A 56,595-nucleotide genomic window follows, 5' to 3' on the forward strand; every position below is an offset into this window, starting at 1 on the left:
CACCCCACCCACCCATCAATTTCCACAAACACCTATTGCCAATCATTTCAAAATAGTATATAGTACATTACAACAGTAATGCACTATATCAGAACGAGGAGGTGACTGCATAAATGCTGAACCATGACAGTTCAAAACCGATCTATATCCAAATCGCAGAATGGCTTGAAACCGAAATTTTACACGAACGATTTAAGCCGCATGAAAAAATATTTTCTCAATATCAGCTTGCTGATCAGTTCAATATTAATCCGGCGACTGCAGCAAAAGGGTTGACCATACTCGCAGATGCCGGGATTTTATACAAGAAAAGGGGACTTGGGATGTTTGTAACAGAAGAGGCGGCCAAACAGATCCGCCACCGGAGAATCAATGAAACGTTATCCGTGCTTGTATCAGATATAGTAGCTGAAGCGGAACACCTCAACGTGAATGAACAGGAACTGATCCACATGATTCAGCTTGAGCAGAGTCGCCGGAAAGGAGAATCATCATGACGGTTATTGAATGCAGTCATCTCGAAAAAAGGTATAGGGGTGGAGCGGGTGTAAAAGACGCGGATTTTACCATTCAGGAAAATACCATTACCGGCATTGTCGGGCGGAATGGATCCGGCAAGACTACGCTGATGAAAACGATCGCAGGTTATTTAAAACAGACCGGCGGAGAGATCAGCGTATTCGGTGAAAATCCTTTTAACAGCCTGAAGGTGTCAGCGAACAGTATGTATCTTGATGAGTACACGATGTTCTCAAATGCGCTTACGACAAAAGATATCCTTCATCACCACAGCCGCTTTTATCCGAACTGGGACGCACAGCTTGCACAGCGACTAGCTGATTACTTCAGTATTCCGATGAAAGTCGGTACGGATTATTTATCAAAGGGTCAGAAAAATACGTTTTACGGGATTCTCGGGCTTGCTGCGCGGTGTCCGCTGACAATTTTCGATGAACCGACGACGGGGATGGATGCTTCAGTGAGAAAAGATTTCTACCGGGCCCTGCTGAAGGATTATCTTGCTCATCCCAGAACGATTCTTATCTCAAGTCACCATCTGGATGAAATCGATGAACTGATTGAAGATCTGCTGCTGATTGATGGGGGACGGACTGTGCTTCACCTGCCAATTGAAGAAGTAAAAGAATATGCGATGGCTGTGTCAGGTCCGGCGATCGAAGTGAAAAACTGGTCTGCGCAGCAGGATGTTATTGCTCATCTTGAAGATCAGGGGAGTATATCCACTGTAATTGTCAAAAACCATTTTACTGCTGCTGAAAAAGCTGCTGCAGGAGGACTCAGGTTTGCACCTGTCTCAGCGAGTGATCTTTGTGTGTACCTGACGAGAAGAAATATAGGGGGAATTGATGATGTCTTTAGCAACAGTCAGCACGGGTGATATCATACGCCAGCAGATTATCTATAAGTGCTATGCGATGGCGGATTTGTGGAGAAGCCTGGTTGTGATTCAGTTGATTGCAATCTTTTTCTCAGCAATCGGGTCAGGCGGGATGAGCACATACGATGATATGTTCTCACTCAGTATTACATCATTCTCCAACGATGCAGTGTTTATGTTCACTGTATTCTGGATTCTGGTCACATCTGCGTTGATCACATCAAAAGGCTACCGCTATGAGGATTTTTCATATGTAACAACGAGATTGATCAGCCAGGTCTCAAATGGCATCTTATTGTTAATCACAGCACTGGTGGCTTCTTTATTCACTGTTATGAGTAACTATGTTATCTATATGGTGGTTTACTTATTTAGAGACATTGAGTTTTATCCCGGTCTTGCAAGTGTCGGTGCTCCGGGAGAGTTGCTGCTGACTTTCTCTGCAATGACAGGTTATTTACTGCTTGCATCAGCAGCTGGTTATTTTTTCGGTGTGCTGATTCAGATCAGTAAATACTTTATTGCGATAGTTCCGATCATGATGTTTGGACCAACGATGGTACGGCCGCTATTTATTTATGAGTTTGGCTATGATTTTTATGCACAGGAATCATCAGTTTTTCTGTTTTTGGTTAAAACAATTGGTACAGCACTCGCGCTGTATGTGTGCGGTGTGGCGCTCATGAATAGAAAAGAGGTGAGGGAAATATGATGATCATCGCTCAGATCATTCCACTAGCACTGATCATTTTGATCATTACACTGTTTCTGAAAACTAGAAACAGGAGTATGTCAGTCAAACAAAAAAAGCCGCGCAGAAAAATCGTCCGTCCTCTATTCATTGGATATACTGCACTGCTGATGATCTCTATGGCTGTGTATTATATTCTTCCTGCATCCGGGGAGGAGTACTCTGAAGCTGATGCTGAGAGAGTCTTTGAAGATGAAGGATGGGAAGTACATGAAAAGGCAACGCAGAACAGATTTGATGAGATAGATCCTGCTTATCTTGAGGAACAGAAAACGGTTGAATTTCCCTACACAAGTTTAGTACTGCCGGAAGGTCTTATGGAATATGGAGATCCTCTCATCGTTGTGACAATTGATGGGCAGTTAAAAGATCAGATTCAAATGGAGGTTTATAAAACACCGTTTACACTGAATGGTGTAGATATAACAGATGAGATTGTGCGGCCGGACGTTTCATTTTCGAACAATCTGCTGAACATCAGCAATGTGTATGGACAGAACAATCTGAATTACGTAGAGTATAATCCATCGTTTACTGCACAGCCGTTTCTCAGTGAAGAACGTGAGGGGCTGTCATCAGGCATGCATTATTCTTACGGTGTTCAGGTGATCCACCTTCGCGTTCCGGAAAATGTGGAAATCATTGGTGAAGTCCAGCAGTTCCAGGCGCAATAAAATAAATATTCAGAAAAAGGTTGACTTCCTTTTTCATACTCTTTATAATCCTCAACAAGAGCAAAAACAACATGTACTTACAACTTTATAACTCTTATCCAGAGTGGCGGAGGGACTAGGCCCTGCGATGCCCGGCAACCAACGGATCATTTATTTGATACGGAAAGGTGCTAATTCCTACAGATCCTTAAACGGGTCTGAAAGATAAGAGGAGGATATATAACCCTCTTCTTATGAAGGGGGTTTTTTATTTTCCCCTTTCACCTTCATCCAGTACACACTTCACTGTAAACATCCATCAACTCATTAAAGGAGAGATTTGATCATGACAAACAATCAGCCGCAATACAATATTGAGACGCTTTTACTTCACGGGGGAACAGAAGCAGATCCGACAACTGGTGCACGGGCGATTCCAATTTATCAGACAACCTCTTACGTTTTTGACAGTGCTGAACATGCGCAGAACTTATTCTCACTTGCTGAAGAAGGCAATATTTATACGCGTATCGGAAACCCGACAGTTGCTGCATTTGAGAATCGAATTGCTCTTTTAGAAGGCGGGGTTGGTGCCGTTGCTACAGCATCGGGCATGGCGGCAATTACGTATGCTGTACTGAACCTTGCCGGAGCGGGGGATGAGATTGTTGCAGCTGCCAATCTGTATGGCGGGACGTATAACCTTTTTGCCCAGACCCTCCCGCGCTATGGTGTAAATGTGAAATTCGTGGATGGAACGGATCCGGAGAACTTCAGAAAAGCAATCGGGCCGAAGACGAAGGCTGTGTTTGCAGAAGTAATTGGAAATCCGAGTCTGCACGTCCTAGATACAGAAGCTGTTTCAAAAGTTGCGCATGAAGAAGGCGTGCCGCTGATTGTGGACAGCACATTTGCAACACCTTACCTGAATAAGCCGATTGAACACGGTGCAGATATCGTTGTTCATTCTGCTACGAAATGGATTGGCGGTCACGGAACGACGATCGGCGGTGTTGTTGTGGATGCAGGAACATTCAATTATGACAACGGCAAATTCCCGGATTTCACGACACCTGATCCAAGCTACAACGGACTGCGATTTGTAGACCTCGAAGCTGCGGCATTTATTGCCAAGCTGAGAGTCAATCTGCTGCGCGACACAGGTGCATGCTTAAGCCCGCAAAACGCTTTTTACTTATTGCAGGGGCTTGAAACACTGCACTTAAGAGTCGAGCGCCACGTTGAAAATGCACAAAAGGTTGCAGAATATCTCGATCAGCATCCTTCAGTTGACTGGGTGCAGTACCCGGGCCTTGAAAGTCACTCATCCTATCAGGCAGCGAAAAAGTATTTACCAAAGGGTGCAGGATCGATTATCGTGTTCGGCATTAAAGGAGGGCGTGAGATCGGCAGAAAAGTGATTGACAACACGCAGCTCTGGTCACACGTAGCAAACGTAGGGGATGCAAAATCATTAATCATTCATCCGGCATCTACAACACACGCCCAGCTGACAGGCGCTGACCTTGAAGCAGCCGGTGTAAAAGAAGAGCAGATCAGATTATCAGTCGGTATTGAATCAGTAGAAGATCTGATTCATGATCTGAATCAGGCGATCGAAAAAGCGGCAGTACCCGCGCATTCATAAGCGAGGAGGAATCAATATGGGAGAGGCATTAACTGAGAAGGTCAGATACAGTGAAGGGACAGTTGACATTGGTTCTTTGACACTCGAATCCGGAAAAAGTATTGAACATGTCTCTCTCCGCTATGAGCGGGCCGGAGATCATACGCTGCCAGTTGTTCTGATCTGCCACGCCCTGACCGGCACCCACCAGTCAGTCGGCACAGAGGAGAATCCGGGCTGGTGGAGAGGATTTGCAGCAGATCACGGCTATATTGATCTAACCAGGTTTCAGACGATTACGTTTAATGTATTAGGCGGATGCAGCGGTTCAACCGGGCCTGATTCCTATAATCAGGAAGAGAAATACCGTTCGGATTTTCCTTTTATCACAGTAAAAGACATGGTGAACGCGCAGTATAAAGCGCTTGTAAAGCTTGGTGTTGAAAAGCTGCACGGCGTGATCGGCGGTTCACTAGGCGGGATGCAGACGCTTGAATGGTGTATCACTTATCCTGACTTTATGGAAAAAGCAGTGCTGCTTGCAGCGACACCTTCTCTAAGTGATTACGGGATTGCCTTTAACCGGATCGGGATTCATGCCATTGAAAATGACCCGGCATGGAACCATGGTTTTTACGAACGTGCCTCTGATGTAAAAGGGTTTGAAGTAGCCAGAATGGTCGGGCTTGTAACGTATAGAAGCCCTCACCTTTTTACAGGCAGGTTCAACCGTGAAGAAAAAGAAGCTGAAGAAAAGCAGCCATTTTACCAGGTGGAATCTTACCTGAAATATCAAGGGGAAAAGATCACAAAACGCTTTGACCCTAATAGCTATCTGACCCTTCTGTATGCGATGAATCATCATGATATCGGAAGAGGACGAGGAGGAATTCAGGAAGCGGCCGGCCGGATCAGATCAAAGCTATTGTGCATCGGTTTTAAAGGAGATCTGTTATATCCGCCTGAAGATATTCAGTCATTTGCCGGGGCAGTACCAGACGCCGTTTTTCACGAAGTGGATACAGCTTTCGGTCACGATGGTTTTCTCATTGAATTTGATAAATGGGGAGAGATCGTCAAACATCATTTTGAAACTGGACAGTAAATGCTGTCCGTTTCTTTTCACTATAAATCTGAGTAAACAGGGAGGAATTAAGATGAATAAAGTATCTACATTATTATTAACGGCAGCAGCAGTTGGGGTCCTCGCTGGATGCTCAGGAAACGCGAGCGCAGACGGACAGCCGGATAAAATCACACTTGATTATGCGTACTACTCGCCCACAAGTCTTGTCCTGAAAGAACAGGGACTGGTAGAAGAAGCTTTAGAAGATGAAGGAATTGAAGTGGAATGGGTACTCAGTCAGGGCAGTAACAAAGCACTCGAATTTCTGAACTCAAGCAGCGTAGACTTTGGCTCAACGGCAGGTGCTGCTGCCTTGATTGCCAAGTCGAATGGTTCACCGGTTGAATCGGTCTACCTGTATGCAAAACCTGAATGGACAGCACTGGTTGCAGGCGAAGGATCAGATATTCAATCAGTAGAAGATTTAAAAGGTAAAAAGATCGCCGCTACGCTGGGAACCGATCCTTACATATTCCTGCTGCGCGCACTTGAAGAAGCGGGTGTCAGTTCGGATGAAGTGGAAATTGTGAACCTGCAGCATCCGGATGGGGCAAATGCGTTAAGTTCAGGGCAGGTGGATGCATGGGCTGGTCTGGATCCGCATATGGCCAGAGCAGAACTTGATACTGGCGCTGAATTGTTTTACCGTAACCCTGATTTCAATACGTACGGAACATTGAATGTCAGATCATCTTTTGCAGAAGATTACCCTGAGATTGTGGAAGAAGTCATCGCCCAATACGAAGCTGCGCGGGAGTGGACTGTGGCTAATCCTGATGAAGCAGCACAGATTCTTGCTGATGAAGCTGAAATGAATCTTGAGGTGGCAAAAGCGAGCCTGGCCCGCAACGATTTTTCAAACCCTGTGATCGGGGCTGAACATACTGAAGCGCTCATTGCAGCAGGTGAAGTACTGCGCCAGGAAGAAGTCATTGATGCTGACGCAGATATCGAAGCGCTGGTGGAAGAGCTGCTGAATCCTTCATTTACAGAGAATCTTGAGTAAAGGAGGAGGTTGGATGAAAAATAAATTAAACCTGATTGGACTTGGACTGATCTTACCTGTCTTATTAATTACGATCTGGGAAGCTGCAGCACGGTTTGGATTGATTGAATCTTATTTGCTTCCTGCACCGAGCACGGTTGTCGTATCTGTGGTTGAAATGGCACAGGATGGATCGCTTTGGACACATGTTTCCATCACACTTTACCGGGTTGGTGCAGGATTTTTGATTGGCACAGCTGCAGCGCTTTTAATCGGTGCTGCAGTCGGATATTTCAAGCAGGCTGAACGGCTGCTTGATCCGATTCTGCAGGCCTTCAGATCCATCCCGTCACTTGCATGGGTGCCACTGTTTTTACTCTGGATGGGAATTGGTGAGCCATCCAAAGTGACGCTCATTGCAGTAGGTGTATTTTTCCCTGTTTATCTGAATATTGTTTCTGGAATTCAGGGTGTGGATAGAAAGCTGATTGAAGTCGGCAAAGTATATAACTTTAATTCACTGCAGTTAGTCAGAAGAATCATCCTGCCAGCTTCACTGCCGTCCTTCCTAGTCGGGATCAGAAGCGGGCTCGGGCTCGGGTGGATGTTCGTGGTGGCAGCTGAACTGCTCGGTGCAAGTGAAGGACTCGGTTATTTACTTGTACTGGGACAAAACACGTCATCTCCTGAACTGATTATCGCGAGCATTATTTTATTTGCGGGACTCGGAAAAGGGACAGACTCACTGCTGAAAGGAATTGAATCAAGGTCGTTAAGATGGCAGGATAATCTGCAAAATGCTAAGTAAAGAGGTGAATGATTTGCTGACAGTTAAGAAAGCATCCAAATTGTTCAAAGACGGGGCAGCCGGATTTAAAGACATTACATTTACCGTTCAAAAAGGTGAAATCATCGGGATTCTAGGTACGAGCGGCTGTGGTAAAAGTACGCTGCTCAGGGTGTTGTCAGGACTCGATCAGTCAGACAGTGGCACAATTCATCTTGGAGGCGAAGGGCAAAGAGGGGCAGGTGTGATCTTTCAGGAACCACGTCTGATGCCATGGCTTTCAGTAGAAGATAACGTGCTGTTCGGCTTTAAAAATCCATCTAAATACCGGTCTCAGGCCGCGCATTACTTATCACTGGTCGGCTTAAGTGAATTCTCACGTGCCCTGCCGCGGGATCTGTCAGGCGGAATGGCTCAGCGTACTGCCATTGCACGCGCGCTCGCTGCAAAACCATCTGTCCTGTTACTAGATGAACCTTTCAGTGCACTTGATGCATTTACCAAAATGCAGCTGCAGGATCTGCTGCTTGATATCTGGCAGGAAGAAAAAACAACAATGGTCATGGTGACTCATGATATTGATGAAGCGCTGCACGTTTGTGACAGAATCCTGGTCATGAGCGGTCAGCCGGGAGAAATTGCCGCAGAGATTAAAATCAGCCAGCCAAAGCCACGCAGCAGAAGCGACTTAACTCTGACTGCACATAAAGAAAAAATTTTTTCTATCCTGCAGGACAGTAATGCCGGGCTTCAAAAGTATTCAGTACGTTAAATGTTCGATTTCCTCCGTTTAATCTTGATGTGAAAAAGGAATAACATACAAAAAGAGTAAATACGGAGGACTGGAACATGCTAATGGAACGAAAAGAAAACCATAACCAGGCCGGGTGTCAAAATGAATACGGCGCACTTGAAAGAGTACTTGTCTGTCCGCCTGCATTTATGAAAATTGAAGAAGCAATTAATGAAACACAAAAGCATTTCTTAAAAGATAATATAGATCGTGAAAAAGCAATGGAGCAGCACCGCTTATTTATTCAACTGCTTCATGAGCATGGTGCAGATGTCGTACAGCTGCCGCCGCTTGCTGTTTACCCTGAGCAGGTTTTCACAAGAGACATCGGTTTTACAATCGGCGATACAGTGTTTATTTCAACAATGGGAACTGATATGCGCAGCGGGGAAGACGACATCCTGAAAGAATGGCTTCAGGAATCAAAGCTTAAATTTGAAAAGATTAAGTCACCGTCAATTGAAGGCGGGGATGTCATCGCAGATGGCAAAAAAATATGGGCTGGGATCAGCAGCAGAACGACTGAAAAAGCAGTAGATGAGCTGCGGAACAAGCTGCCGGACTATGACATCATTGCTGTACCATTTGACTCGCAGTACCTTCATCTGGACTGTCTGTTTAATATCATTTCACCGGAGGAAGCGCTGATCTACAGACCGGCTTTTTCGGACGAAATGATTGAAACCTTCGAAGCACATTATGAGCTGATTGATGTAACTGATGATGAACAGTTTACAATGGGTCCGAATGTACTCGGCATTGGACAGGACAAAATTATCAGCCTGCCAGTGAACCAGGATATAAATAAGAAGCTGAGAAGAGCCGGATATGATGTGATTGAATGCGATATTTCAGAGATCATCAAATCAGGCGGTTCCTTCAGATGCTGTACACTGCCAGTGAACCGCAGTTAAAAAAACGGATCGCCCTGAAAAAGGCGATCCGTTTTTTTAGTCTTTATCTTTTTCTTCGTCTTCATCATCTTTTTTGCGGTCTACTGTACCTTGCTCAAACATGTCCTGCATTTTTTCTTCTGCATCATTCTTATTATTTTGTTCTTTCTTATTATCTTTATCTGCCATATTCATCATCTCCTTAGATATATCTATTATTTATTATTCCCGCCTGACAATGAATTAATCATTATAAGGATTCGTTATCTAACATTTAATGTCTGTGTAATATTACGTACTCAGCCCCGGGGAGTCACTAGAGTTCGTCCACGGAAGCAGGAGCGTTTTAAAATATAATATTACGATAAAATGCCTGAAATTTCTGTCAATAATTGATTTACCTATTGAAAACGTATACAATACATCCATATTTAAGTTAAAACAAAGGGGATGTCGGTATGCATGTGCCATTAATTTTAACGGACTTTCTCGATAGAGCTGTCACACTTTATGGAGAGAAAACAGCAGTCATCGATGGGGAACGGGAGCTCACGTATCAGCAGGTTGAAAAAAGAGTGAACCGCTTGTCCCGCGGCCTGAGGAACCTGAACATTAAAAAAGGAGATAAAGTTGCGTACTTAACTCCGAACTCACTTGAAATGTATGAAGGATTCTATGGGATTTATCAGACAGGAGCAGTCATGACATCACTGAATACACGTCTCAGGCCGGACGATTATTTGTTTATCCTGAATCATAGTGAAAGTCGGGTGCTTTTTGTAGATGCAGAATTATATCCGCTTGTTGAATCTGTCAGGGATCAGTTTGAGAGTGTCCATACGATCATCATTCAGGGAGGTCAGGCGAAAGAATGCATAGACTATGAAGACTGGCTGATGACTTTTTCAGATGAACCATTCGACCGTGAACCGCTTGAAGAAACGGATATTGCCTCACTTTTATACACAAGCGGTACAACCGGTGATCCAAAAGGCGTACTGCTGTCCCACAGGTCTAACTATCTTCACGCACTCTCCACGATGCATCATTTGCGTGTGAGTGACCGCGATACTTTGCTTCACGTCCTGCCTATGTTTCATGTGAACGGATGGGGATCACCTTTTTACTACACAGCAAACGGGGCAACTCAGGTGATGCAGCGAAAAGTGGATCCGAAGCAGATGCTTGAACGTATTGAAAAACACCGGATTACGATTATGCATATGGCACCAACTGTACTGAATATGGTCCTGCAGGAATCGCAGCACACAAAATCAGTATTTGACCATCCGCTCAGAATCGTTGTGGCCGGATCGGCACCACCGCCTGCATTTATTAGAAAAGTAGAAGAAGAACTGGGTTGGGAGTTCATTCATGTCTATGGCATGACAGAAATCTCACCGCTTGTCACAACTTCCCAGCCGCGCGAAAACACGCCTGTAGAAGATGAACAGGCATTTGCAAGACTGAAGGCTAAAACAGGTTACGAGTTGATCGGTACGAAGGTCCGCGTTTTTGATGAAAGCGGCGAAGAAGTCCCGCATGATGGAAAAACGATTGGTGAAATTGCAGTGCGATCTAACAATGTGATGGAAGGGTATTATAAAAACTCTGAAGCAACTTCTGCAACCATTCGTGATGGATGGCTCTATACAGGGGACATGGCAGTCATTGACAAAGAAGGTTATATGGAGATCGTTGACCGCAAAAAAGATGTCATTATCAGCGGTGGTGAAAATATTTCTTCTATAGAAGTGGAAGCTGCACTGTATGATCATCCTGATATCATGGAAGCCGCGGTCATTGCGGTTCCTCACGAGAAATGGGGGGAAGTGCCTCATGCAGTTATTGTGAAGCGGGCTGATGCGGAACTGACTGAGGAGGATATCATTGCTTTTGCAAATGAAAAACTTGCCCGATTTAAAATTCCAAAAAGCTTCAGTTTTGCAGATGAACTGCCTAAGACGGCTTCAGGGAAGATACAGAAGGTGGTTTTGAGGAAAGAATTCTGGAAGGGTAATGAAGGGAAGATGATTAACTAGATTGGAGAACAGTCGAAGTCTGGGTTTAGGTAGTATTTTGCGTGTGTGAGCTGGTTGGAACGACGGGCGAATTCGGGTCACTGCGATTCCGCAAGGGTTTATTCTCTCATCAATGGAGATATTACTATTAGCAATCCGGTTAATTCTATCACCTTTTTAATTATTCTATCGCAAGGGGACATGAGCAACATAATTAAATCACCTATCGCAATAATTCTATCACCTTTTAATTTTTTCACTCACCTTTATCATTATTCAGCTGGAATCCAAAACTGACTCATGTTCAGCACGGGGCGCTGGCTTCCAAACTAAATACAGAACAAACCCGCTGAGCTTTTGTACAGCGGGTTTTGTAGTTTTTATAAGAAATTATGCTTCCTGTGCCTGGATCTGCAAATTAATTTTAATATCTTCCCCTACAAGAACCCCACCAGTTTCAAGTGTCTGGTTCCATGTAAGGCCGTAGTTTTTACGGTTGATTTTGCCGTCTGCTGTGAAGCCGACTTTCTGGTTGCCCCATGGGTCCTGGCCTGAGCCTTCGTATTCCACCTTGAACGTTTCCTGACGTGTAACATCCTTAATTGTTACGTCACCAGTCATTTCATACTCATCTTCCCCGATTTTCTTGATATCAGTAGAACGGAATGTGATTTCCGGATATTTTTCAACTTCAAAGAAGTCGGCTGAACGTAAGTGGTTGTCACGATCCTGGCTGCGTGTATCAATGCTGTCTACTTTAATGGAGAAGCTGATGTCTGCACCAGTCAGGTCCTGTGGATCCGCTGCTACATCTGCGTTAAATTCATGGAATGAACCTTTTACTTTTGAAATCATCATGTGTTTTACTGAAAAATCCACGCTAGAGTGTGCTGTGTCTACTGCCCATTTTTTTGCTGTACTGTTTGTCATAATAAATTTCCTCCTATTTAGAGTTACTTTTTGTAACTCAGTTGTTATTTGATACTATATTATCTTGAATTCGAGATAAAGTCAATCATAAAAATAAAAATTTTTTATTTCTCTTTTTGCAGCGTAAAAACTGACGGGGAAGCTGTAACCTATTTAATTCCCTTTTCAATAAGTGAAACGTTGATTGCACCTGATTCGTCTGTATTTCGACAAAGAACTTTAACAAAATGTCTCATTTAGAGTGAAATTAGGGAAAAAAGGGTAGTACAATAGATAAGGAAAGGGGAATGCATCGATGACATCTAATGAGTCTGATCAAAAAACATCGTCCAAATCTCCTTCTAAAGATTTCAGTGATCCAAAAAAACGAATCATGACACCGCTAAGATTTCTGACCATCATGATCGTTATTAGCGTATTATCTCTGGGAACCGTGTATGGATATGAATCCTGGACTAATCAAAAAGTGATAGAGTGGAAATCTGCAGGTGAAAATGCAGCTTTTTATAAAAACTGGAACGAAGCTGAACAACGTCTTGCAAGAGCAGCCAATGCCCGTCCTGAATATGATTCTTTGCGCGAAAGCTTAAGAGCGGTCAGACAGGCAGAAGGTTTTCAAAATGAACTATCGAGACTGGAAGAAAAGCTTGAAGATGGAGAATATACAAATATTCAGGAAAAAATAGAAGAACTAACAGTAAAAATGAAAGAAACACAGAATGAATTGCTGTTTGCTGAGAAGCAGCGGATGATTGATATAAAAGAAAAAGCATTACTACTGTCGATTAAAAATGATTTGAATGAAGAATTATCGATTCAGTCGCTTGCGGGTAAACTGCTGGAAGTATCAGAGATAGATGAGGTAGGTGCCTCTGAGCTTGAAGAGCAGATTACAGACCGGATCGCAGCTATGTCGATTGAAAGTGCTGCTGGTGAGCTTGAGTTATACCATTTTTCTGAAGCTCTTAATCTGATTGAAATTGGTCTTGGTTATGCACCTGGTAATGAACAGCTGCAAACGTTTGAAGAAGAGATTAGAGCTCAGAGAAATGCTTATCAGGAAGAAGAATATTCACGTCTTGCAGAAGCAATGAAAGAAGCAGAGAGACAGGACCGTTTTAACAGGACTGAAGCTGTTTCGGTGGAAGACTGGGAAGTAACAGCTGAAGACGATATCATCAAGCTGACAGGAGAAGTTAAAAACAACGGATCGCGCCCTATCAGCTGGATTGAGATAGCCTGGGGTGTCTTTGATGAGAATGGTGAGATGATTGCTGACAGCCTGACAGTTGCTGAACCTGAATATCTGCTTCCTGATGGGACGGGAACATTCAAGGATGAAATCATGATGAATCGTCCCTTTGAAAGAGTTGAAGTTGAATCGATAACCTGGTATCTGGAATAGAGGTGAAGTATGAATAAAAAATGGGCGGCAGTTCTTGTATTGTCCGGATTCATAGTAGGTCTGACAATATGGGGTGGAGTCGCAATTAAACAATATATGGCTGATGCTTTACCAAAAGAACCGTCATACCTGATTAACAGCGAAGTGAATGAACAGGAACAAAGCTTTCTCGACGAGCTGGCTATGACCAGGGAAGAGGCGCTGTTTGAAGCGCAGCAGAAAGTCATCCAGATTGAAACACCAATCGGCTCAATCGGGTCAGGTTTTATTTATAATACAGAAGGTGCAATTGTGACCAATGCCCATGTAGTAGCTAACGCATCAGAAGTAACGGTGATTACAGCAGATTCGGCACGCCACACCGGTTATGTGACAGGCATCAGTACGGAGATGGATGTGGCTGTGATTCAGGTGGATGAACTTGCCGGACGTGAGCCGATGGCGCTTGAACTTGAAAAGGAGGCCCAGCTGCTTGATCAGGTACTGGCACTTGGCAGCCCACTCGGATTTCAGAACACGGTTACTTCAGGTGTGATTGATGGTATTGACCGGTCATTTGCTATTGAGCCATTCAAATATGAAAATATTGATCAATTTACTGCAGCCATCTCTCCCGGAAATAGTGGAGGGCCGCTGCTGAATGCAGATTCAATGAAGGTAATTGGCATTAATTCCGCTGAAGAACCGGATCAGAATCTGGGATACAGTATCCCGATCGCAGACGTTACAGGAATGATTGATGAATGGATTAACGCGCCGATGGAAGAGTTGCCTGCTTTTGAACAATATGCAGATCAGACAGGGGATGCTGTTGCGCCGACAGTTGAAGAACAGGCGCTGTATATTGCGCAGTATTATCTTTCGAGTATCGAATTCGGTGATTACGTGACAGCATACTCACTATTGAGTGTTTCTATGCAGGAAGAATATACATTTACAGAATTCAAAAACGAATTTCAAGACCTGCTGTCCATTTCGCTCAAATCATCAGATTCATTTGTTGTTTCTGATGAAGTAGAAGTCCGGGCATCAGTTGAAAAAGAAGAACTCATTAACAACCAGCCAGAGTCAACCCTATTCAACTACCGCTTCCTGATCACACAGGAAAACGGACAATTTAAAATTAAGAGACTGGAATACTCAGAAGATGCATAAAAAAACCTGTCGCCAACGCGACAGGTTTTTCCTATTTTATCATCCATTTATCTGCCCAGCTCTGAATCCCATCTAAAATAGGTGTCAGTGACTCACCCATATCAGAGAGTCTATATTCAATCCGTACAGGCGTCTCCGGGAACACTTCCCGGATCACAAGTCCGTGTTCCTCAAGTTCCTTCAGTCGTTCAGTCAGAATTTTATTACTGATCTGAGGGATCGGCTCTGCAATTTCTGAAAAGCGTTTCGGACCATCTGCCAGTACGCGTATGATCACGCCATTCCAGCGTTTGCCCAGGATTTGAAAGGCCTGTTCGAACTTAGGACACAGTGACATCGCAGCCATATGACTCCCTCCTTTATATACTTTGGTTCATTCATTATACAGCAGGAGGGACATATGGTCACCTGTCAGCGTTTAAGCTCTCATAGATCTTCACATGTGCATAGGCTGCCTCAAGGATCGGCGTCCCGATTTTTTCTGCCTGTCCTTTTTCAAGCAGCCACCCCTGCAGGTGTGAGGTTTCAGTCTGCAGGCCTTTTTCCATATCGCGCAGCATAGAAGATTTCATCTCTTCATTCATCTCTTCCATTCTGATCATTTGCATCTCAGGCAGGTTATCTGCAATAGGCGCCCCGATTGCCTTCATAACAGACGATATTTCCTGAAGCAGCCGATCCAGTGTGTGGCGCGCCGACGGTATCTGCACAGTTGGTCCAATAGGAGATCTCATCAACGTCGTAATACCGGACATCGCTGTAATAAATGAATACTTATGCCACATATCCTGCATAATATTTTCGCTCTGTCTGAAGCCGGCATTTGCTCCTTCAAAAGCCTGTTCAAGCGCGATGATTCTGTCAGTTTTATGGCCGTCTCTTTCCCCGTATACAAGTTCATGAACAGGACTGGACTGAATAACATGTCCTTCCGCATCAAGTGTGGTCTCAATAAAACAAAGTCCGCCAATAACCTGGTCCCCGAATGTATCCACCAGTGGATCGAGGTGTGCGATCCCGTTCAACAGCGGCAGGATTAGCGTTGATTCATTTACAAAAGGTTTGATATCTTCAATCACCTGATCAAGATGATAAGCCTTGGTCGTGATTAGGATGACGTCATAAGTCTGACCCTGATCGTCTTTTGTGATCAATTGGGGGGTTCCGGTGAAGTCCCCATGAGGACTCTTTATAACGAGTCCGGTATTCCGAAGTTGTTCTTTGCGGTTCTCCCTGACAAGAAAAGTAACCTTCTGCCCTTTTTCCATCAGACGTCCACCAAAATATCCTCCGATTCCTCCTGCACCTGCAATTAGAATATTCACATTAAAAGCCTCCTTATGAGTATCTATTCATTATCATACGACATTTTTGTACAGGTTACGAAAAGAGTACTCAAACTATACTGAATATTGTAAAAAATTTCTTTTCATTTAGGAGTATTATCACTATAATGATGTTGTTAGCTTATATACGACCGGGGGGTTAATAAATGAAGGGGATCGGGAAAAAGATGAAAACAGAGAAAAAACTTTCAGCTTTACTAAGCCGTATTTTTTTAATTTCAGCAGCATTGATGCTGGTAAACATGGTCGCACAGGTGGCTATGTATGGGGTGCCGGAATTCACTTTAATGAACGTGCTGTATAATACGCAATTTTTACTTCTGGTTTTTCCAGCGCTTTATTTTAAGTTCTCGAAACAGGCGATATATTTTAAGGAACTGTCTGTGTTATCTACATTACTTCTCGCATTTATATTTTACTCAAACGCCTGGGTGAACGTACCGTACTTCTGGTTCGTGCCGCTGGGCATTGCAGCGGTATATGCCGATGCATTGCTGATGAAGCGGTCATTGATTGCGACAGCATTCCTGCTTGGTGCAGCACAATTTGTGCATCTATATTTTGCAGAGCCGATGGTAGTGGAAACCTCGCTGGAATATTCGATTCTGACAGGTGCTTATCATATTGTTCAATATGTGCCGATTGCAGTGATCCTGTTATATGCGGTTAAAAGAGCGAGTCAGAAGAATCAGGAGAGCATGGAATTACAAACGAAGCTGAAAGAAATGCTAACAAATGTTGAAACGACTGCAGACCGTCTTGAAAATATGGTGGACGAACTGACTGGGCAGCTTGCTGATTCATCCGGCTCTGTTTCTGCAGTCAGCAGGCAGCTTGAGAAGATGGAGCAATCATCCGCACATTACAGGCAATCTTCAGCAGCAGCTGAGGACAATGTTTCAGGCATTGTTTCGAGAGTGTCAGACGTTTCGAGAAGGTCTGAAGAAATGAATGGCCTGACCGACAAAGTGATTTTATCAGCAAAAGAAAATAAAGAAAATTTGAAAGGTACAATCGAACAGATGGAGGAAGTGCAGCAGCAGTCTGGACATTCAGCTGAAACTGTTCAGGTACTCGATGAGAAGACACAGGAAATTGACGCTGCACTGAATCAGATCTCAGGTATCGCTGATCAGACTAATCTGCTTGCGCTCAATGCTTCTATTGAAGCAGCGCGTGCAGGTGAACATGGAAAAGGCTTTGCGATTGTAGCTGAAGAAGTCAGAAAGCTGGCTGAAGAGTCATCAGCTGTGTCAGTCAATATCAGAGAAGTGGTTGCAGAAATTTCTGCTGCAAAAGAACAGGTAGTCGGTTCGCTTGGCGAAACAAGAAATAAAATCAATCACAGCATGAACTCCATCCACCAGACTTCAGATGCATTTGAAGAATTAATCAGCAAACAGGAAGAATTAAAATCACAATTCAGCCTGATCTTTGATGCATCAAGACTTTCAGCAGAAAGTGGAGCGTCTGTCCAGCAGTCAATGCAAACGATGCAGGAGCATGCGTCTGATAATGATAAGGGAATTGAAGATATCATTCATACCGTACATGAACTTGAAACTGCTTTTGATGAAATCGCCCGTTTTGCGTATGCTGTAAAAGAACAGGCAGCACACCTGACAGGAGATCTGAAAAAAACATCATGAAACCTTTTGGATATGCTGTACGTCTATTAGTAGCAGAGGAAAATGCTGCCTAACCGAAAACAAAAGGAGAATGTAAATGATGAAACGTATGCTCACAGCTCTTTTAACAATGGCTTTAATCATTCCGGCATTTCAAACAGCAAATGCCTCAGACCATAATACTGATGAAGGAATCGATGAAAGATTCGGTTTGCCGATCCTTGTGCTCGGTGGGAATCTTGATGATGCCCAGAAGCAGGAAGTAAGAGAGATGCTTGGTGTCAATGACCCTGAAACGGTCGAAGAAGTCGTCGTTACAGGAGAGGACCTTGTCCGTTATATTGAAGGGGAAGACAGTAGAGCACGCATGTATTCTTCAGCGAAAATCACGCGCGAAGATGAGGGGCACGGTCTGGTGATAGAAAGAGTAAATCCGGAAAACATCACACAGGTAACAGATACGATGTATGCAAATGCTTTGCTGACAGCAGGAATTGAAAACGCCACTGTTGAAATCGCATCTCCTGTAAAAGTGAGCGGTCATTCTGCGCTGACAGGCATTTATAAAGCCTATGAGGTGAGCGGAGAACAGCTTGATACAGCCCGTCTTGAAGTAGCCAATGACGAACTGAATCTGGCCACGGACCTTGCTGAAGGAGAAGGGATAGACCAGGAAAAAGTGAGTGAATTGCTTGCAGAAATCAAACAGGCAATCGCTGAACAAAACCCTGCAACCCGTGAAGATATTGAACAGATTATCAATGATCAGCTGTCTAACCTTGAAATTAACTTAAGTGAAGAAGACAGACAGCGTTTAACGGATCTGTTTGAGCAGATGCGCAATCTGAATATTAACTTTGATAACGTTTCTGAACAATTGAATGATCTATCTACGGCCATTCAGGATCGTTTGAGTGATGTAGTCAATGATGAAGGATTCTGGCAAAGTGTCAGAGATTTCTTCCAGGGGCTGATCGATGCGATTTCAAATCTGTTTGGCGGAAGTGAAGAAGAACCAATTAACGAGTCATAAGATATTTTGAAGGATAGCCTCAGCTTAAACTGAGGCTATCCTTTTTTTGTATAGACAGGAAATTAATAAATATTCTGAATGATAAATAATTATAATGTTATTTAAATAAAATATAAGTCGGAATGTGAAATGTTTCACTCTTGTAAAGTTATAAAAAATAGGTTTAAAAACCTTATCACATCAAGGTTAATGAGAATTCCTATAAAATCAATAGGAATGAAGTTTATCTAACTCTGATAATGCAAATTTATTCAATTTGTCAAAAAAGTGACGAATTGCTATTGAAATATTACTGTAACATCGTATAATAAGGTTTATCAAAATTCAGAAAACTAAATATATTAGAAAAATAAAAAGAACGTGCAATATTGAGGGGGATCACAATGAAGACACAGGAGAAAGTGCTGGATGTAAAAGGTCTCCGCGTTTCATTCTTTACGGATGAAGGAGAAGTGCCTGCGGTTGATGATATCGATTTTTACGTCCGGGAAGGTGAAGTACTTGGCATCGTAGGAGAGTCAGGTTGCGGCAAGAGTGTTACTTCACTTTCAGTGATGGGACTCATTCCAAGCCCGCCAGGCAAAATTATCGGCGGAGAAATTAAATTAAACGGTGAAGAACTGACAACAGCTTCTGAAAAAAGAATGAGACAGATTCGCGGTAATGATGTTGCGATGATCTTCCAGGAGCCGATGACATCGCTGAATCCGCTATTCACAATTGGTAACCAGCTGATGGATGCCATGCTTATACATAAAATGGGGAACAAAAAACAGGCGAAGCAGCGATCGATTGAAATGTTGAAACTTGTCGGCCTGCCAAGAGCTGAAGAACTGATGAATGACTACCCGCACCAATTATCGGGCGGGATGCGTCAGCGTGTCATGATCGCGATGGCGATGGTCTGTAACCCGAGACTGCTGATTGCAGATGAACCGACAACAGCACTCGATGTAACGATTCAGGCTCAGATTCTGAAACTGATGAAAGATCTGAATACGAAAATGAACACAGCCATTATGATGATTACCCATGACCTGGGTGTCGTTGCTGAAACATGTGAACGCATTGTCGTTATGTATGCAGGGAAAGTTGTAGAAACAGGACCTGCCGTTGAGATATTTAAAGATCCGCAGCATCCATATACGAGAGGACTGATTCAGTCAGTTCCTGATATGCGTTATAAAAAGCAGCGTCTGTATTCAATTCCGGGTAATGTACCAAAGCCCGGCTCTATTAAGCAGGGATGCCGTTTTGCAGACCGCTGCGAATTCGCTTTTGACCGCTGCAGACAGGAAGATCCTCCTTTATACCAGACAGCGGAGGGACATTCGACAAGATGTTTCCTATTTGATGAAAAGGAGGAAACTGCACATGACAACAGAAACACTGTTAAAAGTTGAAAATCTTAAAAAACACTTCCCGATCCGCGGCGGCATACTCGGTAAAGAAGTAGGATCCGTGAAAGCCGTCGAAGGTGTTTCCTTTGAAGTGAAAAAAGGCGAAACGCTTGGGATTGTAGGAGAGTCCGGGTGCGGAAAATCAACGACCGGACGAATGCTGCTGAGACTGATCGAACCGACGGAAGGTAAAGTGTACTTTGAAGGTCAGGATGTGACAAAACTCAGCACAGGGGATATGAGAAAGCTGAGAAGGGACATGCAGATGGTCTTTCAGGATCCATTTGCTTCTTTAAACCCGCGTCATACAGTAGAAAAAATTCTCGAAGAGCCGATGAAGGTTCATGGCATCGGCACACCGAAAGAGCGTAAACAAAAAGTACGCGAGCTTTTGGAAATTGTGGGGCTGAGCAGTTATCACGCAAAGCGTTATCCTCACCAGTTCAGTGGTGGTCAGCGCCAGAGAATCGGGATTGCCCGTGCCTTAATGACGCAGCCTAAGTTAATTATCGCAGATGAGCCGGTTTCAGCGCTCGATGTATCCATCCAGTCTCAGGTGCTGAACCTGATGCAGGATCTGCAAAAGGAATTTCAGCTTACGTATATCGTGATCGCACATGATCTCGGTGTCGTTCGCCATATAAGTGACCGTGTAGGGGTGATGTATCTTGGCCGGATGGCTGAGCTGACAGACAGTGAAAAGCTGTATGACAAGCCGCTTCATCCATATACACAGGCACTATTATCAGCGGTTCCAATTCCGGATCCACTGTATGAAAAAGATGCAGTCGTACTCGAAGGCGATATTCCGAGTCCGTCGAACCCGCCATCAGGGTGCGCATTCCACACCAGATGTCCATTTAAAATGGATGTCTGCTCACAAAAAGTTCCTGAACTGAGGGAACATGAACCTGGACACTACGTTGCCTGCCATTTATATACAGAAGAAGGCAGTGCAGCGGGTCAAAATAAACAACCACTTGAGGAGGGAAAGTATGAATAAGAAAGCTTGGTTATTGTTTTTTGTTTTATTACTTACAGTATCAACAGCTCTGTTTGGCTGCTCGAGCGATGACAGTTCATCGGATGACGGCGGTTCTACAGGCAATGACGGCGGCGGTGACGCAGCTGAAGAGACAGATGGGGAAACTCAGGACACATTGGTATTTGGACGCGGTGGCGACTCAGTTGCACTTGATCCGATTACTGTAACAGATGGAGAATCATTCAAAGTAACAAAGAATATCTTTGAAACAATTGTTGAATTTGGTGAGCAGGATACTGAAATTAACCCTGGTCTTGCAGAAGAATGGGAAGTTTCAGAAGATGGTCTGACTTACACGTTTATGCTGCGTGATGGAGTGACTTTCCATGATGGAGAAGCTTTCAATGCTGATGCGGTTGTAGCAAACTTTGACCGCTGGGCGAATGGTACAGAAGATAAATTCTATTACTATAAGTCAATGTTTGGCGGATTTGGTGATGAAGAAGGACATGTAATCGACTCAGTTACAGCAGTTGATGAGTCAACAGTTGAAGTCAAACTGAAGCGTCCACAGGCACCATTCCTTAAGAACATTGCAATGAGTCCATTCGCAATCGTTTCACCTAAAGCAATTGCTGAAATGAGCGAAGATGAGCTTGCTGAGAATCCTGTAGGTACAGGACCATTCAAGTTTGTTGAGTGGAGAAGAAATGAGCGTATTGTTCTTGAAAAGAACGAAGACTACTGGAATTCTGAATATCCAAAAGTAAATCAGGTTATTTTCCGTTCAATTCCTGAAAACTCAGCACGTCTGAATGCACTGATGAGCGGTGAGATTGACCTTGCAGACGGTATCAACCCAAGTGATGCTGCACAGATCGAAGGAGATGAAAATCTTCAGTTGTTCGAACGTCCTTCAATGAACGTTGGATACCTTGGTCTTACTGCAACACGTGAACCATTTAACGATCCTAAAGTACGTCAGGCGATGAACCATGCAATTGACCGTCAGGCAATTGTTGATGCATTCTTCGAAGGACGCGCAGAAGTAGCGAAAAACCCAATGCCACCGGTAATTGCCGGCTATAACGATGAAATCGAAGGCTATGAGTATGACCCTGAAAAAGCAAAAGCACTTCTTGAAGAAGCAGGTCTTGGCGATGGATTTGATATGGAACTTTGGGCAATGCCAGTTCCACGTCCATATATGCCGGATGGCCAGAAGGTAGCTGAAGCAATTCAGAGTAACCTTGCTGATGTAGGCATCAATGCTGAAATCGTAACGTATGAGTGGGCAACGTATCTTGAAAAAGCACGTATGGGAGAAGCGGATGCATTCCTTCTTGGATGGACTGGAGATAACGGAGATGCTGATAACTTCCTTTATGTACTGCTTGATCAGGACAACATCGGAAGTAACAACTACACGTACTATGAAAATCAGGAAGTACACGATCTGTTAATTCAGGCACAGTCTGAAACAGATGAAGATACACGTAACCAGCTTTATATGGAAGCTCAGGAACTGATTCACCAGGATGCACCATGGGTACCGCTTGCACACTCTACGCCTCTAATGGCAGGAAGTGCAAACCTTCAAGGCTTCATGCCTCACCCGACTGGTTCTGACTGGTTACACACAGTTTATTTCGAATAATTCAGTAAGACCTTTTTTCGGGGGAAGGTGAACATTCGCCTTTCCCTTTTCTTTTTGGGTATTGTTCTAAACATTGGCGGTTGATTGAAGCTTCAGGCGGACGCTTTCCGGACGCTGGACCGTTTTGTGGTCCGATATGGCCTCCTTACCTTCGGCTGTGGAGTCTCAGCTTCCCTCTTATCGTCCCGGAGTCGCCGCCTTACGCTTCAATCAACCACTGTAGAATAACGATAATGGTTTTACCAAAGAAACTTCAAAAAAGAAACTAGATTATAAATACCATTTAGCAGATGGTTGGAGTGCAGGGCGAAGACTCCTGCGGCAGGAAGGGACAGGTGAGACAGAGCATGGCGAAGCCTGCTGGCTCACCGCCCGGCCGCGGAAAGCGAAGCCCTGCACGGAAACCAGCTGCGGTTTTTAAAAAGCAAAAATCCGTTTTACATAAAAAACATCATGTTGAACTTTGAGGGGTGAATGAATATGCTCCAGTATATTATCAGACGATTACTGCAGCTGATTCCTGTATTGCTGGGAATGACTTTTATCGTATTCCTGATTATCCGTGCGATTCCAGGTGATCCTGCACTCGTAATTCTAGGACAGCAGGCAACTGAAGACGCAGTCGCAGCACTCAGAGAATCACTTGGGCTGGATGAGCCTTGGTATGTACAGTATTTTCAGTATCTGGGGAACCTGCTGACTGGGGATTTGGGAGAATCAATCCGGACAAGAACACCGGTAAATGAAGAAATCTGGCCTTATCTGGCTACTACTTTTGAACTTTCTATTTTTGCGATTGTCATCGCAGTTATTGTGGGTGTAAATGCAGGTATTATCTCTGCCTGGTTCCAGAACTCATGGTTCGATTACACCGCAATGGTCCTTGCACTTGTTGGTGTATCTATGCCGATCTTCTGGCTTGGCCTGATGATGCAGTATCAATTTTCACTTCAGTGGGACTGGTTCCCGACAACCGGACGTGAAAATGTACGTGACCCGGTTAATGCCATTACGAATCTGTATCTAATCGATACATTGATTCAAGGGCGATTCGATCAATTTGTTGATGTGCTGAAACACCTTGTCATGCCGGGACTTGCACTCGCAACGATCCCGATGGCAATCATCGCCCGTATGACACGGTCAAGCATGCTTGAAGTTATGAAATCTGATTATATCCGTACTGCACGTGCTAAGGGTGAAAAAATGTTTTGGGTTGTTTATAAGCACTCTTTAAAAAATGCAATTATTCCTGTTCTTACAGTCATTGGTCTGCAGACGGGTCTATTACTTGGAGGGGCAATTCTGACTGAGACAATCTTTGGTCTTCCCGGGGTTGGGCGTTACATCTATGAAGGAATTTCATCACGTGATTATCCTGTTATTCAGTCAGGAATTTTAATCGTCGCCTTTATCTTCGTCATGATCAATCTGATTGTTGATATTCTGTATTCAGTCATTGATCCGCGGATCCGTTATAACTAAAGACATGAAAGTAAGAGAGGAGTGACTTACAATGGGTGAGCCAGCTCAAAAACTGGAACCGGCTAATAAGCCGCCTCAGGAAGAAACGATTTCCCCTTGGAAAGAGGCATGGAGGAAGTTCAGAAAAAATAAAATTGCACTCGTTGGAACAAGTATTGTTTTCTTCTTTATTTTAGTGGCAATATTTGCACCTCTGATTGCACCGCAGGGTATAAATGAACAGGATCTGCCGAATAGACTTCAGCCGCCTTCAGCAGATTTCTGGTTTGGTACGGATGACTTTGGACGGGATATTTTCTCCCGTGTGGTCTTTGGAGCAAGACTATCGCTAACAGTAGGGTTTCTTGCTGTAGTCGGATCTGCCATTGTCGGCAGTATGCTCGGAATTATTGCAGGGTACTACGGTAAATGGGTGGATACAATTATCTCCCGTATTTTCGATATCATGCTTGCTTTTCCAAGTATCCTTCTGGCGATTGCGGTCGTTTCGATTCTTGGACCATCACTTCGTAATGCACTGATTGCGATTGCCATTATTAATATTCCAAACTTTGGACGTTTGATCAGGTCACGGGTATTAAGTGTAAAAGAAGAAGAGTATATTATGGCTGCAAAAGCGATTGGTATGAGCGACAGCAGAATTCTGTTTTCGCATGTACTGCCGAACTCAATGACGCCGATCATTGTACAGGGCTCGCTTGCGATTGCAACAGCTATTCTTGAAGCCGCAGCGCTTGGATTCCTTGGACTTGGTGCGCAGATTCCTGAACCTGAGTGGGGCGCAATGCTAGCTGCTTCCAGAGCACTTCTGGTGCAGGCTCCATGGACGTTATTCTTCCCTGGACTTGCGATTATGCTCGCTGTTCTTGGGTTTAACCTGATGGGTGACGGGTTGCGGGATGCACTCGATCCAAAAATGAAAACATAAAAAAATCCGCCGGAGACCCCGGCGGATTTTTTCATTCATACTCTCTCTTTTTTTAGTAAGTCTCTGATTTCAGTCAGCAATTCAGTCTGAGGATCAACCACAGGTGCTGCTGCTTCCTCTTTCACTTCTTCTTTACGCTTAAAGCGGTTGATCAGTTTGACGAAAAGGAAGATTGCAAACGCCACAATAATAAAGTCAATAATAGCCTGAATAAAGATTCCATATGTAACTTCAGCATTTCCAACCGTCAGGGCAAGTGCTGAGAAATTTACGCCTCCAAGAATGATTCCAACGATCGGCATAATAATATTTTCAACAAGTGCAGTCACAATTTTTCCGAATGCAGCACCAAGTACAACAGCAATCGCAAGCTCTAGTACGTTACCGCGCATCGCAAACTCCCTGAATTCCTTCAGCATATTCTTCCACCATCCTTTTTGATTATTATATACCAATTCACTAAGCAATTGGCTATGTTAAAGTCCATTTATCATTTAATGCAGCTGGTGATTGGAGCAGAAGGGGGCGACTCCAGCAGGAGAAGTCGGACAGGTGAGACCCCGCAAGGCGAAGCCTGAGGAGGGCCGATTGAACGGAGCCAAAAGACGGCTCATGCGAAAAGCGTCCCCCTGGAGCGGAAATCACCAGCCAGTATTATCAGCGACCACAACTTAATAGACAAAGAAAAAACCGGCTGCCAGTCAGCCGGTTACAGAAAAAATCTCTTCCTGTTGCTTAATATATTCAATCGTGCGGTCATTAAATTCCTGCGGCTGGTCAATATTACACACATGACCAGACTTACGGATTGTCACATAACTTAAAGATGGATCGCGCTTAATAAGCTCCTCAACAGGTGCCCTGAAAAGGTAATCCTCCTGTCCCATGACAAAGAAAGTAGGGACACCTTTATGATCAAGCTGTAGCTTTGCCAGATAAGGATTAATCATTTTAGTCAGCGAGAACCATTTGATAAATTCCTTCTGACACATCTTCTTAGCGGAATTCACAAAAGCAAGGCGTGATTCCTCGTGGCGTCTGTTTGGCATAATGATCCATGCAAACAGTTTGTATAGCAGCATATATGGGATAAAGCGCTTTGTTGTACGTCCGACCCACAATAAAAACTTCGTGCGGATATCAAGCTGAATGATTGCGCCGCACAGTGTCTGCGAGCGGACATACCGCGTATACTCACTTGTTATCGTCTGAACGACAATTGTCCCGAGTGAGATCCCGATAAAATGTGAATGAGCTATTTTTTCAGCATCAAGTACATCAATGACTTCTTTTGCAATTTCTCTGAATGTGTCACCTTTTCTCCAGCGGCCGCGCTCAGATTGGCCGTGCCCGCGGAGATCGATTACAAGTACATTAAAATGTTTTCTATATTCTTTAATCTGTTTGAACCATATGCTCGAACTGCCTCCCGCTCCGTGAATGAATGTCACCCAGGGGAGGGACTGCTGTCTGAAATACGTACGATAATGAAGCAAAGGGGCAACTCCTTTACAAACTTTTTCTTCTACTATCTAAACACACTATGAAGCTCTTAATCAACTGTTAGTGGGTTTCAAAATACAGGTGTTTGTGCAGACTGCAGCCGGGATTAAAGGCTGAATTGCATGAAGGGCATGCTGAATTTGACTGCAAATATTCGTCAATTGTCAACTCAATTCCACATTTCCCGCACAGAATTGCTTTTTCGCTAAAACGTTCAGCAGGCCATACCTGTCTATGTCCGCAGCCATTTTCATCGTGACAGCTGACACAGGGGAAGTATTGTCCGCAGCAATAAAATTTGATTGCAATAATATCTTTTTCGCTGTGATAGTGGGTACATCTCGTTTCAGAATCTATGACAGCACCGTACACAGGATGCCCGTGAATAATTTGTGTCGATTTCATTTTTTCACCTCTTATACACCAGATTACCATAATGAAAATCCGGCTTCTCCATTTTACCTAAAAGGTGTATGATAGCGTTAACAAAAAATCAGAAGGTGATCATATGCTCGTACTTGCTATGATTGAGCGTCTGGGTATCATCGTTACAGTTGCTTTTCTGCTAACGAGATTACCATTTTTCAGAAGACTGTTCGACTCACAATCTAAAATTGATAACAAACAGCGGATTCTGCTGGTAATTGTCTTTGGCTGCTTTGGCATCATCGGCACGTATACAGGTATTATTGTCAATCCGATTGAAGATTCGATGGACCGGTGGACAAGAGTGCTGAATGATGATGAAGCAATTGCGAATTCAAGAGTACTCGGCGTCGTTGTAGCAGGTCTGCTCGGAGGCTGGCGCATTGGCGTCGGTGCAGGGCTGATTGCCGGGATCCACCGGATGACGCTTGGTGGCTTTACCGGCATTGCATGCGGAGTGGCCACGATTATTGCCGGGATCCTTGCAGTCATAATTTCAAAAAAGCAGAAGAAGAACAGAATTATTTCACCACAGGCTGCCTTTATTGTAGGCGCTTCTGCTGAGGCTGTACAAATGCTGATCATTCTGGGGGTAGCACGGCCTTTTGAACGGTCTGTTGCACTTGTAGAGGAGATTGGGCTGCCAATGATCCTCGCAAATGGAATTGGTACAGCATTATTCGTCCTGATTATCAAAAGCGTTATTCAGGAAGAGGAGCGTATGGGGGCTGTTCAATCCCAGAAAGCACTCCGGATCGCCAATTTGACACTTACGCATATGAGAAAAGGGTTAACACCTGTATCTGCAGCAGAAGTATGCGCGATACTATATAAGGAAATTCCATCTTTAGCGGTCGCGATTACAGACCGTAAAAAAATTCTGTCTCATATCGGCAGCGGTTTGGATCACCACGGGGCAGGGGAAGAAATACGGACTGAAGCCACAAGATACGTGATTGAATCCGGACAGGGCGTGACAGTAGGTAAAGACTCTATTCAGTGCATGGACCCTGACTGCATGCTTCAGGCGGCTGTCATTGCGCCTCTTAAAAGAAAAGACCAGACAATCGGCACGTTAAAAGTATACTTTTCATCAGAACGTGCGATCTCGCCTATTATGCTTGAATTGATTAACGGTCTGACAACTTTATTAAGTCATCAGCTTGAAATTGCAGATGGGGAGAAACACCGTGAACTTGCGAGAGAATCTGAGATCAGGATGCTTCAGGCGCAGGTCAGTCCTCACTTTTTATTTAACGCACTAAACACGATTGTATCGCTGATCAGAACAAATCCGGACCATGCAAGAAAGCTGTTGATCTCATTATCAGCGTTTTTCAGACAGAACTTAGCAGGTACTACAAGAAAAGTCTCTACACTAAGTGAAGAGATTGACCATGTAAAATCATATTTATCAATTGAGGAAGCCAGATTTTATGATCGCCTGGACGTCCTTTATGAAATTGAGGATGCCGCGCTGTCAGCATCTGTTCCGCCGCTCACTCTGCAGCCACTCGTTGAAAACGCAGTAAAGCACGGGCTGAAGGCGAAAAGCGAAGAAGGCAGATTGATTGTAAGAGCCTTTAGAGATAGGGACAGAATCAGAATCGAAGTTGAAGACAATGGAGAAGGAATTGAAAAAACCCGGATCGAATCACTCCTTGAAAGTGCAGTCACATCTGAAAAAGGAACCGGGATTGGTCTATATAATCTGAATGAACGCCTGATCAAAATCATCGGTGAGCAGTCAAAGCTGACTATTCAATCAGCAGAAAAGAAGGGAACCATCGTCAGCTTCTCGGTTCCCTATCCAAATGAAGAATTTGCTAAAGGAGTTATGTAGCCATGGAAATACGGGCAGTGATCATTGATGATGAACCGCTCAGCAGGCAGGAACTGCTTCATTTATTAAAAGTCCATTCAGATATAATGGTGATCGGTGAAGCGCCGTCTGCAGAAAAAGGAATGGAAATGGTGCTTACAGAAGAACCGGACGTTCTGTTTCTGGATATAGAAATGACCGGTATGAACGGAGTGGAGCTGGCTGAAGCACTTCAGAAAATGAAAAAACCGCCGGCCATTATTTTTGCAACGGCTTATCCGGATTATGCTGTAAAAGCCTTCAGGGTGGAAGCGGTCGACTATCTGCTGAAACCATTTGACGAAACACAGCTCGAGCAGGCCATCAGGCGGTTAAAATTAAGAATACAACCCAAAGAAGTAAAGCTGCCTTCTGCCGGAAGACTGGCAGTGCAGAGTGAAGACAGGATCATTTATCTTGAGCCGGGTGAATTACTATATGTATACAGAGAAGGGCGCGATACGTTTCTGGTCAGTGAAAAAGGAACGTATCCAACTAAATCCTCTTTAAAGGATCTTGAAAACAAGCTTAAGCCATTTTCATTTTTCCGGGTTCATAAAGGATATCTGGTGAACATTAAAAAAGTGGAAGAACTCGTCTCCTGGAGTACCAATGTATTTGAACTGAAAGTAAGAAACAGTGATAAGCTGATTCCAGTCAGCAGAAATTATGTAAAAGATTTACGTGAAGCGCTTGAACTGTGAAGATTTTCTTCATACAGTTCAAGCGTTTATTTTTACTTTTCAAACCGGATTTACATCACGTTGTCCGTATTTTGTCCAAAAAATGAACAGAGCAGATAAAATGAAAGCGGATACAAAAATGATGAGGGGGAAAGATAAATGGTTACATTTCTCGTCGCAATCGCTCTATTAATTGTTGGGTATTTTACGTATGGTAAGTTTGTAGAGAAAGTATTCGGAGTGAAAGAAGAACGTATGACGCCCGCTTATGCCAATGCTGACGGTGTGGATTACGTGCCAATGGATACAAAAAGAAATTCAATGATTCAACTGCTGAATATCGCAGGGGTCGGCCCGATTTTTGGTCCAATTATGGGGGCATTATACGGTCCGGTTGCATTTTTGTGGATCGTATTCGGCTGTATTTTTGCGGGAGCCGTTCATGATTACTTAACAGGCATGATTTCAATCAGAAACAGAGGGGCTCACCTTCCTGAACTTGCAGGGAAGTTCCTTGGAAAAGCCTTCAGACATGTTGTGAATGCATTCTCAATTCTATTGCTTGTACTTGTCGGAACAGTATTTGTCACTGCACCTGCTGCCCTGATCGCAGATATTTCACCTGCGTGGGTAACAATGGGTGCAATCGTTGTAGCAATATTCCTGTATTACATTGTGGCAACACTGCTTCCAGTTGATAAAGTCATTGGCCGTCTATATCCAATCTTCGGTGCACTGCTTGTCATTAGTGCAATTGGAGTTGGAGGTGCATTGATCGTGCAGGGGCACCCGATTCCTGAGATGACATTTGAAAATATGCATCCGGGTGGACTGGCGGTATTCCCGCTATTGTTCCTGACCATTTCATGTGGTGCATTATCTGGATTCCATGCAACACAGTCACCAATCATTTCAAGAACGACTCAAAAAGAAAGCCAGGGAAGAAAAATCTTCTACGGTATGATGATCTTAGAGGGGATCATTGCAATGATCTGGGCAGCAGCCGGTATGGCGCTGTTCAGTGGAGAGGGTCTGAACGAAGTACTTGCTGCAGGCGGACCGGCAGCGGTTGTAAGAGAAGTGTCAATTACAACACTTGGTGCTGTTGGAGGTACACTTGCGATTCTTGGTGTCATCGTTCTGCCAATTACATCAGGGGATACTGCATTCAGAAGTGCACGTATGATTATTGCTGACTATATTAAAGTGGGTCAAAAGAGAATTTCAAACCGTCTCTGGATTGCACTGCCGCTGTTTGTGATCTCAGTTGTGCTGACACAGGTAGACTTCAATCTGCTTTGGAGATACTTCTCCTGGGCGAATCAGTCAACGGCTATGATCGCTTTATGGGTCGGTGCGATGTATCTTGCACTCCAGCGTAAAAATTTCTGGATTGCAGCAGTCCCGGCCGCATTTATTACGATGGCAACATTCACTTATATCCTGAATGCAGAGATTGGGTTCAGATTGCCGATTGAAGTTGCTTATGCAGGAGCTGCGCTAATCACAGCTGCATCAATTGCCGCATTCTTCTACACAGTCAAAGCACGTCTTGCCGCAAGCGACTCAGGTCTGCGTCCGATTGTGGTAGACGAGGAACTCGATCGCTCTGCTTGATTTGTAGAACACGGGTCCTGGCGGATATGACCGGTAGATTGGCCGATGTGACCCGAAATCCTGACCGGGGACACTGTGCAGATTTTCCCTGAAGCTCAACTCAGCAGTCAACATTAATAAATATATTTAAGAAAACCTTCTTTTTAACATAAGAAGGTTTTTTTGCGCTTCAATTAGGAAATAACAGCATTATACGCGCTTCTTATTCATTGTTTTAAGTCTGAAAATTCTATATATTTAAAGAAAGCGGAAGGAGCAGCCAATGTCTGTAGCTGAATGGATATTTATCGTAGTCAGTATTGCATGGATTGGGGAATTTATATTCTTCCGTAATCGTGGGACCGGCGAGGGAGACCCTTTGGAACAGAAGTCGTTTTATTATATTCTGTTGAGTCTGTTAGCGATGATTCTGCTGTCTCTTGTGCTTCAGGAAATGAGAGAGACTGCAGCAGGTGAAGCGCTGGTATGGATTGGCTTACTTCTTTTCACGCTGGGTGTGTTTTTAAGGTACTGGGGAATTCTTCATCTGAAAGCCCAGTTCACCCGGCATGTAACGGTGAGAGAAGGGGATCAGATTGTCAGTACAGGTCCTTACCGTAAGCTGCGTCACCCGCTATATACAGGTCTTTTTTTTATTGGTACAGGGATGACGCTTTTCTTTACAAGCATCATTGCAACAGTACTTGGCGCAGTAGCTCTAACCTTTACACTGTTAATCAGAATCCGTTATGAAGAAAAGCTGCTTATATCAAAGTTCGGCCCGGAATATGAACAGTGGATGAAGCACAGATACAGGCTGATTCCATTTATATACTGATAAAAAGGGAGTGGGAGTATGAAGAAAAAAGCAATCGTAGTTGGAGCTGGACTGGCAGGAATGTCAGCAGCAATCCGCCTTGCAGGAGACGGATATGATGTGAAGATTATTGAAAAGAACAGCAATGTTGGCGGTAAGTTGAATAAAAGAGAAGGTAAAGGATTCAGTTTTGATACAGGTCCATCTATCCTGACAATGCCATGGGTACTTGAGCAGCTGTTCTCAAGTGTACACAGACGCGTTGAAGATTACATAACGATTGAAAGAGTAGAGCCGCAGTGGCGCACTTTCTTCGAAGATGGGACAAAAATTGATGTCACAAGTGATCTGCCGGATATGCTTGAAGAAATGAAAAAGGTATCAGGTGACACTTCTGCAAAGCTGACAGAACTGATTCACTATGCTGAAAATATGTACGAGCTCTGTATGAAGAGCTTCTACAAATACAGCCTTGCCGACCTGAAAGATCTGAAGCAGCATCACACGCTGAAAGAACTGATGGCCATGGATCCATTAAGTACAGTGGCTGATGGGACGAAGAAGCGTCTGAACAACAAGTACCTTGAACAGATGTTTAATTTCTTTGTCATGTACGTCGGCTCAAACCCGTATCAGGCACCTGCCATTTTAAATCAGCTGATCTATGTGCAGCTTGGTCTTGGCATTCATTATGTAAAAGGCGGAATGTATAACATCGCTGAAGGAATGAAAAAGCTGCTGAATGAACTGCGCGTGGATATTCAGCTGAATACGCCAGTTGATCACCTTGTGATTGAAGGGAAAGAAGTAAAGGGTATCCGCACAGCAGACGGTACACTGCACGAAGCAGATATTGTTGTATCAAACCTTGAAGCGATCCCTGCCTACCGCAGCCTAGTTCCTCATAAAGAAGGCAAAAAAGAAGCGAAGAAGCTGAACAAAAAGTTTGTACCGAGTGTATCAGGGCTTGTCCTTCTGCTTGGAGTTGACCGTCAATTTGAAGATCTGAAGCACCATAACTTCTTCTTCTCAGAAAATCCGGAGAAAGAGTTCCATGATATTTTTGAAAAAGGTATTCCATCAGATGATCCGACAGTCTATATTGGCATCTCAGCACGATCTGATGAGACGCAGGCACCAAAAGGCAAAGACAATCTGTTTGTCCTGACTCACGTGCCACCTCTAAAAGAAGGGGACCACGGTAAGTATGATTGGGCAGAGTACCGCGAGCTTGTGCTTGATAAGCTTGAACGTAACGGAATGAAGGGGCTGAGAGATTCAATTGAATTTGAATACCGCTTCACACCGGAAGACCTTGAAGAGCTATATGGACCAAATGGCGGTTCAATCTATGGCGTCGCTTCAGATAAGAAAAAAAATGGCGGATTTAAAATTCCTGCGAAGAGTGAACTCTACGATAACCTGTACTTCGTAGGCGGTTCAACTCATCCTGGCGGAGGGGTTCCAATGGTTACGCTCTCAGGCCAGCTGACAGCAGACCTGATCAAAGAACACGAAACACAAAAGCAGCCATCATAAATAAATGATCATCAGGTACTGTACGGCATGTCAGTAATTATTGACGTGACGTACAGTTTTTTTATATGCAGTAAAATTAATTGCATTGTAAACAGGAATTTCCAATAATCTGCAGAATATAACAGAAGGCTATATTAGCCCAATGTTGTTTTAGCACAGCTGGTGATTGCAGCTGAAGGGGGACGACTCCAGCAGGAGCAGCGTGACAGGTGAGACCCCGCAAGCGCCCCGCGCTGAGGAGGTCCGATTGAACCGGAGCCAAAAGACGGCTCATGCGGAAAGCGTTCCCCCTGAAGCGGAAATCAACAGCCACCTGTTACAGAGCTTAAAAGAAAAAGAATGCAGGGGATGGACTGACGATGAAATTAAAAAAATCTGCAAAAAACGGTTTAATCGTTATTGCGCTCACAACAACTACCATTATGACTGTGAATCTGATGGTCTCAGTGCCTGCATACAACGGCGCCAGTGCATCTGACTATCTGGAAAGAGAAGTAGCTTATACAAATAATCAGGGGGAAGTAACGGATTCTTTTAAAGTATATGGTGGAAATGAAAATGAGCTATATATCTGGTATGCCTTTGATGAGTTTCTGGCAGCAGAAAATGAGACAGGATCAAGCGCATCGCTTGCCGTCAAACTGCTGTTAGAGAACGGAAAAGTAGTGGGCCATGAAGTACCCGAGGAGGGTGAACTGTATGTGGACAGTATGAAGGAATTATTCCCCTGGCATGTCAGATGGCGTATGCCCCATGGGGATGTACCTTCATCCATTGAAAGAGAGATTGAGATGGAGCAGGCACGCATTCTCGCAGAAATGAAAGAAAATGAAGAGTAGGTAACAGCAATAAAAACTGCCGGGATCACCTCCCGGCAGTTTTTGTGTTATTTCTTTTCGTTCGCTTTTCTTTCCGCTTTCAATTGTTTAGCTGTTTTTAATTTTGGCCGCGGAAATTCTTTTCGCAGTAAATTAAACAGAGTAAATATCATTAAGATTAAGATAATTGTAAATGGCAGTGCAGATACGAGTGAGGCCGTCTGTAAGCCATCAAGTCCGCTGGCTACAAGCAGTACAGCTGCGATCGAACCAAGCAGCACGCCCCATACGATACGCACAACTAGCGGTGGATTCAGTCCGCCATTTGTTGTCATACTGCTGATAATGTAAGTGGCTGAGTCTGCTGAAGTGATAAGAAATGTTAAAATCAGCAGAATCGAAAGCACTGATAATACAGTTGACAGTGGTAATTGATCAAATGTTGAGAACAGTGCACTCGTTATGTCGTTATTAACAGCTTCAGCAATAGATGCTCCCTGGAATAAATCAAGGTGCAGTGCAGTACCACCAAATACAGCAATCCAGAGTATTGCAATTGCAGGAGGAACAATCAAAACCCCGACAACGAATTCACGGATTGTACGTCCTCTTGATACACGTGCAATAAATGCGCCGACAAACGGTGACCAGGCAATTGCCCATGCCCAGTAGAAAATCGTCCAGTCACGCACCCATGTCCCTTCAACGTATGGCTGCAAACGCAGGCTGTAACGCACAAAGTTTGTAATGTAATCTCCAAGCCCCAGTACGAATGTTTCCAGAATAAAAACAGTTGGACCAACAAAGAATACAAATATCATTAATACTAGTGCTGCCCCAAGGTTGATATTACTCAGCCATTTGATTCCTTTATCAATACCGGTAGTTGTTGAAAGCAGGAACAGGGCAGTTAATACTAAAGTGATCATCACCTGTACAAATGCGTTGTTTGGGATATTCAACACACTGTTCAGACCGCCGTTGATTTGTAAGATTCCAAGTCCAAGAGATGTTGCAACCCCCATAACAGTTGCAATAACTGCCAGAATATCAATCGTCTGATTAATTGGCTGCTTCATCTTTCCTTCTTTAATCATTGGTGAGAGACTGGTTGAAATTAAACCATTTGTCTTTCTGCGGAACTGGAAGTATGCAATGATCAACCCGACAATGGCAAACGTTGCCCACTGACTGACTCCCCAGTGGAAAAACGAATAGGCCATTGAAAGTCTTGCACCTTCTTCAGTTAAAGGTTCAACTCCGGCTTCCGGTGAAGTGTAAAAATGACTCATTGGCTCTGCGATTCCCCAGAATACAAGACTTACACCAAATCCTGCTGAGAATAACATCCCGATCCAGGTGAAAACCGGATAGTCAGGACGTTCATCATCCCCACCAAGCCTTACCCGACCATACCTGCTTAGTGCGATAAATATTAAGAATAATACAAAGAAGAATACAGCTAATAGATAAAGCCACCCAAACGATTGGGTTGTGAATCCGAACGCAGCATTCGCACCTGCAGCAAACTGGTTAGGTAAGAATGCTCCAATCAGCACAAGTGCGGCAATGATTGCAGCGGATATGTAAAATACCCTTCCAAGCGGTTTTTTCTCTTTGTTCATAACGTCTCCTTTCTGATTATCTAGTTATTTGCACCACCTTAGTGCTTAATTCCCTATATGTAAAATGACTAAACAGCTTATTGAGAAGTTTAAAAGGATGTTATTCAGTATAAAGTATTTATACTAAACAAATGAGGCAGGTGCGGAAAATGTCAGTTCCATTTTTTAAGCAGTTCAGCCACCCGGAGGGAAAAGCAGGAAAAGTGGCTGGTTTCATCATGTCAAAAGAGAATAGAAAACTCAACCGCTGGGCATCCGGTTGTCTGGATCTTCATCCGGGAGAACATGTCCTTGAAATCGGTTTTGGCTCCGGTGCATGTATTGAGAAGTTATTGAAAAAAGGTGTTACCGTAGATGGACTTGATGCCTCTGCCTCAATGGCTGAGAGTGCGGAAAAAAGGCTAGCAACGATGATCGAAAGCGGACGCGTGAGAATCATGCAGGGGAAGGCAGAACACATACATCTGCCTGAAAATTATTATGATAAAATTCTTTCAGTCAATAATTTTCCGATATGGGGTGAGCCCGATCAGGCACTTGAACGATTACACAGCTCACTGAAATCAGATGGACGAATTGTCATCACCGTCCAACCGAGGGAAGACAATGCAAGCCCGAACCTGACCAGAATGCTAGGAAACGATCTCTACCATCGGCTTGAAAAAGCAGGATTTGCCCATATTACGCTGACTTACCGTTACTTCTGGCCGCATATGGCCGTCACGGCAGTAGGGTTTAAAGAGAAGAGAAGCTCCTGAGCCATTTTTCAGCAGCTGCAGGTGATTTTAATATTACAATGTTTTCAATCTGTGAGCTGCGCAGCTTTTCTATGACCTGAGAGGCGTGCCGGTCGTTATAAAAATAGATCCACTTCAAAAAATCCAGATCCAGCTTTTCCTTACAGCCTTCCGTCATATCCGGACGGCTTTTTCCGTGGTACATCATCCGCCGCTTAATAGTTCTCCTCAGGCAAACCCACCTTGAATAGTGAAGAAATATGACTGTGTCACCCTGCTGTAGCCGGCTATCTAAAGTACCTCCGAAGTTTCCATCCATAATCCATCGATCTTCTTCCATTAATTCTTCAATTTCTGTACGAAAAGCACTTTTATCGGATTGGACCCACCCTGGTTTCCAAAACAGTGTATCCAAATGAAAGACCGGTAGAGTGAGCTTTTTCCCAAGCTGTCTTGAAAACGTCGATTTACCTGCACCACCCGACCCAATGACAAGTATTTTTTTCATATGTAAACCTCCAATTCAAAAAAATGAAAATATTTATAAAAATCGCTAGTCAATCATAACGCTTTCATTTATAATGAACAAGAAGTAAATGGAAAGGGTGTGATGTGCGATGAGAAACTATACAGAGAAGATCATTGTTTCAATTGTACACAACCCGTATGCCCATTTAGAGGCGTCCATCTAAAGGATAGGATCTTTCTGTTTTCAACACCAGAAGTCCGCGGGTTTGTGTACACACACAAATCAGCGGGCTTTTTTTATTTAGCCTTGGAAAAGCGAATAGTTGATAATGCGCAGCTGATGATTGAAGCGTAAGGGGGCGACTCCTGCGGAAAAACGATCGGGAAAGACCCCGCAGGGCAGTGGTCTTCTGCCCGAGGAGGCTTGAGCGTTCGTCCGCGGAAAGCGTCCCCCTGAAGCGGAAATCATCAGCCAACTTTCACGGAGCTATCTATTTGAAAACAGGAGGAAACAACATTGAATACATTAACGAAACTTGGATGGAATAACGACTGGCAGGAGAAGGCAGGCTCATCTGACCTCACACCTGCAAGAATCATCACAGAATATAAAAACCTTTATAAAATACAGACAGACACATCAATTTATCTAGCAGAAGTAACAGGGAAGTTCCGTCATCAGGCCACTGTAAGAGAAGACTTTCCGGCAGTCGGTGACTGGGTCATGGTCTCAACGCCTTCAGGAGAAGGGCACGCCATGATTCAGCGGATACTTGAAAGGACATCGAAATTTTCAAGAAAAGCAGCCGGGGATTTGACGAATGAACAAATCGTTGCTGCAAATATTGATATCGCATTTCTTGTTATGTCACTGAATCATGACTTTAACCTGAGAAGACTTGAACGCTATCTGATTGCAGCATGGGAGAGCGGTGCGAATCCGGTTGTAGTGCTTTCAAAAGCAGATCTCTGCGACAATAGTGATGAAAAAGCAGAAGAAGCAGCCTCAGCTGCAATGGGGGTACCTGTGCTTGTGACAAGTGCTTACAATGGTACCGGGCTTGATGAATTAAATAGTCACATTGATGAAGGAATGACAGTCGCTGTCATGGGCTCATCAGGAGTAGGAAAGTCTTCCATTATCAATGCACTGATTGGTGAAAACAAAATGCTGGTCAATGATATTCGTGAAGACGACAGCAAAGGAAAGCACACAACGACTCACAGAGAGCTGATCATGCTGCCCGACAAAGGCGTGATCATTGATACACCGGGAATGAGAGAGCTTCAATTATGGGAATCTGACAGCAGAATCACCCACGGTTTTCAGGATGTGGAAGCACTTGCAGAGCACTGTCAGTTCAGAGACTGCCAGCATGAAACAGAACCTGGCTGTGCGATCCGTCAGGCGATAGAAGACGGGGAACTCGAACAGGAACGCTATCACAGCTACGTGAAGCTGCAAAAGGAACTTGCATATATTGAAAGAAAAACTGACATGCGTGAACAGCTGTTAGAAAAGAAGAAGTGGAAAAAGATCTCACAGCTTCAGAAATCCCACTATAAGTAATATTCGTAAGTTGAAGCCGGGCAGCTGTGTCCCGGCTTTTCCTGTGTTCATTGTTTTGCGTGCAGTCGCTTCGCACGACCTATCCATAGAGGACTTAGAAAACGATCGTGATATAATAGAGCTATCATGCAAGCTCTAAGGAGGCGCGAGCAAATGAAGTCAATGTTCCAAAAAACAATGGGAGAAGAATTCACAAAGCTCCACCCGCAGCTGCAAAAAAAGTATGCTTTACACAGTTCATCTGAATATAAAGTTATTACTAAAGGAACGATGCATGAGATAAAAGGCGGCTCCAGGCTTGTCCGCAAAGTGTCACATCTGGGCGTGAAAATGAATTTTGCATTTCCGGAACGTGGTGATGAGATTCCTTTTTATATGGAAAACGCCGGTTACCGTGACAGACATGGACGTGAAGCGATGTCCTGGAGACGGAGCTTTACGTTCCCTGATGCAGTCAGATGCTTCTACGATAAGATGAAAGAAGGGGAGCAGCCGAATACGGTCGACAACTTTACAGATCTGTGGGGAATTGCACGGCTGCCGCTCAATCTGAATGCGACCCGTACAGGAGGCATGCTGCTGACCTCGCGTGATATGACCCTGCATATCGGTAAAAAGTATATGAAGATTCCAAGGATCCTTGGCGTCAGGGCGACTGTACTTGAAGAATATAATGCGAAAACAGAGATGTTTGATGTTCATATTCACATCTATCAACCGCTCTTTGGCACGATTTTATCTTATAAAGGGTCAGTAGAAATGACCTTCCCACATAAAAAAGCCGGAAAGTGATTGAGCTTTCCGGCGTTTTTATGTGGATAAGCTGTGGAGGAGCGAGGTAGGTCTTTATACACAATTTCATGAACATGGGCTGAAATTTCATGAATGGTGAGCGATATTTTCTGAACCATCGTGGTTATTTCATGAACATACCATCTAATGTCATGAACACCCCATATTATTTCATGAAGCAACCACCGCGAATTTTCTCACCGAACAACCAAAAAACCCGGAAAGCATCCGCTCCCCGGGTTTCACTATATCAATTTATCTCGTACCTGCAGCAGCAACAAGAGAAGTGGTAACCGGACCGTTCCACTCACTCATACCAGGCGTTACGCGGATCAGATTCTCGCGGCCATTCGCTCTGATATTGTCGCAGGCTGCCTGAGAACGTTTACCTGACTTGCACAGCACGTAGACTGTTTCTTCTTCAGGAAGTGCTGCAATATAATTCTCAACCTGGGCAAGGGGGACAGAATGCGCACCCGGGATGTGGCCGCCGGCGTACTCTTCAGGCTCACGCACATCAAGAATAACAGCAGGCTTTTCAGCAATAATTGCTTCAAGCTCTTCATTTGAAATAGATTTCAGTTCTGTTTTCGGTACATACTGCTTCTTTTCAACACGCTTAATATAGTGGATCTGCACGTTTCCTTCTTCAGTGCCTGACAGGTATTCATTACCTGTTGATTTGCACCATGCTTTCATATCTGCAAGTGAACCCTTATCAGTTGTCGTGATTTCAAGCACTTCACCTTCCTGAAGGTTCGCCATTGATTTCTTCGTACGTACGATTGGCATTGGACATGCCATGCCTTTAGCATCTAGCTTGTGATCTGCATGCATAAAATGTAAACACTCCTTGGTTAAAGTTGGTTCATTCCGCCGCGGACATTCGCAACGTTTTTAAACCCTTTTTTCTTTAAAATTTTGGCTGCCTGTGCACTGCGCATTCCGCTTTGGCACAGAACGATTGTTTCTTTTTCAGGATCCAGGCTGGCAGTCTGATTCGGCAGGCTGCCAAGCGGTATATTGTCAAACCCTCTCATATTACGTGCCTTGAATTCTCCAGGTGTTCTGACATCAATCCACTGGGAATCCTTTGTCTTTTTCATATTCTTTAATTCATCAGGTGAAATGGTGCGCACACCCTTCGCTGGCATCATACGCCAGACGAAGAAGAGCACCACTGCACCAATTAAAATCCATTCCATTTTAAGTCCGCCCCTTTCTTAGTTGGTTACGACTTCTTTAGGACGGTTGTTCGACCATGCGTTGAATCCACCGCTAAGGTGCGTCACATCGTCAAAGCCGAGCGCAAGCATTACACTTGCAGCAATCGAAGAACGTGCCCCTGACTGACAGTGGATCAATACAGGCTTATTCTTATTAAGTTCTTTTCCTTCAGAACGGAGGTGTCCAAGCATTTTGTGTTCAGTTCCTTCAACACGTCCACTGTTCCACTCTGAATCATTACGCACATCAATGACCTGATAGTCGGTCTGATCTTTCAGCTTGGCAAAAGCTTCTGTGTCAACAGTCCTGTAAGTTTCAGTCGCAACAGATTCAATCAGTGATGGCTCTGCAAGTTTTACTACATTATCTAAATGAATAGAACGCAGAATTTTCATTGCTTCTTCAGCCTGATCCTTCTCAACAATCAGTGCAATATTTTCATCATAATCTACAAGCCAGCCAGCCCAGTTCGGCAGCATTTTGCCAAATGGAATATTGATTGAACCTGGTACAAGGCCTTTTTCAGCTTCTTTAGAAATGCGTGTATCAATCAGAATATTGCCATCCTGCTTACTGAATTCAACTACGTCTTCAGCATGTTCAAACCATTCAGCAGAAGGATTTTCAACAATGGCCGGTCCAAGCTTATTCACTTTTTTCATCTGAGCAAAATACTTAGGTGCTTCAGGCTGATCCTTCAACAGCTCATCAATGAACTTCTGCTCATCATTTTCATTCAATGCCCAGTTAAATAGTTTTTCATAGCCTACAGTGGATTGTGGCACTGCCCCGAGTGACTTACCACACGCACTGCCTGCACCATGACCAGGCCATACCATCATGTGATCCGGAAGTTCTTTGAAGCGCTGAAGTGATTTGAACATATCCTTAGCACCTGACTGCGCTGTGCCTTCAGCACCTGCCGCTTTTTCTAAAAGGTCAGGACGTCCGATATCACCCACGAATACAAAGTCTCCAGTGAAGATACCCATTGGCTTATCAGCGCCGCCACCCAGGTCAGTCAATACAAATGAGATACTCTCAGGGGTATGACCAGGTGTATGCATCACTTCAAATTTAATATTTCCGATCTTGAATTCATCACCATCAGTTAAAGGCTGTACATCAAGATTGTCTGTATATTGATATTTCCAGTCGTTATCACCTTCATCTGAAAGGTAAAGTGTTACGCCGTGCTTTTCACCAAGCTGACGTGCGCCGGAAACAAAGTCTGCATGAATGTGTGTTTCAGTAGCAGTAGATACATGTAATCCTTCTTTCTTCGCATCCGCTAAAATAGGCTCCACGTTACGCGGCGGGTCAATCAGAATTGCTTCGCCTGTACGCTGGCATCCTACAAGATATGAATATTGAGCTAATTTGTCATCAAAATAAGAACGGAATAACATTGGTTAAACTCCTCCTTGATCGTTTCACAGAGATTTTATTAATACCCTGTGGGGTATATTTGTATTAAATCATCTCCTGAAAATAAATGCAACCCCTAAGCTTAAAAAATTTAGTATTTACAATTTACCCGAATCGTCGTACAATCATGCTTATGACATAATCCCGATAAGAATAGGTGGTTTTAAAATGAAGAAAACGTTAGCAGCATCATTACTATTAACAGGCGTTCTTGCAGGATGCGGATCTTCAGAAGAAAGTAATAGCGACAGCAGCAATGCGTCAGAAGATATGAACCTGCTTGAATCGATTCAGGAAGAAGGCGTTATCACAGTTGGAACAGAAGGAACATATGCCCCGTTTACATTCCATGACGAATCAGATGAACTCACTGGTTATGATGTAGAAGTAATGAACGAAGTAGCCGAGCGTATGGGCGTAGAGGTTGAATATAATGAAACGCAGTGGGATTCAATGTTTGAAGGACTGAACTCAGAGCGTTTTGATGTGATTGCCAATCAGGTTGGTATCAGAGATGACCGTCTTGAAACATACGATTTCTCACACCCTTATACATTTTCTTCAGCAGTCGTAGTTGTACCTGAAGATAACAGTGAAGTAACTTCATTTGAAGATATCGAAGGAAAACAGTCTGCACAGTCGCTGACAAGTAACTATGCAGATATTGCAACTGAGTACGGTGCAGAGCTTGTTCAGGTTGAAGGACTTGCACAGGCAATTGAACTGATCAAAACAGGCCGCGCAGAAGTAACGGTGAATGACAAACTTGCGATCCTTGATTTCCAGCAGCAACAGCCAAATGCCGGCATTAAAATTGCTGCAGAAGAAAGCGACGCTTCAGAAAGTGCATTCATGTTCCGTCAGGGGAATGAAGAGCTTGTAGAAGAATTCAACAAGCATTTAGAAGAAATGAAAGAAGACGGCACACTGACAGAAATCTCAGAGAAATGGTTTGGCGAAGATGTTTCTCAGTAATTTTATATTAGGAGCAGCTGATCCACTGATTGACTGGGAGCTGTTTTGGTCTTCAATTGGGCCAATGGTGGAGGGCGGAATCAGAAATACGATTCCGCTTACTCTTTTTTCATTTACATTTGGTCTGATCCTTGCACTTCTGACAGCCTTAGCCAGACTCTCAGGCAATAAAGTCCTGTCAGGCATTGCAAGAGTCTACGTCTCAGCAATTCGTGGAACACCACTGCTCGTTCAGCTGTTTATCGTATTCTTTGGTTTGCCGGACCTGGGCATAACACTCGACCCGTTCCCTAGTGCAGTCATTGCCTTCTCTCTAAATGTAGGGGCATATGCATCTGAGATTGTCCGTGCGTCAATTCTGTCAGTTCCCAAGGGTCAATGGGAGGCGGGGTATACAATCGGTATGACCTATCCGCAGACACTGCGCAGAATTATTCTGCCACAGGCAACGCGTGTCTCGATTCCGCCATTATCAAATTCATTTATCAGCCTTGTAAAAGATACATCGCTGGCATCACAGATTTTGGTGGTGGAACTCTTTAGAAAATCGCAGGAAATCGCAGCCAGGACCTACGATTTCCTCCAATTGTATATTACAGCAGCCATTCTTTACTGGATTGTCTGCTTCGTCCTTTCACTCGTACAGGACCGGATTGAGAAAAAACTGGATCGCTACGTCGCGAAGTAAGGAGGAGATCACATGCAGATTCAGGTACAAAACCTTCATAAGTCATTTGGAGAGCTGAACGTCCTGCGCGGTATTGACCTTGAAGTACCTAAAGGAAACGTTGTGGCGATTATCGGGCCATCCGGTTCAGGCAAAACAACATTTTTGCGTTGTCTGAACGCACTTGAAATGCCGAATCAGGGACTGTTTGAATTCTCTGATGGCTTTAGTCTCGATTTTTCTAAATACCCGAAAAAAAATGAAATCCTGAAACTCCGCCGTAAATCCGGCATGGTGTTCCAGTCCTATAACCTTTTTCCGCACAAAACTGCACTTGAAAATGTGATGGAAGGTCCGGTTATTGTGCAGAAGTTGAATAAAGAAGAAGTACGGGCGAGGGCTGTGTCACTGCTTGAAAAAGTGGGACTTGGAGAAAAAATGGATCTTTATCCGCATCAGCTCTCAGGCGGTCAACAGCAGCGCGTAGGCATCGCCCGCGCACTTGCGATTGAACCTGAACTGATGCTGTTTGATGAGCCGACTTCAGCGCTCGACCCTGAGCTGGTTGGAGAAGTGCTAAGTGTCATGAAAGAGCTTGCCCGGGAAGGACAGACAATGGTTGTCGTCACACATGAGCTGAAGTTCGCTGAAGACGTTGCAGATCACGTCATGTTCATCGACGGCGGTGTTGTCGTCGAACAGGGCCCGCCAAAAGAAATATTGAAAGCACCGAAAGAAGCGCGTACGAAGCAGTTTCTCGATCGTGTGCTGAACCCATCATAGACCTCCGCAGATGCGGGGGTTTTATTTTTGGTGGTGGTCGTGGGATGTCGTAGCGTGCGGCGGGAGTAGGCCAAAGGACACTATTTCCTGAACGATGCGTATAATCTTCTGAACACCAGTTGAAATCTTCGGGACAACTCATGTAATCTCCGGAACCACTACCTCGCTCCCAACTCCCCATTGCTTTATCCACCGAATTTTGTGACAATATTAAAATCTAACAGAACAGGAGCTGATCACATGCCATCTGCAATTTTCTTTGACCTTGATGACACACTTTTATGGGATAAAAAAAGTATTGAAACGGCGCTGTCGAAAACAGCAGAGGATGCAAAAGGGTTATATGGAACAGACCCGGAAGTATTGCTTGCTGAAGTGAAAAAAGCGGCGCCCGCGATTTATAAGGAGTATTCTTTTTATGATTTTACAAAGATGATCGGCATTAACCCGTTTGAAGGGCTGTGGGGCGCTTTTAGGGATCCAATCCATTATCGGTTCCGTGAGATGGGGGAACAGATAGAAGCATATCAGCAGCGCGTCTGGCAGGCTGCGCTGAAGGCATACGACACAGACGGGGACGGATCCGTGTTAAGAGAACACTTTATCTCTCATAGAAAAGCGTCTCCTTTTTTGTATGAGGAAACGATGGAGGTACTGGATGAGCTGAAGGCAGCTGGCTATAAGCTTGTCATTGTCACAAACGGTGCACCGTCACTGCAGCTTGAAAAACTTCGCATCACACCTGAAATTGTTCCGTACTTTGATCATATTATCATTTCAGGAAATGTAGGTGAGGGTAAGCCGGGGCAGGCCATTTTCGATCAGGCGCTCAGACTCAGCGGTGTAAAAGCTGATGAGGTGTGGATGGTTGGGGATAATCTGAAAACGGATATTCTTGGGGCTAACCGGGCAGGCATTCACAGCATTTGGATCCAGCATCATGATGAAACTGTTCCGGGTGAAGATGACGGGCAGCCTGATCAGATCATACGCCGTTTGAAAGAAATAAAAAATCTGTTGTGAAATTTTGAAACCTTTAGGTGTATTATTCCGTAAATGAGGGGATAAGGAAATCATACATATTTATAAATGGAGGTAATCAGATGAAAAGAACAGCAGAAGGTGTATTAACGATTATTGGAATTGTAGTTAATGTGCTGATGATTGCAGGGGCATTATTTTTAGGCGCACTATTCGAGGACCCTGCAGTGCAGCAAGAAATGGAGATGGAGTTCCAAAATGATCCGGCATTTGCAGATGCAGGAGTCGACCCGGCCATGGTCACAGATTTATTCGCAAGTCTGGGCGTGTTTTTCAATGTAGTTGTTATTATAAGTACAGTTTTAAGTATTATCGCCCTGTTCGCTATGAAGCGTAATAAAAAACCGAAACTTGCAGGCGGCTTACTGATCGCAAGTACACTGGTTGTAGCAGTTGGAACGGTCCTTTTAGGATGGCTGCCGGCACTATTATTCCTGATCGCAGCGATCATGTGCTTCGTACGTAAACCGAAAGTAGTGGAAGATCCATACGCTCATTCAGATGATGAGATGAGACCACTTTAATAGAAAAAGCCGCTGTTCCTTAATTGGAATAGCGGTTTTTTTGCCCGGCACAGGGGGACGGAGCTGAGTGTGCTGTTTTTAGAATTATTCTCAAAACGGCACAGCAAGCTCCGTCCCTGCTGTGCCCCCTGAAAAATCAATCCTTCACCAAACAGCACGTCCGGCAATTTTTCTTGCCTGGCAGCATGTATTTATAGCAGCACGTGCTTCTGACGCGTGCATCTTCAAGCTGGCGTTTAGCTTTGAATTGGTCGAGGTGGGTGAAGGGGTTTGGTTCTTCTTCACCGAAAAAGTCTTCTGATACGATGGATTGCCAGTGTGATTCCCAGTCGAACTGATCGAGTCCTTTTAATTCAGGTGCGAGGCTTTTGTAAAACCATCGCAGATAAATATAAAAGTTTTCCCAAAGAACGATTTGTTTGACTTTACCGGCTTTTTCAATTGAAAGGATCAGTGGTTTGACCCAGTCAAAGTAAAGGTTACGCAGCAGGTCATCCCAACTGAGTTCACGGTCATAGGATTGTATACCGCTCAAATGTACACCCAGCTGAAAAGGAGCCTCAGGATCATGCACAAGTCTCACATCAGAGGAAGACAAGTCCCAGGTCTGACCGCTTTTATAATGGGCAAGCAGAACGCTGACAATTGTAAAAGCTGTGCGCTTCATAGAAAGTGATCCTGCAACCATCAGCTTCGGAGCTTCCTGAATGCGCTGGATATAAGCAAGGTCCTCCGCTGCTGTATCCTGATCGAGCCAGTCTGATAAGTTCCATTCTGTTCCGAGTTCAGTTTCACTGAATCTGACTGGAAAAGCATCTTCTATATATGAAAAAAGTTCCTGCTGGTTCATGATTTTTTACCCCTTTCTTTAAATAAAAGATAGATAAAGTAAGGTGCGCCAATTGCTGCAGTAAATACACCTGCAGGGATCTCGAGCGGCGCAGCAATCAGCCGTCCCATCAGATCGGCGAGCATGACAAGTCCTGCACCAATCAGCGCAGACATTGGAATCAGTGATCCGAAAGATGAGCCGATTAATTTTCTTGCCAGGTGCGGTGCCATCAGTCCGACAAAGCCGATTCCACCTGCGAAAGCGACAGAACCTCCGACGAGCCCCGTACTGATCAATAGAATCAGGATCCGCTGCTTAGATACAATTGATCCCATCGAAGTGCTAATGTCATCACCAAGTTCAAGCAGGTTCAAATGACGTGCCATAAGAAGTGCTGCTAAGAATAACAGACTGACCCATGGAAGTAAAATCCACACCTGGCTCCACGTTGAACCATTAACTGATCCTGTGATCCAGATATTTGCCTGGCTCGCACGATAGATTGGCCCAACAAGCATGAGCATGGTTGTGACGGCATTTGCAAAAAGAGATAGTCCGATTCCAATCAGGACCAGCCGGATCGGTGACAACCCGTTTTTCCATGAAAACACATAGACCAGCACAGCAGCGATTAATGCGCCTAGAAACGCTGCAACCGGCAGCCATTGGATGGATACGCTCAGTGCGCCGTTGGAATCGCTGAACAGGACGAGAAAGCCGACCACGAATACACTGGCTCCGCCTGAGATACCGATCACATCCGGTGAGGCGAGAGGATTTCTAACCATCCCCTGGAGCAGTGCACCAGCGACTGCGAGCGCAATCCCGACAAGCAATGCAATGAGAACACGCGGCAGCCTGAACTCTCTGATGACCAGTTCATTCAATGGCTCACCCATTCCTAAAAATACTTTCACAATATCAAATGGAGACACCCATACTTCCCCAAGCCCAAGACTGACAAGAAACGCCCCGATGACAATGAGCAATGCCATCCCAAGACTGATCGCAGTGCGGATATCAAATAAAAATGAAGGGCCCTTTTGCCCAAAGCGGACAGGTTTAAAGCGGCTCATTGTGATGATCCCACCTTTCTTGCAATATAAATGAAGATTGGTGTACCAATGATCGCAGTCATGACGCCTACAGGAATCTCCTGTGGCATAATCACATATCTTGCTGCAATATCAGCCGCAAGCAGCAGATTCGCCCCGAGCAGTGCAGCCATCGGGATCAGCACTCTATGATCAATACCAATCCATTTTCTCGCTAAATGTGGAATCATAATGCCGATAAAGCCGATCGGTCCGGCAACTGAAACAGCACCGCCTGCGAGTAAAACGACGATAATACCAATCCATATTTTCAGCGGAGCTGTTTTCACACCAAGGCCGTTTGCCACATCATCACCCATGGCTAATATATTGAAGGACCGTGAGAAAAAGATTGCAATGATGAATCCGGCAGCAAGGTATGGAAGTGCGGTCTGTAAAAGTGCAAGATCCCGTCCCTGGACAGATCCTGCAAGCCAGAACATCACAGATTCGAGTGCTGATTCATTTAACACTAAAAGCCCTTGGGTAACTGATCCGAATAGAGCGGATAATGCAGCACCGGCAAGTGTCAGCTGAAGCGGTGACAAGCCTCTCTGATCAAGGGAGCCCAGTGCAAAGACAGCTGTAATCGCAACTGCCGCTCCGATAAAGGCAAGAATAGCAAAAGTGTGAAGAGAGCTGACATTGAGTACAGTTACCCCAATCACAACTGCCAGCCCCGCACCTGCGTTAACTCCGAAAATACTGGGGGAAGCCAGCGGATTTTTGGTCAGCGTCTGCATCAGGACACCAGATACGGCCAGTGCAGCTCCAACTGCTGCTGCAATCAGCGCTCTCGGGATTCTGACACTTTGTATAATTAAGTGGGCATTCGACCCGTCAAAAGCAGTAAACGACCGGATAATCTGCATAAATGAGGTTTGCTGATAACCGAATCGCACACTGGCAAATAAAAGCAGGAGCATACATATCAGTGCGCCTGAAATTGAAAGCCATGTAAAAGATTTTGAAGATTTCATCGTAAAAGATCCTTCCTTCACACAAGTAGGTCTATTATAACGAAAAATCAGCTTAATGAAAACGGTTTTCATTTAGCGGTTGACACCAGCGTTGCTCTTGATTATTCTTGAATAGTTATGAGAATCATTATCAACATTAAAAGGTAAGGAGAGAAAAAAATGAAAAAGTTCAGTTTGCTACTTTTATTAATGAGCATAACAGCACTTGTTCTTGCAGCCTGCGGCGGCGAATCTGATGAATCTTCAGAAGATGAGTCAGCTGACGGCGGTGAGGAGACGGCTGAAACATACACAGTAGAACACGCAATGGGTACAGCTGAAATCGAAGGAACACCTGAAAAAGTGGTGATTCTGACAAATGAAGGTACTGAAGCATTATTATCAATGGGTGTAACCCCTGTTGGCGCAGTTCAATCATGGACAGGTGATCCATGGTATGACCACATTTCTGACCAGATGGAAGGTGTAGAAGTGGTTGGGACTGAAAGTGAAGTAAACGTAGAAGCGATTGCTGCACTTGACCCGGATTTAATCATTGGTACAAAACTGCGACAGGAAGCTGTATATGAGCAGCTTGAAGCGATTGCTCCAACAGTGATGTCAGAAACGCTGAAAGGTGACTGGCAGGAAAATTTTGAGCTTTATGCTGAAGCCTTGAATAAATCTGAAGAAGGCGAGCAAGTCATGGCTGATTACGAGACCCGCGTTGATGAATTAAGCGGTCAGCTTGAAGAAGGCGGTCACCTTGAAAAGGAAATTTCAATGGTCCGTTTCCTTGCCGGAGATACACGTATTTATCATAAAGATTCATTCTCTGGCATTATTTTAGATCAGCTTGGTTTTGCGCGTCCACCGGAACAGGATGTAGATGACTTCGCAGAAAAAGGTGTGACGAAAGAGCGTGTCGAAGCAATGGAAGGTGACGTGCTGTTTTACTTCACATACGAAACAGGAGATGGAGAAGCTAACCAGAATGCTGAAGATTGGCTGAATGATCCGCTATTCCAAAACCTTGAAGTTGTGCAGGAAGGCAACATTAAAGAAGTAAGCGACACAATCTGGAACACAGCAGGCGGTGTCCTTGCAGCAAACGTTATGCTGGATGATATTGAAGATTATTTCTTAGCTGAATAATGAATGAAACGCTCTGCTGATGCAGGGCGTTTTTTCATGTGGCACACCAGGGACGGAGCTTGCTGTGCCGATATTGGAATCATTCTAAAAACAGCACACTAAGCTCCGTCCCCCCTGTGCCCCAAAAATAAAACCCACCCAAATGTTTTCTAATCCCATTATCGTGGAAATACTAATACCATGACCAGAAAAAAGGAGTGGAAGACAAATGAATCAGAAAGAATTAAAGGACCATATTTTAAATGTGCTTGAAAATAATAAAACAGGTACGCTTGCGACGGTGAAGGATGGCCGGCCGCATTCGCGTTATATGACTTTCTTTAACGAAGGATATGTACTGCACACGCCAACAAGCAGTGATACACATAAGGCTGATGAGGTAGATGAGAATCCTTTTGTACATGTACTGCTTGGATATGAAGGTGACGGCTACGCGGACTCTTATGTAGAAGTGGAAGGTACTGCTGTGATCCGTGACTCCAAAGAACTGAAGGAAAAACTTTGGAATGAACGTTTTTCAAACTGGTTTGAAGGGCCGGATGATCCCAAATATGTGGTGCTCGAAATTGAACCGACTTCAATCCGTCTGATGAACTCAGGCGAGAAACCACAGTCTCTGGATTTGGATATGTAAGATCATACTCTAATCGTCTTTACGGCGGTTAGGGTTCTTTTTTTGTAACAGAAGCATGAGGATGATCCCACATCCAATAATGAATAATAATCCGATGCCATATAACACCTGAAAGACCCAGTCGAGTGCGCTGTCCAAATCAATTCCTCCATTCATGTGAAATTCACTTCTCATTCTATTATAATGAAGTCAGATGTAAAAGCAGAACGGAGGTACATAATGGAGTGGGTATTAAAAAGTTTTGAGGAACTATCTGCGCTGGAGCTGCATGACATTTTAAGAGCCAGGGTGGACGTATTTGTAGTAGAACAGGATTGTGCTTATCATGAGGTGGATGGATATGATCCTGAATCATGGCACCTTCAGCTGAAGATCGATGGCAAGCTTGCTGCATATGCAAGGCTGATGAAGGCTGGAACTAAGTATAATAAAGCGTCAATCGGCAGAATCATTGTGATTGAAGAATTCAGAAACCGACAGATTGGCCGTGCGCTTGTTGAAAAATCAATCGATGTCATGAAAGATTGGGGTACCGGGGAAATCATGCTGCAGGGTCAGACCTACCTGCGAACATTTTACGGTTCATTCGGCTTTGAAGAAATCTCAGCAGAGTATCTCGATGACGGCATTCCACACGTGGATATGCTGCTGACAATAGATACAAAAGAAAAGAGTTGAATAAAATGAATGGTAAAAAAAGTGTCATTGCCATTGTGGCCATTGTCGTGATTATGATTATTTTAATCTTTATACTGATGCTTAACTTTGATCCTGAGCAATATAAGTCAGCAGCCGTGCTGACTGAGATCACAGAAAGTAAAAATCTCCTGTCAGCGTGACAGGAGATCTTTTAAAACAGGCAGCGCACTGCCATATGAATATTAAGCATTTTCTATCACTTTATAATTTTCATGTGAAACGACAGTGAAGTTCGTTCCATAATCCAAAAGCAATGCGTCCTCTTCTGATATACTTACAATCACAGATCGTTCCAGAATTTTAGTCACTTCACCAGTGATATCAAACCCGTGACGTGTAAATTTAACTTTCTGTCCTACATTAGCCTGTGTCATATCAGCACCCCATATTCTTAAAAAAGTAATTTGTAACGGACTGCTCTTCATTATACATGAGCAGGGCCGTTTCTTTAAATACTAGCTGTGTTTACTAGATATATACCCCATTAGTACTTATGTATTCTACTATAAATTGACTTGAATAGGGGAAAAATTCTGTAATTTTGCAAAAAAATCAGTTTCGCTTACAGGACATATGGTACTCTGTTAGAATGGAGTTTAGCTGAATTTGAGCGGAGGCATGATGAAATTGCAAAGCAAACAGACTTTATGGTTAACAGCCACCGGATACGGCATTATGGTTTTATTGATTACACTTGCAATAACATTAAGTGTATATCCAGGCGGTTATGATTATATGTATGACGAAAGTTCGCAGCAGATCACGCTTGAGCGGGGCATGTTTGTCAAAGAAGATATCACGATAGAAGTAACTGATAATCCTTCGTTACAATATGTCCTTTATCAGACAGAAGTCAACCAGGCAATCCAGTCATGGGTTATGTTGTTGACACTGGGGATTCTGGCCGTATATTTACTGCAGCGGATCATACCTGCTTACCGGAAACGGAAAGAGAACGGCTTCAAAGGAACAAATATCCTGCATGCAGTGCTGCTAGGGGTTTCAATCTTTATGATGATTTACTATCTTACAGCCTTGACTGGCAGCATTCAGTACATGGAACAAGTATTTAACACAGCGATTGATTGAAAAGACTGAGGCCTATATATAGCTTTTATTTATTAAAGAAAGGCAATGCTTTCATAGAGTATTGTCTTTCTTTTTTACAACACATATTTCTATTGAAAAGATAGGTTCATTGTAGCGTAAGGCGGGACTCCGGGACGATTAGCGGGATAGCTGAGATCCCGCAGGCGAAGCCGAGGAAGCTCAGCGACCGCCGTCCGGAAAGCCTCCGCCTGAAGCGAAAATGAACCGGCTGCCTCTACACCCCGATTTTATTAAGCTCATAGCGACTATTTTTCTATGATAAAAGAAATGAATTTTCTGAAAAATTATGATAGAATATAACTATCTTGTACAGTGAAGCAGGTGAATAAATGCGAAAAAAAAGAAGCAGATCTTCAGGAGAAGGAATGATCAGCCTCATATTCACAATCATCTACATAGGTTACTGGTGGTTTGTATTACAGGAAATTTTCCAGGGAGCGTCTCATTTTATTTACATAAGCATTATTCCATTTATCGGGCTGATGTTCCTTCACTCGCTTGCCTCGAAATGGCATGAACGACGCAGAGAAAAGCAGCTTGTCATGAGTGTGGAAAAGAGCATTGCAAGATACAAAGACCGGATCAAAACCGGAGCATAGAACTGAAGAAAGCACCACAATTCATTGAAAAAAGCTGCCCGTAAAGGACAGCTTTTTTGACTGGCTTTATTAAAGACCAATGTTATTTTAGCGCAGCTGGTGATTGGAGTGGAAGGGGGACGACTCCAGCAGGAGAAGCGTGACAGGTGAGACCCCACAGCGCGGAGCGCGAGGAGGCTCACCGCACGCCCTGCGGAAAGCGTTCCCCCTGAAGCGGAAATCACCAGCCAGCTTTAACAGAGCCCTTTGATTATCTCGATTTAACAAGCAATTGAACTGCTTCATTAATATAATCTGATGAATCCTCATCTTTTTCTGCATTACGCAGACATTCCTCAAGGTTGCGTGCGACAATCAGGCCAATTGTACGGTCAAGTGCAGTACGTGTAGCAGACAGCTGCGTCACAACGTCACGGCAGTCTTTACCTTCTTCCATCATCCGCAAAATACCTTTAATCTGGCCTTCAGCGCGCTTCAGGCGGTTAATTTGCTGCTTATCATATTCCATAGGATAAACTCCTTTAGTTTTAATTTTGAGCTACTTATATCGTATAAGGATACTCGGGTTTTGTAAAGAAGTTAGCGGCGCGGTGAAATGGGTTATCAAAAACGGCTGAGACACATATGTCCCAGCCATCCGATGTTAATTCCTATTCATATACCGTTGCATATCCTTCTTATGCTTCTCGTCTCTGACAACAATTACCGCGTGGATCAATCCCGGGATATAGCCGAGAATTGTCAGCAGAATATTCAGCAGAAACGACCCGAACCTGCCTGTGAATAATACCGCTAAAGGCGGCAGGAATATAGCTAAAATATATAGCATTCAATCATCAGCCCTTCTCATGTCAGTTAATAGATTCATTCCCTGATATCCACTGAACTAAACGGAAGTGCGAGTACACAGGTGCTGTGGCGGCTGACATTAACCAGGTCTGACCTCAGCACGCTGAGCGGTTTGCTGTCAGCCTGAATGCCATCTGACAGCACATGCCACGGCCCTTCTGAATCAAGGTGGTATTTAATAGGTGAACCATGCGCATTATGGATAACAGCATATCTTTCATAAGGTCCGCGGTCTGCGATCAAATCGTATGCAATCAATCTCTCATCAGTTGGATGGAAATGCATATGCTCAATTACTTCTTCTTTTGTCCGCATCCTGAAAGCGGGATGTCCTTTTCTGAGCTTAATCAGTCCTTTGACATACTGAACGGTTTGGCTGAATTCCTCGCGTCGATGCCAGTCAAGCTTATTAATATCGTCAGGAGAGCGGTAACTGTTCTCCACACCGAATTTTGTCCTCATAAATTCCTGACCTGCGTGAAGAAACGGAATACCCTGAGACAGCAGGACGATTGAAGTTGCCAGTCGGTGCATTCTTTTATGATCACTCATTGATGCATTTGGTGACGTGAAGCTGATCTTATCCCACAGCGTATGGTTATCATGAGCTTCCGCATAATTGACGACCTGTTCAGGTGATGTGAATGTTTTACGATCATAAGGGACCTTCATACCTGCAGATACACCCTGGAGTAAATGATATCTCATGCCAATTCTGCCGTTGATGAATCCGTTGTCCTGCTTTGAGAATGTATTCCCTTTTAAATGGTCGCGTAGTGCATCGTTGAAATGAGCAATCCCTTTCATCTGACCGGCCTGATGCTGGTTTGCTTTCAAGTGGTCGGGAAGTGCTGTCTGGAGATCCCATCCTTCTCCAAGCATGATAATGGAGGGGCTGACCTCATCGAGTGCTTTTCTGGCGGCAATCATCGTTTCAACATCGTGAATGCCCATCAGGTCAAATCTGAACCCGTCAATCTGGTATTCAGTAGCCCAGTAGACAAGAGAGTCCACGATAAACCGCCTCATCATAGCGCGCTCGGATGCAGTATCATTTCCTACTCCGGTCCCGTTTGAGAGCTTGCCATTCTTCGCATAACGGAAATAGTATCCCGGCACAAGCTGATGGAAAGGCGAACGGCTGACATCATACACGTGGTTATAGACGACATCCATAATCACGCTCATCCCGCGGTCATGAATGGCCTGAATCAGTGTCTTCAGCTCCTTAATCCGGAGTGCCGGGTTATGAGGATCTGTAGAATATGACCCTTCAGGCGCATTAAAATGCTTCGGATCATAGCCCCAGTTATACTGCGGCTGATCAAGCTTTGTCTCATCCACTGTCCAGTAATCAAAGAACGGAAGCAGCTGAATGTGGGTGACACCAAGCTCAGCCAGGTAATCAAGGCCGGTAGAAAATCCGTGCGTTGTGACAGTGCCTTCTTCAGCTAAACCGAGATACTTACCTTTGTTAAAAGTTCCGCTGTCAGGATGGATCGTAGCATCACGGATATGCAGTTCATAAATCACTGCATCAACAGGAGAGGCGAGCGTTCTTGCTGATTTCTTCCACGATAAAGGTCTCGTTTTCTTCAGATCAATGACCGCACTGTGCATTCCGTTCACACTGACAGCTTTCGCGTAGGGATCCTGCGTTTCGCGCCACTCTTTTCCGATCCTCACGCGGTACAGGTACTGCGCCCCGTCCCAGTCACCGGGAAGATTCAGGTGCCAGGCACCGCAATCTGCCTGCTGCATTTTATATAAATGAATCTGATCATCCATGGAAATTTTAACTTCTGCTTCCTGAGCGGGAGGAGACCAGACGCTGAAAAAAGTCTGTTCCGGTGAATAATCTGCTCCGAGAAAGCCGTCATATTTAAATAACTGATCAAATTTCTTTGTCCGCATAATATCGCCAAAAGTGACTTCACAATAACCGAAATGAGAAATGTTCACCTCATATTTTTTTGTTAAGGACAACCGGTTCTTTGTCTTGATAACGAGTCTGTTGGCAAGGTCGGATCCTGCATGATCTTTTTCAGCACGAACTTTTTTGATTTCAGCTCCATCAAGTGACACTTGAAGGTTATCGTGTTTCCAGTCAAAAGAAAGATTTGTCAGTACAGTGATCTCATCCCATTTATCAATTTTGGCACTGATAATGCCCGGGAAAACAGTCACATCATTTAATTGTTCATAGATGCGTTCCATTCCCTGCATCAGCCATACTTCAGCTTTACCGGAGCGGTCGAATGATGTAATGAATCGGTCATCAAAACGCTTGCCTGCCCAGTCATCTTCTGCTGTGCTTTTTCTTATAATAAAGCCGACGCGTTTGATTTCATCAGGACTTTGCAGCGTGAATACGGCAACTCTGCCATAGCTGTCTTCCTGAGAGAACTCAACCATCCGGCCCGCTTCACCTTCAAGCCATACCCAAAGATTCCATCCGTCATAATCGTTATCGTAGCGATGGTAATGAAGTGTTACTGTGACTTCTTTTAGAATGGGAGGCTGTTTTTCAAAAGACTCTATTTTTACCATGCTGATCAGACCCTTCTCTATGGAGTGCCGGCAAATTCGTCGTGTTA

The 56,595-nt window shown here is 44.2% G+C and carries 60 protein-coding genes and 1 riboswitch; of the genes, 40 read left to right on the forward strand and 20 right to left on the reverse strand.

Going from position 1 to position 56,595, the window contains the following annotated elements; genetic code table 11:
- Positions 1 to 113: 113 nt before the first annotated feature.
- From KP77_RS02965 to KP77_RS03010, 10 genes are all read left to right on the forward strand, one after another.
- Positions 114 to 497 carry a GntR family transcriptional regulator gene (locus tag KP77_RS02965; RefSeq protein WP_041121259.1) on the forward strand — a complete coding sequence of 128 codons (384 nt, stop codon included), beginning with the start codon at positions 114 to 116 and terminating at the stop codon, positions 495 to 497.
- A complete protein-coding gene (locus tag KP77_RS02970) occupies positions 494 to 1,399 on the forward strand; it encodes an ABC transporter ATP-binding protein (protein ID WP_041121260.1) in 906 nt (301 codons plus the stop codon). Before KP77_RS02965 ends, KP77_RS02970 begins: the two co-directional genes overlap by 4 nt.
- Positions 1,368 to 2,111 (forward strand): hypothetical protein, encoded by a 744-nt coding sequence (locus KP77_RS02975; RefSeq protein WP_152614654.1) that lies wholly within the window; start codon positions 1,368 to 1,370, stop codon positions 2,109 to 2,111. Before KP77_RS02970 ends, KP77_RS02975 begins: the two co-directional genes overlap by 32 nt.
- Positions 2,108 to 2,824 carry a hypothetical protein gene (locus KP77_RS02980; RefSeq protein ID WP_041121262.1) on the forward strand — a complete coding sequence of 239 codons (717 nt, stop codon included), beginning with the start codon at positions 2,108 to 2,110 and terminating at the stop codon, positions 2,822 to 2,824. Before KP77_RS02975 ends, KP77_RS02980 begins: the two co-directional genes overlap by 4 nt.
- 91 nt (positions 2,825 to 2,915) lie before the next feature.
- Positions 2,916 to 3,035: riboswitch (SAM riboswitch) on the forward strand.
- A 114-nt stretch (positions 3,036 to 3,149) separates the two neighbouring features.
- Positions 3,150 to 4,451, forward strand: coding sequence for an O-acetylhomoserine aminocarboxypropyltransferase/cysteine synthase family protein (locus KP77_RS02985; protein WP_041121263.1), 1,302 nt, complete (start codon positions 3,150 to 3,152; stop codon positions 4,449 to 4,451).
- 16 nt (positions 4,452 to 4,467) lie between these two features.
- Positions 4,468 to 5,535: a homoserine O-acetyltransferase MetX gene (metX, locus tag KP77_RS02990; protein ID WP_041121264.1), complete on the forward strand. Its 1,068-nt coding sequence runs from the start codon at positions 4,468 to 4,470 to the stop codon at positions 5,533 to 5,535.
- A 52-nt stretch (positions 5,536 to 5,587) separates the two neighbouring features.
- Positions 5,588 to 6,562: an aliphatic sulfonate ABC transporter substrate-binding protein gene (locus KP77_RS02995; protein WP_041121265.1), complete on the forward strand. Its 975-nt coding sequence runs from the start codon at positions 5,588 to 5,590 to the stop codon at positions 6,560 to 6,562.
- Positions 6,563 to 6,575: 13 nt separating this feature from the next.
- Positions 6,576 to 7,349: an ABC transporter permease gene (locus tag KP77_RS03000; RefSeq protein WP_041121266.1), complete on the forward strand. Its 774-nt coding sequence runs from the start codon at positions 6,576 to 6,578 to the stop codon at positions 7,347 to 7,349.
- The gene (locus KP77_RS03005) at positions 7,339 to 8,100 is read left to right on the forward strand and encodes an ABC transporter ATP-binding protein (protein ID WP_235420655.1); all 762 of its coding nucleotides are present in this window, start codon (positions 7,339 to 7,341) and stop codon (positions 8,098 to 8,100) included. The genes KP77_RS03000 and KP77_RS03005 overlap by 11 nt, the downstream gene beginning before the upstream one ends.
- A gap of 77 nt (positions 8,101 to 8,177) precedes the next feature.
- Positions 8,178 to 9,035 carry a dimethylarginine dimethylaminohydrolase family protein gene (locus KP77_RS03010; protein ID WP_235420656.1) on the forward strand — a complete coding sequence of 286 codons (858 nt, stop codon included), beginning with the start codon at positions 8,178 to 8,180 and terminating at the stop codon, positions 9,033 to 9,035.
- Between the two features lie 36 nt (positions 9,036 to 9,071).
- On the opposite strand, the gene KP77_RS18485 is transcribed toward KP77_RS03010, so the two are convergent.
- Positions 9,072 to 9,203: a hypothetical protein gene (locus KP77_RS18485; protein WP_268747442.1), complete on the reverse strand. Its 132-nt coding sequence runs from the start codon at positions 9,201 to 9,203 to the stop codon at positions 9,072 to 9,074.
- 269 nt (positions 9,204 to 9,472) lie between these two features.
- Here KP77_RS18485 and KP77_RS03015 point away from each other — a divergent pair, with 269 nt between their 5' ends.
- On the forward strand, positions 9,473 to 11,056 hold the full coding sequence (locus tag KP77_RS03015; RefSeq protein WP_041121267.1) for a long-chain-fatty-acid--CoA ligase: 1,584 nt from the start codon (positions 9,473 to 9,475) through the stop codon (positions 11,054 to 11,056).
- A gap of 369 nt (positions 11,057 to 11,425) precedes the next feature.
- Here KP77_RS03015 and KP77_RS03020 read toward each other — a convergent pair whose 3' ends face one another.
- Positions 11,426 to 11,965 carry a YceI family protein gene (locus KP77_RS03020; RefSeq protein WP_041121268.1) on the reverse strand — a complete coding sequence of 180 codons (540 nt, stop codon included), beginning with the start codon at positions 11,963 to 11,965 and terminating at the stop codon, positions 11,426 to 11,428.
- A gap of 295 nt (positions 11,966 to 12,260) precedes the next feature.
- Here KP77_RS03020 and KP77_RS03025 point away from each other — a divergent pair, with 295 nt between their 5' ends.
- Both KP77_RS03025 and KP77_RS03030 read left to right on the forward strand, forming a co-directional pair.
- Positions 12,261 to 13,370, forward strand: a complete 1,110-nt coding sequence (locus KP77_RS03025; RefSeq protein ID WP_041121269.1) for an FxLYD domain-containing protein — start codon at positions 12,261 to 12,263, stop codon at positions 13,368 to 13,370.
- A gap of 9 nt (positions 13,371 to 13,379) precedes the next feature.
- Complete coding sequence (locus KP77_RS03030) at positions 13,380 to 14,525, forward strand: S1C family serine protease (RefSeq protein ID WP_052473930.1); 1,146 nt, start codon at positions 13,380 to 13,382, stop codon at positions 14,523 to 14,525.
- Between the two features lie 31 nt (positions 14,526 to 14,556).
- Here the strand turns inward: KP77_RS03030 and KP77_RS03035 are convergent, their stop codons facing one another.
- Both KP77_RS03035 and KP77_RS03040 read right to left on the reverse strand, forming a co-directional pair.
- Complete coding sequence (locus tag KP77_RS03035; RefSeq protein WP_041121270.1) at positions 14,557 to 14,871, reverse strand: winged helix-turn-helix transcriptional regulator; 315 nt, start codon at positions 14,869 to 14,871, stop codon at positions 14,557 to 14,559.
- Positions 14,872 to 14,929: 58 nt separating this feature from the next.
- A complete protein-coding gene (locus tag KP77_RS03040) occupies positions 14,930 to 15,850 on the reverse strand; it encodes a ketopantoate reductase family protein (RefSeq protein WP_041121271.1) in 921 nt (306 codons plus the stop codon).
- 167 nt (positions 15,851 to 16,017) lie between these two features.
- On the opposite strand from KP77_RS03040, the gene KP77_RS03045 reads away from it, so the two are divergent.
- The 7 genes from KP77_RS03045 (at position 16,018) to KP77_RS03075 (ending at position 24,987) form a co-directional block, all read left to right on the forward strand.
- Positions 16,018 to 17,520 carry a methyl-accepting chemotaxis protein gene (locus KP77_RS03045; RefSeq protein ID WP_041121272.1) on the forward strand — a complete coding sequence of 501 codons (1,503 nt, stop codon included), beginning with the start codon at positions 16,018 to 16,020 and terminating at the stop codon, positions 17,518 to 17,520.
- Positions 17,521 to 17,596: 76 nt separating this feature from the next.
- Entirely contained in the window at positions 17,597 to 18,532 is a 936-nt protein-coding gene (locus tag KP77_RS03050; RefSeq protein WP_407637910.1) for a DUF1002 domain-containing protein, read from the forward strand.
- Positions 18,533 to 18,915: 383 nt separating this feature from the next.
- A complete protein-coding gene (locus KP77_RS03055; protein ID WP_041121273.1) occupies positions 18,916 to 19,935 on the forward strand; it encodes an ABC transporter ATP-binding protein in 1,020 nt (339 codons plus the stop codon).
- A complete protein-coding gene (locus KP77_RS03060) occupies positions 19,907 to 20,935 on the forward strand; it encodes an ABC transporter ATP-binding protein (protein WP_041121274.1) in 1,029 nt (342 codons plus the stop codon). The genes KP77_RS03055 and KP77_RS03060 overlap by 29 nt, the downstream gene beginning before the upstream one ends.
- Positions 20,928 to 22,574, forward strand: coding sequence for an ABC transporter substrate-binding protein (locus KP77_RS03065; RefSeq protein WP_041121275.1), 1,647 nt, complete (start codon positions 20,928 to 20,930; stop codon positions 22,572 to 22,574). Before KP77_RS03060 ends, KP77_RS03065 begins: the two co-directional genes overlap by 8 nt.
- A 480-nt stretch (positions 22,575 to 23,054) precedes the next feature.
- Positions 23,055 to 24,059, forward strand: coding sequence for an ABC transporter permease (locus KP77_RS03070; RefSeq protein WP_041121276.1), 1,005 nt, complete (start codon positions 23,055 to 23,057; stop codon positions 24,057 to 24,059).
- Between the two features lie 31 nt (positions 24,060 to 24,090).
- Positions 24,091 to 24,987 (forward strand): ABC transporter permease, encoded by an 897-nt coding sequence (locus tag KP77_RS03075; protein ID WP_041121277.1) that lies wholly within the window; start codon positions 24,091 to 24,093, stop codon positions 24,985 to 24,987.
- 35 nt (positions 24,988 to 25,022) lie between these two features.
- Here the strand turns inward: KP77_RS03075 and mscL are convergent, their stop codons facing one another.
- The 3 genes from mscL to KP77_RS03090 form a co-directional block, all read right to left on the reverse strand.
- The gene (gene mscL / locus KP77_RS03080) at positions 25,023 to 25,406 is read right to left on the reverse strand and encodes a large conductance mechanosensitive channel protein MscL (RefSeq protein ID WP_041121278.1); all 384 of its coding nucleotides are present in this window, start codon (positions 25,404 to 25,406) and stop codon (positions 25,023 to 25,025) included.
- Between the two features lie 282 nt (positions 25,407 to 25,688).
- On the reverse strand, positions 25,689 to 26,483 hold the full coding sequence (locus KP77_RS03085; RefSeq protein ID WP_041121279.1) for an alpha/beta fold hydrolase: 795 nt from the start codon (positions 26,481 to 26,483) through the stop codon (positions 25,689 to 25,691).
- A 67-nt stretch (positions 26,484 to 26,550) separates the two neighbouring features.
- Positions 26,551 to 26,895, reverse strand: coding sequence for a CHY zinc finger protein (locus KP77_RS03090; RefSeq protein WP_041121280.1), 345 nt, complete (start codon positions 26,893 to 26,895; stop codon positions 26,551 to 26,553).
- A 103-nt stretch (positions 26,896 to 26,998) separates the two neighbouring features.
- Between KP77_RS03090 and KP77_RS03095 the strand changes: the two genes are divergently transcribed.
- The 6 genes from KP77_RS03095 (at position 26,999) to KP77_RS03120 (ending at position 34,251) form a co-directional block, all read left to right on the forward strand.
- Positions 26,999 to 28,759, forward strand: a complete 1,761-nt coding sequence (locus KP77_RS03095) for a sensor histidine kinase (RefSeq protein ID WP_041121281.1) — start codon at positions 26,999 to 27,001, stop codon at positions 28,757 to 28,759.
- A 2-nt stretch (positions 28,760 to 28,761) separates the two neighbouring features.
- Positions 28,762 to 29,481 carry a LytR/AlgR family response regulator transcription factor gene (locus KP77_RS03100; protein ID WP_041121282.1) on the forward strand — a complete coding sequence of 240 codons (720 nt, stop codon included), beginning with the start codon at positions 28,762 to 28,764 and terminating at the stop codon, positions 29,479 to 29,481.
- A gap of 138 nt (positions 29,482 to 29,619) precedes the next feature.
- Positions 29,620 to 31,077, forward strand: a complete 1,458-nt coding sequence (locus tag KP77_RS03105; protein ID WP_041121283.1) for a carbon starvation CstA family protein — start codon at positions 29,620 to 29,622, stop codon at positions 31,075 to 31,077.
- 262 nt (positions 31,078 to 31,339) lie between these two features.
- Positions 31,340 to 31,894 (forward strand): methyltransferase family protein, encoded by a 555-nt coding sequence (locus tag KP77_RS03110; RefSeq protein ID WP_041121284.1) that lies wholly within the window; start codon positions 31,340 to 31,342, stop codon positions 31,892 to 31,894.
- A gap of 18 nt (positions 31,895 to 31,912) precedes the next feature.
- Complete coding sequence (locus tag KP77_RS03115) at positions 31,913 to 33,412, forward strand: phytoene desaturase family protein (RefSeq protein WP_041121285.1); 1,500 nt, start codon at positions 31,913 to 31,915, stop codon at positions 33,410 to 33,412.
- Between the two features lie 359 nt (positions 33,413 to 33,771).
- Positions 33,772 to 34,251, forward strand: coding sequence for a hypothetical protein (locus KP77_RS03120; protein ID WP_041121286.1), 480 nt, complete (start codon positions 33,772 to 33,774; stop codon positions 34,249 to 34,251).
- Positions 34,252 to 34,298: 47 nt separating this feature from the next.
- Here KP77_RS03120 and KP77_RS03125 read toward each other — a convergent pair whose 3' ends face one another.
- A complete protein-coding gene (locus tag KP77_RS03125) occupies positions 34,299 to 35,855 on the reverse strand; it encodes a BCCT family transporter (protein ID WP_041121287.1) in 1,557 nt (518 codons plus the stop codon).
- Between the two features lie 149 nt (positions 35,856 to 36,004).
- Here KP77_RS03125 and KP77_RS03130 point away from each other — a divergent pair, with 149 nt between their 5' ends.
- The gene (locus KP77_RS03130) at positions 36,005 to 36,613 is read left to right on the forward strand and encodes a class I SAM-dependent methyltransferase (RefSeq protein ID WP_041121288.1); all 609 of its coding nucleotides are present in this window, start codon (positions 36,005 to 36,007) and stop codon (positions 36,611 to 36,613) included.
- On the opposite strand, the gene KP77_RS03135 is transcribed toward KP77_RS03130, so the two are convergent.
- On the reverse strand, positions 36,591 to 37,100 hold the full coding sequence (locus KP77_RS03135) for a DNA topology modulation protein (RefSeq protein WP_041121289.1): 510 nt from the start codon (positions 37,098 to 37,100) through the stop codon (positions 36,591 to 36,593). The two genes, KP77_RS03130 and KP77_RS03135, sit on opposite strands and share 23 nt — an antisense overlap.
- Positions 37,101 to 37,577: 477 nt before the next feature.
- On the opposite strand from KP77_RS03135, the gene rsgA reads away from it, so the two are divergent.
- A complete protein-coding gene (rsgA, locus tag KP77_RS03140) occupies positions 37,578 to 38,630 on the forward strand; it encodes a ribosome small subunit-dependent GTPase A (protein WP_041121290.1) in 1,053 nt (350 codons plus the stop codon).
- Between the two features lie 153 nt (positions 38,631 to 38,783).
- A complete protein-coding gene (locus tag KP77_RS03145) occupies positions 38,784 to 39,422 on the forward strand; it encodes a DUF4166 domain-containing protein (RefSeq protein ID WP_041121291.1) in 639 nt (212 codons plus the stop codon).
- Between the two features lie 255 nt (positions 39,423 to 39,677).
- Here the strand turns inward: KP77_RS03145 and KP77_RS03150 are convergent, their stop codons facing one another.
- Genes KP77_RS03150 through KP77_RS03160 form a run of 3 tightly spaced genes read right to left on the reverse strand, consistent with a single transcriptional unit; the run spans position 39,678 to position 42,058 of the window.
- Positions 39,678 to 40,259: a sulfurtransferase TusA family protein gene (locus tag KP77_RS03150; protein WP_041121292.1), complete on the reverse strand. Its 582-nt coding sequence runs from the start codon at positions 40,257 to 40,259 to the stop codon at positions 39,678 to 39,680.
- A gap of 20 nt (positions 40,260 to 40,279) precedes the next feature.
- On the reverse strand, positions 40,280 to 40,627 hold the full coding sequence (locus tag KP77_RS03155; RefSeq protein ID WP_041121293.1) for a rhodanese-like domain-containing protein: 348 nt from the start codon (positions 40,625 to 40,627) through the stop codon (positions 40,280 to 40,282).
- 18 nt (positions 40,628 to 40,645) lie between these two features.
- Positions 40,646 to 42,058, reverse strand: coding sequence for an MBL fold metallo-hydrolase (locus KP77_RS03160; protein ID WP_041121294.1), 1,413 nt, complete (start codon positions 42,056 to 42,058; stop codon positions 40,646 to 40,648).
- 187 nt (positions 42,059 to 42,245) lie between these two features.
- Here KP77_RS03160 and KP77_RS03165 point away from each other — a divergent pair, with 187 nt between their 5' ends.
- The 5 genes from KP77_RS03165 (at position 42,246) to KP77_RS03185 (ending at position 46,067) form a co-directional block, all read left to right on the forward strand.
- Positions 42,246 to 43,052: an amino acid ABC transporter substrate-binding protein gene (locus KP77_RS03165; RefSeq protein ID WP_041121295.1), complete on the forward strand. Its 807-nt coding sequence runs from the start codon at positions 42,246 to 42,248 to the stop codon at positions 43,050 to 43,052.
- On the forward strand, positions 43,039 to 43,740 hold the full coding sequence (locus tag KP77_RS03170) for an amino acid ABC transporter permease (protein WP_041121296.1): 702 nt from the start codon (positions 43,039 to 43,041) through the stop codon (positions 43,738 to 43,740). Before KP77_RS03165 ends, KP77_RS03170 begins: the two co-directional genes overlap by 14 nt.
- A 12-nt stretch (positions 43,741 to 43,752) precedes the next feature.
- On the forward strand, positions 43,753 to 44,502 hold the full coding sequence (locus KP77_RS03175; RefSeq protein ID WP_041121297.1) for an amino acid ABC transporter ATP-binding protein: 750 nt from the start codon (positions 43,753 to 43,755) through the stop codon (positions 44,500 to 44,502).
- A 240-nt stretch (positions 44,503 to 44,742) separates the two neighbouring features.
- A complete protein-coding gene (locus KP77_RS03180) occupies positions 44,743 to 45,525 on the forward strand; it encodes an HAD family hydrolase (RefSeq protein ID WP_041121298.1) in 783 nt (260 codons plus the stop codon).
- 80 nt (positions 45,526 to 45,605) lie between these two features.
- Complete coding sequence (locus tag KP77_RS03185; protein ID WP_052473931.1) at positions 45,606 to 46,067, forward strand: DUF4064 domain-containing protein; 462 nt, start codon at positions 45,606 to 45,608, stop codon at positions 46,065 to 46,067.
- Positions 46,068 to 46,203: 136 nt separating this feature from the next.
- Here the strand turns inward: KP77_RS03185 and KP77_RS03190 are convergent, their stop codons facing one another.
- The 3 genes from KP77_RS03190 to KP77_RS03200 are packed head-to-tail and all read right to left on the reverse strand — an operon-like array spanning position 46,204 to position 48,973.
- Complete coding sequence (locus tag KP77_RS03190) at positions 46,204 to 46,917, reverse strand: hypothetical protein (RefSeq protein WP_041121299.1); 714 nt, start codon at positions 46,915 to 46,917, stop codon at positions 46,204 to 46,206.
- The gene (locus KP77_RS03195; protein ID WP_041121300.1) at positions 46,914 to 47,975 is read right to left on the reverse strand and encodes a FecCD family ABC transporter permease; all 1,062 of its coding nucleotides are present in this window, start codon (positions 47,973 to 47,975) and stop codon (positions 46,914 to 46,916) included. Before KP77_RS03195 ends, KP77_RS03190 begins: the two co-directional genes overlap by 4 nt.
- Positions 47,972 to 48,973 carry a FecCD family ABC transporter permease gene (locus tag KP77_RS03200; protein WP_041121301.1) on the reverse strand — a complete coding sequence of 334 codons (1,002 nt, stop codon included), beginning with the start codon at positions 48,971 to 48,973 and terminating at the stop codon, positions 47,972 to 47,974. The genes KP77_RS03195 and KP77_RS03200 overlap by 4 nt, the downstream gene beginning before the upstream one ends.
- Positions 48,974 to 49,132: 159 nt before the next feature.
- On the opposite strand from KP77_RS03200, the gene KP77_RS03205 reads away from it, so the two are divergent.
- Complete coding sequence (locus KP77_RS03205; protein WP_041121302.1) at positions 49,133 to 50,107, forward strand: ABC transporter substrate-binding protein; 975 nt, start codon at positions 49,133 to 49,135, stop codon at positions 50,105 to 50,107.
- Between the two features lie 208 nt (positions 50,108 to 50,315).
- Positions 50,316 to 50,741, forward strand: a complete 426-nt coding sequence (locus KP77_RS03210) for a pyridoxamine 5'-phosphate oxidase family protein (RefSeq protein ID WP_041121303.1) — start codon at positions 50,316 to 50,318, stop codon at positions 50,739 to 50,741.
- Positions 50,742 to 50,750: 9 nt separating this feature from the next.
- Here KP77_RS03210 and KP77_RS18060 read toward each other — a convergent pair whose 3' ends face one another.
- Positions 50,751 to 50,897, reverse strand: coding sequence for a hypothetical protein (locus KP77_RS18060; protein WP_160289495.1), 147 nt, complete (start codon positions 50,895 to 50,897; stop codon positions 50,751 to 50,753).
- Positions 50,898 to 50,960: 63 nt separating this feature from the next.
- Between KP77_RS18060 and KP77_RS03215 the strand changes: the two genes are divergently transcribed.
- Together KP77_RS03215 and KP77_RS18065 are read left to right on the forward strand one after the other, a co-directional pair.
- Positions 50,961 to 51,419 (forward strand): GNAT family N-acetyltransferase, encoded by a 459-nt coding sequence (locus KP77_RS03215; protein WP_041121304.1) that lies wholly within the window; start codon positions 50,961 to 50,963, stop codon positions 51,417 to 51,419.
- Positions 51,420 to 51,424: 5 nt separating this feature from the next.
- Positions 51,425 to 51,580, forward strand: a complete 156-nt coding sequence (locus KP77_RS18065; protein ID WP_160289496.1) for a hypothetical protein — start codon at positions 51,425 to 51,427, stop codon at positions 51,578 to 51,580.
- Between the two features lie 42 nt (positions 51,581 to 51,622).
- Here KP77_RS18065 and KP77_RS03220 read toward each other — a convergent pair whose 3' ends face one another.
- Positions 51,623 to 51,814 (reverse strand): DUF2187 family protein, encoded by a 192-nt coding sequence (locus tag KP77_RS03220; RefSeq protein ID WP_052473932.1) that lies wholly within the window; start codon positions 51,812 to 51,814, stop codon positions 51,623 to 51,625.
- 244 nt (positions 51,815 to 52,058) lie between these two features.
- On the opposite strand from KP77_RS03220, the gene KP77_RS03225 reads away from it, so the two are divergent.
- Together KP77_RS03225 and KP77_RS03230 are read left to right on the forward strand one after the other, a co-directional pair.
- Positions 52,059 to 52,529 (forward strand): hypothetical protein, encoded by a 471-nt coding sequence (locus tag KP77_RS03225; RefSeq protein ID WP_152614655.1) that lies wholly within the window; start codon positions 52,059 to 52,061, stop codon positions 52,527 to 52,529.
- Positions 52,530 to 52,879: 350 nt separating this feature from the next.
- Positions 52,880 to 53,149, forward strand: coding sequence for a hypothetical protein (locus tag KP77_RS03230; protein WP_041121306.1), 270 nt, complete (start codon positions 52,880 to 52,882; stop codon positions 53,147 to 53,149).
- A 250-nt stretch (positions 53,150 to 53,399) separates the two neighbouring features.
- Here the strand turns inward: KP77_RS03230 and KP77_RS03235 are convergent, their stop codons facing one another.
- The 3 genes from KP77_RS03235 to pulA all read right to left on the reverse strand — a co-directional run bounded on the left by KP77_RS03235 (position 53,400) and on the right by pulA (position 56,548).
- Complete coding sequence (locus KP77_RS03235) at positions 53,400 to 53,657, reverse strand: metal-sensitive transcriptional regulator (RefSeq protein ID WP_041121307.1); 258 nt, start codon at positions 53,655 to 53,657, stop codon at positions 53,400 to 53,402.
- 135 nt (positions 53,658 to 53,792) lie between these two features.
- Complete coding sequence (locus tag KP77_RS03240) at positions 53,793 to 53,978, reverse strand: YqaE/Pmp3 family membrane protein (protein WP_041121308.1); 186 nt, start codon at positions 53,976 to 53,978, stop codon at positions 53,793 to 53,795.
- Between the two features lie 35 nt (positions 53,979 to 54,013).
- Positions 54,014 to 56,548 (reverse strand): type I pullulanase, encoded by a 2,535-nt coding sequence (pulA, locus tag KP77_RS03245; protein WP_052473933.1) that lies wholly within the window; start codon positions 56,546 to 56,548, stop codon positions 54,014 to 54,016.
- Between the last annotated feature and the right edge of the window lie 47 nt (positions 56,549 to 56,595).

The organism is Jeotgalibacillus alimentarius (assembly GCF_000829445.1).
GTDB classification, from domain to species: Bacteria; Bacillota; Bacilli; order Bacillales; family Jeotgalibacillaceae; genus Jeotgalibacillus; species Jeotgalibacillus alimentarius.

Coding starts and splice junctions, on each gene's coding strand:
- metX (WP_041121264.1), top strand. CDS start 4,468: ATGGGAGAGGCATTAACTGAGAAGGTCAGATACAGTGAAGGGACAGTT.
- KP77_RS03165 (WP_041121295.1), top strand. CDS start 42,246: ATGAAGAAAACGTTAGCAGCATCATTACTATTAACAGGCGTTCTTGCA.
- KP77_RS03185 (WP_052473931.1), top strand. CDS start 45,606: ATGAAAAGAACAGCAGAAGGTGTATTAACGATTATTGGAATTGTAGTT.
- KP77_RS02995 (WP_041121265.1), top strand. CDS start 5,588: ATGAATAAAGTATCTACATTATTATTAACGGCAGCAGCAGTTGGGGTC.
- KP77_RS03010 (WP_235420656.1), top strand. CDS start 8,178: ATGCTAATGGAACGAAAAGAAAACCATAACCAGGCCGGGTGTCAAAAT.
- KP77_RS03105 (WP_041121283.1), top strand. CDS start 29,620: ATGGTTACATTTCTCGTCGCAATCGCTCTATTAATTGTTGGGTATTTT.
- KP77_RS03205 (WP_041121302.1), top strand. CDS start 49,133: ATGAAAAAGTTCAGTTTGCTACTTTTATTAATGAGCATAACAGCACTT.
- KP77_RS03120 (WP_041121286.1), top strand. CDS start 33,772: ATGAAATTAAAAAAATCTGCAAAAAACGGTTTAATCGTTATTGCGCTC.
- KP77_RS03175 (WP_041121297.1), top strand. CDS start 43,753: ATGCAGATTCAGGTACAAAACCTTCATAAGTCATTTGGAGAGCTGAAC.
- KP77_RS03210 (WP_041121303.1), top strand. CDS start 50,316: ATGAATCAGAAAGAATTAAAGGACCATATTTTAAATGTGCTTGAAAAT.
- KP77_RS03130 (WP_041121288.1), top strand. CDS start 36,005: ATGTCAGTTCCATTTTTTAAGCAGTTCAGCCACCCGGAGGGAAAAGCA.
- KP77_RS18065 (WP_160289496.1), top strand. CDS start 51,425: ATGAATGGTAAAAAAAGTGTCATTGCCATTGTGGCCATTGTCGTGATT.
- KP77_RS03070 (WP_041121276.1), top strand. CDS start 23,055: ATGCTCCAGTATATTATCAGACGATTACTGCAGCTGATTCCTGTATTG.
- KP77_RS03075 (WP_041121277.1), top strand. CDS start 24,091: ATGGGTGAGCCAGCTCAAAAACTGGAACCGGCTAATAAGCCGCCTCAG.
- KP77_RS03215 (WP_041121304.1), top strand. CDS start 50,961: ATGGAGTGGGTATTAAAAAGTTTTGAGGAACTATCTGCGCTGGAGCTG.
- KP77_RS03000 (WP_041121266.1), top strand. CDS start 6,576: ATGAAAAATAAATTAAACCTGATTGGACTTGGACTGATCTTACCTGTC.
- pulA (WP_052473933.1), bottom strand. CDS start 56,548: ATGGTAAAAATAGAGTCTTTTGAAAAACAGCCTCCCATTCTAAAAGAA.
- KP77_RS03230 (WP_041121306.1), top strand. CDS start 52,880: ATGCGAAAAAAAAGAAGCAGATCTTCAGGAGAAGGAATGATCAGCCTC.
- KP77_RS03240 (WP_041121308.1), bottom strand. CDS start 53,978: ATGCTATATATTTTAGCTATATTCCTGCCGCCTTTAGCGGTATTATTC.
- KP77_RS03235 (WP_041121307.1), bottom strand. CDS start 53,657: ATGGAATATGATAAGCAGCAAATTAACCGCCTGAAGCGCGCTGAAGGC.
- KP77_RS02975 (WP_152614654.1), top strand. CDS start 1,368: ATGATGTCTTTAGCAACAGTCAGCACGGGTGATATCATACGCCAGCAG.
- KP77_RS03145 (WP_041121291.1), top strand. CDS start 38,784: ATGAAGTCAATGTTCCAAAAAACAATGGGAGAAGAATTCACAAAGCTC.
- KP77_RS02970 (WP_041121260.1), top strand. CDS start 494: ATGACGGTTATTGAATGCAGTCATCTCGAAAAAAGGTATAGGGGTGGA.
- KP77_RS03100 (WP_041121282.1), top strand. CDS start 28,762: ATGGAAATACGGGCAGTGATCATTGATGATGAACCGCTCAGCAGGCAG.
- KP77_RS03025 (WP_041121269.1), top strand. CDS start 12,261: ATGACATCTAATGAGTCTGATCAAAAAACATCGTCCAAATCTCCTTCT.
- KP77_RS02985 (WP_041121263.1), top strand. CDS start 3,150: ATGACAAACAATCAGCCGCAATACAATATTGAGACGCTTTTACTTCAC.
- KP77_RS02965 (WP_041121259.1), top strand. CDS start 114: ATGCTGAACCATGACAGTTCAAAACCGATCTATATCCAAATCGCAGAA.
- KP77_RS03055 (WP_041121273.1), top strand. CDS start 18,916: ATGAAGACACAGGAGAAAGTGCTGGATGTAAAAGGTCTCCGCGTTTCA.
- KP77_RS03160 (WP_041121294.1), bottom strand. CDS start 42,058: ATGTTATTCCGTTCTTATTTTGATGACAAATTAGCTCAATATTCATAT.
- KP77_RS03005 (WP_235420655.1), top strand. CDS start 7,339: ATGCTAAGTAAAGAGGTGAATGATTTGCTGACAGTTAAGAAAGCATCC.
- KP77_RS03030 (WP_052473930.1), top strand. CDS start 13,380: ATGAATAAAAAATGGGCGGCAGTTCTTGTATTGTCCGGATTCATAGTA.
- KP77_RS03155 (WP_041121293.1), bottom strand. CDS start 40,627: ATGGAATGGATTTTAATTGGTGCAGTGGTGCTCTTCTTCGTCTGGCGT.
- KP77_RS03060 (WP_041121274.1), top strand. CDS start 19,907: ATGACAACAGAAACACTGTTAAAAGTTGAAAATCTTAAAAAACACTTC.
- KP77_RS03195 (WP_041121300.1), bottom strand. CDS start 47,975: ATGAGCCGCTTTAAACCTGTCCGCTTTGGGCAAAAGGGCCCTTCATTT.
- KP77_RS03200 (WP_041121301.1), bottom strand. CDS start 48,973: ATGAAATCTTCAAAATCTTTTACATGGCTTTCAATTTCAGGCGCACTG.
- KP77_RS03115 (WP_041121285.1), top strand. CDS start 31,913: ATGAAGAAAAAAGCAATCGTAGTTGGAGCTGGACTGGCAGGAATGTCA.
- KP77_RS03095 (WP_041121281.1), top strand. CDS start 26,999: ATGCTCGTACTTGCTATGATTGAGCGTCTGGGTATCATCGTTACAGTT.
- KP77_RS02980 (WP_041121262.1), top strand. CDS start 2,108: ATGATGATCATCGCTCAGATCATTCCACTAGCACTGATCATTTTGATC.
- KP77_RS03225 (WP_152614655.1), top strand. CDS start 52,059: ATGATGAAATTGCAAAGCAAACAGACTTTATGGTTAACAGCCACCGGA.
- KP77_RS03110 (WP_041121284.1), top strand. CDS start 31,340: ATGTCTGTAGCTGAATGGATATTTATCGTAGTCAGTATTGCATGGATT.
- KP77_RS03170 (WP_041121296.1), top strand. CDS start 43,039: ATGTTTCTCAGTAATTTTATATTAGGAGCAGCTGATCCACTGATTGAC.
- KP77_RS03050 (WP_407637910.1), top strand. CDS start 17,597: ATGATGAAACGTATGCTCACAGCTCTTTTAACAATGGCTTTAATCATT.
- KP77_RS03190 (WP_041121299.1), bottom strand. CDS start 46,917: ATGAACCAGCAGGAACTTTTTTCATATATAGAAGATGCTTTTCCAGTC.
- mscL (WP_041121278.1), bottom strand. CDS start 25,406: ATGCTGAAGGAATTCAGGGAGTTTGCGATGCGCGGTAACGTACTAGAG.
- KP77_RS18060 (WP_160289495.1), bottom strand. CDS start 50,897: ATGAATGGAGGAATTGATTTGGACAGCGCACTCGACTGGGTCTTTCAG.
- KP77_RS03065 (WP_041121275.1), top strand. CDS start 20,928: ATGAATAAGAAAGCTTGGTTATTGTTTTTTGTTTTATTACTTACAGTA.
- KP77_RS03220 (WP_052473932.1), bottom strand. CDS start 51,814: ATGACACAGGCTAATGTAGGACAGAAAGTTAAATTTACACGTCACGGG.
- KP77_RS03020 (WP_041121268.1), bottom strand. CDS start 11,965: ATGACAAACAGTACAGCAAAAAAATGGGCAGTAGACACAGCACACTCT.
- KP77_RS18485 (WP_268747442.1), bottom strand. CDS start 9,203: ATGGCAGATAAAGATAATAAGAAAGAACAAAATAATAAGAATGATGCA.
- KP77_RS03150 (WP_041121292.1), bottom strand. CDS start 40,259: ATGCATGCAGATCACAAGCTAGATGCTAAAGGCATGGCATGTCCAATG.
- KP77_RS03135 (WP_041121289.1), bottom strand. CDS start 37,100: ATGAAAAAAATACTTGTCATTGGGTCGGGTGGTGCAGGTAAATCGACG.
- KP77_RS03180 (WP_041121298.1), top strand. CDS start 44,743: ATGCCATCTGCAATTTTCTTTGACCTTGATGACACACTTTTATGGGAT.
- KP77_RS03015 (WP_041121267.1), top strand. CDS start 9,473: ATGCATGTGCCATTAATTTTAACGGACTTTCTCGATAGAGCTGTCACA.
- KP77_RS03045 (WP_041121272.1), top strand. CDS start 16,018: ATGAAGGGGATCGGGAAAAAGATGAAAACAGAGAAAAAACTTTCAGCT.
- KP77_RS03035 (WP_041121270.1), bottom strand. CDS start 14,871: ATGGCTGCGATGTCACTGTGTCCTAAGTTCGAACAGGCCTTTCAAATC.
- KP77_RS03125 (WP_041121287.1), bottom strand. CDS start 35,855: ATGAACAAAGAGAAAAAACCGCTTGGAAGGGTATTTTACATATCCGCT.
- KP77_RS03090 (WP_041121280.1), bottom strand. CDS start 26,895: ATGAAATCGACACAAATTATTCACGGGCATCCTGTGTACGGTGCTGTC.